At 63.0% G+C, this 57477-nt stretch carries 54 protein-coding genes, 1 pseudogene and 1 riboswitch (1 of these 56 only partly in view); of the genes and pseudogenes, 26 read left to right on the top strand and 29 right to left on the bottom strand.

Features of this window, described 5'->3' with window-relative positions; translation table 11 throughout:
* The 15 genes from CKO11_RS07715 to CKO11_RS07645 form a co-directional block, all read right to left on the bottom strand.
* Positions 1-216: the 5' portion of a lipid A-modifier LpxR family protein gene (locus CKO11_RS07715; protein ID WP_223635797.1), read on the bottom strand. Its footprint begins 732 nt before the window's first position; 216 of the gene's 948 nt are visible here — the first part of the coding sequence; its start codon is at positions 214-216; its stop codon lies beyond the left edge, outside the window.
* Positions 217-321: 105 nt separating this feature from the next.
* Positions 322-924 carry a hypothetical protein gene (locus CKO11_RS07710; RefSeq protein WP_223635794.1) on the bottom strand — a complete coding sequence of 201 codons (603 nt, stop codon included), beginning with the start codon at positions 922-924 and terminating at the stop codon, positions 322-324.
* 123 nt (positions 925-1047) lie between these two features.
* Complete coding sequence (dxs, locus tag CKO11_RS07705; protein ID WP_223635790.1) at positions 1048-2973, bottom strand: 1-deoxy-D-xylulose-5-phosphate synthase; 1926 nt, start codon at positions 2971-2973, stop codon at positions 1048-1050.
* A gap of 185 nt (positions 2974-3158) precedes the next feature.
* Positions 3159-3401 carry an RC-LH1 core complex protein PufX gene (pufX, locus tag CKO11_RS07700; RefSeq protein ID WP_223635772.1) on the bottom strand — a complete coding sequence of 81 codons (243 nt, stop codon included), beginning with the start codon at positions 3399-3401 and terminating at the stop codon, positions 3159-3161.
* A gap of 12 nt (positions 3402-3413) precedes the next feature.
* Positions 3414-4334, bottom strand: a complete 921-nt coding sequence (gene pufM / locus CKO11_RS07695) for a photosynthetic reaction center subunit M (protein WP_223635769.1) — start codon at positions 4332-4334, stop codon at positions 3414-3416.
* Positions 4327-5175, bottom strand: a complete 849-nt coding sequence (pufL, locus tag CKO11_RS07690; RefSeq protein WP_223635766.1) for a photosynthetic reaction center subunit L — start codon at positions 5173-5175, stop codon at positions 4327-4329. Before pufL ends, pufM begins: the two co-directional genes overlap by 8 nt.
* Positions 5176-5305: 130 nt before the next feature.
* Complete coding sequence (gene pufA, locus CKO11_RS07685) at positions 5306-5482, bottom strand: light-harvesting antenna LH1, alpha subunit (protein ID WP_076484817.1); 177 nt, start codon at positions 5480-5482, stop codon at positions 5306-5308.
* Between the two features lie 13 nt (positions 5483-5495).
* A complete protein-coding gene (gene pufB, locus CKO11_RS07680; protein ID WP_076484818.1) occupies positions 5496-5645 on the bottom strand; it encodes a light-harvesting antenna LH1, beta subunit in 150 nt (49 codons plus the stop codon).
* A 159-nt stretch (positions 5646-5804) separates the two neighbouring features.
* Positions 5805-6029 (bottom strand): cytochrome PufQ, encoded by a 225-nt coding sequence (pufQ, locus tag CKO11_RS07675; RefSeq protein ID WP_223635764.1) that lies wholly within the window; start codon positions 6027-6029, stop codon positions 5805-5807.
* Positions 6026-7504 (bottom strand): chlorophyllide a reductase subunit Z, encoded by a 1479-nt coding sequence (gene bchZ, locus CKO11_RS07670; protein ID WP_223635761.1) that lies wholly within the window; start codon positions 7502-7504, stop codon positions 6026-6028. The genes pufQ and bchZ overlap by 4 nt, the downstream gene beginning before the upstream one ends.
* Entirely contained in the window at positions 7504-9009 is a 1506-nt protein-coding gene (gene bchY / locus CKO11_RS07665; RefSeq protein WP_223635758.1) for a chlorophyllide a reductase subunit Y, read from the bottom strand. The genes bchZ and bchY overlap by 1 nt, the downstream gene beginning before the upstream one ends.
* The gene (locus CKO11_RS07660) at positions 9002-10003 is read right to left on the bottom strand and encodes a chlorophyllide a reductase iron protein subunit X (RefSeq protein WP_223635754.1); all 1002 of its coding nucleotides are present in this window, start codon (positions 10001-10003) and stop codon (positions 9002-9004) included. The genes bchY and CKO11_RS07660 overlap by 8 nt, the downstream gene beginning before the upstream one ends.
* Positions 10000-10944 (bottom strand): chlorophyll synthesis pathway protein BchC, encoded by a 945-nt coding sequence (gene bchC, locus CKO11_RS07655; RefSeq protein ID WP_076484823.1) that lies wholly within the window; start codon positions 10942-10944, stop codon positions 10000-10002. The genes CKO11_RS07660 and bchC overlap by 4 nt, the downstream gene beginning before the upstream one ends.
* Before the next feature lie 146 nt (positions 10945-11090).
* Positions 11091-12197, bottom strand: coding sequence for a methyltransferase (locus CKO11_RS07650; RefSeq protein WP_411741998.1), 1107 nt, complete (start codon positions 12195-12197; stop codon positions 11091-11093).
* Between the two features lie 72 nt (positions 12198-12269).
* Complete coding sequence (locus tag CKO11_RS07645) at positions 12270-13139, bottom strand: polyprenyl synthetase family protein (protein WP_223635731.1); 870 nt, start codon at positions 13137-13139, stop codon at positions 12270-12272.
* Positions 13140-13263: 124 nt separating this feature from the next.
* Between CKO11_RS07645 and crtD the strand changes: the two genes are divergently transcribed.
* Both crtD and crtC read left to right on the top strand, forming a co-directional pair.
* Positions 13264-14748, top strand: coding sequence for a 1-hydroxycarotenoid 3,4-desaturase CrtD (gene crtD, locus CKO11_RS07640; RefSeq protein WP_223635728.1), 1485 nt, complete (start codon positions 13264-13266; stop codon positions 14746-14748).
* A gap of 65 nt (positions 14749-14813) precedes the next feature.
* Positions 14814-15659: a carotenoid 1,2-hydratase gene (gene crtC / locus CKO11_RS07635; protein ID WP_223635725.1), complete on the top strand. Its 846-nt coding sequence runs from the start codon at positions 14814-14816 to the stop codon at positions 15657-15659.
* A 78-nt stretch (positions 15660-15737) separates the two neighbouring features.
* Here the strand turns inward: crtC and tspO are convergent, their stop codons facing one another.
* The 3 genes and pseudogenes from tspO to CKO11_RS07620 all read right to left on the bottom strand — a co-directional run.
* Positions 15738-16223, bottom strand: a complete 486-nt coding sequence (gene tspO / locus CKO11_RS07630; RefSeq protein ID WP_223635722.1) for a tryptophan-rich sensory protein TspO — start codon at positions 16221-16223, stop codon at positions 15738-15740.
* 122 nt (positions 16224-16345) lie between these two features.
* Positions 16346-17356 carry a 15-cis-phytoene synthase gene (gene crtB / locus CKO11_RS07625; RefSeq protein WP_223635719.1) on the bottom strand — a complete coding sequence of 337 codons (1011 nt, stop codon included), beginning with the start codon at positions 17354-17356 and terminating at the stop codon, positions 16346-16348.
* A gap of 266 nt (positions 17357-17622) precedes the next feature.
* Positions 17623-19173 (bottom strand): annotated as a pseudogene (locus tag CKO11_RS07620) (phytoene desaturase); the annotation flags it as partial.
* A 167-nt stretch (positions 19174-19340) separates the two neighbouring features.
* Here CKO11_RS07620 and crtA point away from each other — a divergent pair.
* The 9 genes from crtA to CKO11_RS07575 all read left to right on the top strand — a co-directional run bounded on the left by crtA (position 19341) and on the right by CKO11_RS07575 (position 27721).
* Entirely contained in the window at positions 19341-20066 is a 726-nt protein-coding gene (gene crtA, locus CKO11_RS07615; RefSeq protein ID WP_223635716.1) for a spheroidene monooxygenase, read from the top strand.
* Positions 20063-21115 (top strand): magnesium chelatase ATPase subunit I, encoded by a 1053-nt coding sequence (gene bchI, locus CKO11_RS07610; protein WP_223635712.1) that lies wholly within the window; start codon positions 20063-20065, stop codon positions 21113-21115. The genes crtA and bchI overlap by 4 nt, the downstream gene beginning before the upstream one ends.
* Positions 21116-21117: 2 nt before the next feature.
* Positions 21118-22809, top strand: coding sequence for a magnesium chelatase subunit D (locus CKO11_RS07605; RefSeq protein WP_223635709.1), 1692 nt, complete (start codon positions 21118-21120; stop codon positions 22807-22809).
* Positions 22810-22812: 3 nt separating this feature from the next.
* Positions 22813-23667, top strand: coding sequence for an alpha/beta fold hydrolase BchO (bchO, locus tag CKO11_RS07600; protein WP_223635704.1), 855 nt, complete (start codon positions 22813-22815; stop codon positions 23665-23667).
* 257 nt (positions 23668-23924) lie between these two features.
* The gene (locus CKO11_RS07595) at positions 23925-24428 is read left to right on the top strand and encodes a YbjN domain-containing protein (RefSeq protein WP_223635701.1); all 504 of its coding nucleotides are present in this window, start codon (positions 23925-23927) and stop codon (positions 24426-24428) included.
* Positions 24429-24453: 25 nt separating this feature from the next.
* Complete coding sequence (gene proC / locus CKO11_RS07590; protein WP_223635698.1) at positions 24454-25266, top strand: pyrroline-5-carboxylate reductase; 813 nt, start codon at positions 24454-24456, stop codon at positions 25264-25266.
* A complete protein-coding gene (locus CKO11_RS07585) occupies positions 25263-25604 on the top strand; it encodes a tRNA-binding protein (protein WP_223635680.1) in 342 nt (113 codons plus the stop codon). Before proC ends, CKO11_RS07585 begins: the two co-directional genes overlap by 4 nt.
* On the top strand, positions 25604-26545 hold the full coding sequence (locus CKO11_RS07580; RefSeq protein ID WP_223635677.1) for a 2-hydroxyacid dehydrogenase: 942 nt from the start codon (positions 25604-25606) through the stop codon (positions 26543-26545). Before CKO11_RS07585 ends, CKO11_RS07580 begins: the two co-directional genes overlap by 1 nt.
* A gap of 57 nt (positions 26546-26602) precedes the next feature.
* Positions 26603-27721 carry a beta-ketoacyl-ACP synthase III gene (locus CKO11_RS07575; protein ID WP_223635674.1) on the top strand — a complete coding sequence of 373 codons (1119 nt, stop codon included), beginning with the start codon at positions 26603-26605 and terminating at the stop codon, positions 27719-27721.
* Positions 27722-27764: 43 nt separating this feature from the next.
* On the opposite strand, the gene gcvP is transcribed toward CKO11_RS07575, so the two are convergent.
* The 4 genes from gcvP to gltX all read right to left on the bottom strand — a co-directional run bounded on the left by gcvP (position 27765) and on the right by gltX (position 33808).
* On the bottom strand, positions 27765-30599 hold the full coding sequence (gene gcvP, locus CKO11_RS07570) for an aminomethyl-transferring glycine dehydrogenase (protein ID WP_223635670.1): 2835 nt from the start codon (positions 30597-30599) through the stop codon (positions 27765-27767).
* A gap of 4 nt (positions 30600-30603) precedes the next feature.
* Positions 30604-30960, bottom strand: a complete 357-nt coding sequence (gene gcvH, locus CKO11_RS07565) for a glycine cleavage system protein GcvH (RefSeq protein WP_223635997.1) — start codon at positions 30958-30960, stop codon at positions 30604-30606.
* Between the two features lie 16 nt (positions 30961-30976).
* Positions 30977-32086 (bottom strand): glycine cleavage system aminomethyltransferase GcvT, encoded by a 1110-nt coding sequence (gene gcvT, locus CKO11_RS07560; protein ID WP_223635667.1) that lies wholly within the window; start codon positions 32084-32086, stop codon positions 30977-30979.
* 142 nt (positions 32087-32228) lie between these two features.
* Positions 32229-32319: riboswitch (glycine riboswitch) on the bottom strand.
* A 160-nt stretch (positions 32320-32479) separates the two neighbouring features.
* A complete protein-coding gene (gene gltX, locus CKO11_RS07555; RefSeq protein ID WP_223635664.1) occupies positions 32480-33808 on the bottom strand; it encodes a glutamate--tRNA ligase in 1329 nt (442 codons plus the stop codon).
* Between the two features lie 99 nt (positions 33809-33907).
* Between gltX and CKO11_RS07550 the strand changes: the two genes are divergently transcribed.
* On the top strand, positions 33908-34312 hold the full coding sequence (locus tag CKO11_RS07550; RefSeq protein WP_223635661.1) for a metallopeptidase family protein: 405 nt from the start codon (positions 33908-33910) through the stop codon (positions 34310-34312).
* Between the two features lie 70 nt (positions 34313-34382).
* On the top strand, positions 34383-35306 hold the full coding sequence (locus CKO11_RS07545) for an MBL fold metallo-hydrolase (protein ID WP_223635658.1): 924 nt from the start codon (positions 34383-34385) through the stop codon (positions 35304-35306).
* Positions 35307-35452: 146 nt separating this feature from the next.
* Here the strand turns inward: CKO11_RS07545 and CKO11_RS07540 are convergent, their stop codons facing one another.
* Both CKO11_RS07540 and CKO11_RS07535 read right to left on the bottom strand, forming a co-directional pair.
* Positions 35453-36442 (bottom strand): DUF6976 family protein, encoded by a 990-nt coding sequence (locus tag CKO11_RS07540; protein WP_223635655.1) that lies wholly within the window; start codon positions 36440-36442, stop codon positions 35453-35455.
* A gap of 13 nt (positions 36443-36455) precedes the next feature.
* The gene (locus CKO11_RS07535) at positions 36456-36665 is read right to left on the bottom strand and encodes a hypothetical protein (RefSeq protein ID WP_223635651.1); all 210 of its coding nucleotides are present in this window, start codon (positions 36663-36665) and stop codon (positions 36456-36458) included.
* A 156-nt stretch (positions 36666-36821) separates the two neighbouring features.
* Between CKO11_RS07535 and CKO11_RS07530 the strand changes: the two genes are divergently transcribed.
* Positions 36822-37769, top strand: a complete 948-nt coding sequence (locus CKO11_RS07530) for a 1-phosphofructokinase family hexose kinase (RefSeq protein WP_223635648.1) — start codon at positions 36822-36824, stop codon at positions 37767-37769.
* A 27-nt stretch (positions 37770-37796) separates the two neighbouring features.
* Here CKO11_RS07530 and CKO11_RS07525 read toward each other — a convergent pair whose 3' ends face one another.
* On the bottom strand, positions 37797-39455 hold the full coding sequence (locus tag CKO11_RS07525; protein WP_223635645.1) for an NAD+ synthase: 1659 nt from the start codon (positions 39453-39455) through the stop codon (positions 37797-37799).
* A 148-nt stretch (positions 39456-39603) separates the two neighbouring features.
* On the opposite strand from CKO11_RS07525, the gene CKO11_RS07520 reads away from it, so the two are divergent.
* The 9 genes from CKO11_RS07520 (at position 39604) to CKO11_RS07480 (ending at position 51547) form a co-directional block, all read left to right on the top strand.
* Positions 39604-41052 carry an MORN repeat-containing protein gene (locus tag CKO11_RS07520; RefSeq protein WP_223635642.1) on the top strand — a complete coding sequence of 483 codons (1449 nt, stop codon included), beginning with the start codon at positions 39604-39606 and terminating at the stop codon, positions 41050-41052.
* A gap of 343 nt (positions 41053-41395) precedes the next feature.
* Entirely contained in the window at positions 41396-42883 is a 1488-nt protein-coding gene (locus tag CKO11_RS07515; protein WP_223635639.1) for a sensor histidine kinase, read from the top strand.
* A gap of 268 nt (positions 42884-43151) precedes the next feature.
* Positions 43152-44711 carry a 2-isopropylmalate synthase gene (locus CKO11_RS07510; protein ID WP_223635636.1) on the top strand — a complete coding sequence of 520 codons (1560 nt, stop codon included), beginning with the start codon at positions 43152-43154 and terminating at the stop codon, positions 44709-44711.
* A 286-nt stretch (positions 44712-44997) separates the two neighbouring features.
* A complete protein-coding gene (locus CKO11_RS07505) occupies positions 44998-46032 on the top strand; it encodes a rod shape-determining protein (protein ID WP_223635632.1) in 1035 nt (344 codons plus the stop codon).
* 42 nt (positions 46033-46074) lie between these two features.
* Entirely contained in the window at positions 46075-46971 is an 897-nt protein-coding gene (mreC, locus tag CKO11_RS07500) for a rod shape-determining protein MreC (RefSeq protein ID WP_223635629.1), read from the top strand.
* Positions 46964-47503, top strand: coding sequence for a rod shape-determining protein MreD (locus CKO11_RS07495; RefSeq protein ID WP_223635626.1), 540 nt, complete (start codon positions 46964-46966; stop codon positions 47501-47503). Before mreC ends, CKO11_RS07495 begins: the two co-directional genes overlap by 8 nt.
* 12 nt (positions 47504-47515) lie before the next feature.
* Positions 47516-49450 carry a penicillin-binding protein 2 gene (gene mrdA / locus CKO11_RS07490; RefSeq protein WP_223635623.1) on the top strand — a complete coding sequence of 645 codons (1935 nt, stop codon included), beginning with the start codon at positions 47516-47518 and terminating at the stop codon, positions 49448-49450.
* A 9-nt stretch (positions 49451-49459) separates the two neighbouring features.
* Positions 49460-50599, top strand: coding sequence for a rod shape-determining protein RodA (rodA, locus tag CKO11_RS07485; protein WP_223635620.1), 1140 nt, complete (start codon positions 49460-49462; stop codon positions 50597-50599).
* 9 nt (positions 50600-50608) lie between these two features.
* The gene (locus tag CKO11_RS07480) at positions 50609-51547 is read left to right on the top strand and encodes a 2-hydroxyacid dehydrogenase (RefSeq protein ID WP_223635616.1); all 939 of its coding nucleotides are present in this window, start codon (positions 50609-50611) and stop codon (positions 51545-51547) included.
* Here CKO11_RS07480 and CKO11_RS07475 read toward each other — a convergent pair.
* The 4 genes from CKO11_RS07475 to hisS form a co-directional block, all read right to left on the bottom strand.
* Positions 51544-52638 carry an alpha/beta hydrolase gene (locus CKO11_RS07475; protein ID WP_223635613.1) on the bottom strand — a complete coding sequence of 365 codons (1095 nt, stop codon included), beginning with the start codon at positions 52636-52638 and terminating at the stop codon, positions 51544-51546. The two genes, CKO11_RS07480 and CKO11_RS07475, sit on opposite strands and share 4 nt — an antisense overlap.
* Positions 52639-52754: 116 nt before the next feature.
* Complete coding sequence (gene hisG / locus CKO11_RS07470; RefSeq protein WP_223635610.1) at positions 52755-53462, bottom strand: ATP phosphoribosyltransferase; 708 nt, start codon at positions 53460-53462, stop codon at positions 52755-52757.
* Positions 53459-54532: an ATP phosphoribosyltransferase regulatory subunit gene (locus CKO11_RS07465; RefSeq protein ID WP_223635589.1), complete on the bottom strand. Its 1074-nt coding sequence runs from the start codon at positions 54530-54532 to the stop codon at positions 53459-53461. Before CKO11_RS07465 ends, hisG begins: the two co-directional genes overlap by 4 nt.
* Positions 54532-56031: a histidine--tRNA ligase gene (gene hisS, locus CKO11_RS07460; protein ID WP_223635586.1), complete on the bottom strand. Its 1500-nt coding sequence runs from the start codon at positions 56029-56031 to the stop codon at positions 54532-54534. Before hisS ends, CKO11_RS07465 begins: the two co-directional genes overlap by 1 nt.
* Before the next feature lie 174 nt (positions 56032-56205).
* On the opposite strand from hisS, the gene CKO11_RS07455 reads away from it, so the two are divergent.
* The 3 genes from CKO11_RS07455 to CKO11_RS07445 all read left to right on the top strand — a co-directional run.
* Positions 56206-56412 (top strand): SlyX family protein, encoded by a 207-nt coding sequence (locus CKO11_RS07455; RefSeq protein WP_223635584.1) that lies wholly within the window; start codon positions 56206-56208, stop codon positions 56410-56412.
* Positions 56412-56870, top strand: coding sequence for a hypothetical protein (locus CKO11_RS07450; RefSeq protein ID WP_223635581.1), 459 nt, complete (start codon positions 56412-56414; stop codon positions 56868-56870). Before CKO11_RS07455 ends, CKO11_RS07450 begins: the two co-directional genes overlap by 1 nt.
* A 9-nt stretch (positions 56871-56879) precedes the next feature.
* Positions 56880-57477, top strand: a 598-nt coding sequence (locus CKO11_RS07445) for an AbrB family transcriptional regulator (RefSeq protein ID WP_223635578.1), incomplete at its 3' end; no start/stop codon positions are given.

The following is a 57477-nucleotide window of genomic DNA, read 5'->3' as shown; positions in this document are numbered from 1 at the left end:
CCAACCCGGCCCGCGCAGCCATGACAGCGTGTAAGAGCCGCTTTGCCAACGGTCTTTGCCATCACCGATTAGGTCATTGTCAAGAAAATGCCCAAACCCCAAGAACTGACGCGCCCCGGGATCGGCCTGCACCGGGGCGGCCCCCCCCACCGAAAGCGCGCAGGCAAAAAGGGAAAGGGCGGCGGTGCGCAGAGCCGCGCGGAATCGGGGCAACATATCTGTCCTGCTCATGTGGTCCGGCCCATTTGACGGGCACGTGCTTAACCAATCGTGAATGCACATAGACAACCGAATCCGGCAGAAATTTGGCCGCCGCTGCGCCTAGGCATCGTCGGGCGGGCCAAAACCGCCGGTCGCAGCCGGATCGGGCGCGCGCTCCTGGTGGAGCCGGTCGATCACCTCTGCGATCTGCGCGGCACAACCGGGGCAGATGACATAGGTCACGCATTGCGGATGGCGCGCGCCCAAATCCTCGGCAAAATCCCATTGCCCCTTGCCCTTTGTGCCCCCCAAGCGGTGCACCGCCCCACAAAAAGAGCATTTCTGCGCCTTGGCCGCCGGATCGGCCCGCCAGGGCGGCAGCGGCGCATCGAAGGCGCGGGCATCGCGCAAATCATGCACCATCAAAACCCGGCCATCCTTCATCGGCTGGATCGACAGTTGAAACCGGCGCAGCATCTGCGGGCTGTCGCAGCGGTAATCCAGCCGCGCCGGACGCTGGGTTTCACGCACGGCGCCGATCATCTCGGCCAATGCGGTGCGGGTGCTGGCGCCCGAGACATGCGCTAAAAGATCGCTGGACAAGACCGTGTTCGCGCGCGCCGCCGCACCGCCATTGGCCAGTGCGAAATCGTCCCATTCCCCGCCGATCCACAGAATCCGGAATTGAGCGTCAACGACGTAATAGACCTGTTGGAACTTCAAGGGCGCGGTCCGACATGGCATTCTCAGGCAGCAAGCAAGGCCTGCCCCCCGACTGTGTCATGGCGGTTTGCCCGAACGCAAGCCCCGTGTTCGGGGCCCGGATCGAACGGGTATGACCGAAGCTCAGGCCCGGTGAAGCTGATGCACCGGCGCTGCCGGGCGCAAGGCCCCGAGCGCGGTCTTGCAAATATCGGCCGCTGTCAGCCCTGCCCATTCATACATTTCCTTGGGCGAGCCGTGATCGACGAAGTGATCGGGCAGCGTCATGGTGCGGATCGCGCGGCCCTTTTCAAGCTGCGCGGTGCGGGCAAGGTAATGCAGCACCATCGCGCCAAAGCCCCCCATCGCACCTTGTTCCAGCGTGATGAATACCGGGTGGTTGTCGATCAGCCGGTCGATCAGATCGGTGTCCAGCGGGCGGGCAAAGCGGGCATCGGCCACAGTGACAGACACGCCTTCGGCGGCCAGCATCTCGGCGGCCTTCAGCGCCTCGGACAGATGCGCCCCATACGACAATAGCGCGACGTCGCTGCCCTCTTGCAGCACCCGGCCCTTGCCGATTTCGAGCACCTCGCCGCGCTCAGGCATGTCCACCCCACGGCCCTCGCCGCGCGGATACCGCAGCGCGGTCGGCCCGGCGTTATTGGCCACAGCGGTCACGATCATATGGCACAATTCGGCCTCATCCGCCGCCGCCATCACGGTGAAATTGGGCAGGTTGGCAAGCATCGACACGTCAAAGGCCCCCGCATGGGTCGCCCCGTCCTGCCCCACCAGCCCCGCGCGGTCGATCATGAAGCGCACCGGCAGGTTTTGCAGCGCCACATCATGCACGATCTGGTCATAGCCGCGCTGCAAGAAGCTGGAATATAGCGCACAGAAAGGCTTAAGCCCCGCCGCCGCCATCCCCGCCGAGAACGTCACGGCATGTTGTTCGGCAATACCCACATCAAAGACGCGGTTCGGGAACCGTTTGCCCATGACATCCAACCCGGTGCCGGTGGGCATCGCGGCGGTGACGCCGACAATCGTCGGATCTTGGGCGGCTTCGACGGTCAGACGTTCGCCGAAAACGGCCGTGTAATTGGGCGCATTCGGGACCGATTTCTTTTGCTTGCCGGTCTCGATGTCGAATTTCGACACGCCATGCAGCTTGTCTTCGGCCCCTTCCGCGGGGGCGTAGCCCTTGCCCTTGGTGGTGCAGACATGGATCAGCACCGGGCCGGACGCGCGCGCGCGCGCCACGCGCAGCGTTTCGACCAGCTCATCCATATTATGGCCATCGACCGGGCCGATGTAATCAAAGCCCAACTCTTCAAAGAAGGTCGCGCCGCCCGGCATGGCTGTGACGATCTGGCGCGCGCGGCGGGCGCCATCGCGCACCGGGCCGGGCAGATGCATCTCGATCCCTTCGGCGGCGGCCTTGAGCGCGGCAAAGGGGGCCTGCCGCCCGATCGTGTTCAAATAGCGTTGCAACGCGCCCACCGGCGGCGCAATCGACATGTCATTATCATTCAAGATCACGAACATCCGGGTGTTCAGGTGCCCGGCATGGTTCAACGCCTCATAGGCCATGCCCGCGGTGATCGAGCCATCGCCGATGATGGCGACCGTATCGCCCACGGGCTGGCCCATATCGCGGCCCACGGCAAAGCCGACGGCGGCGGAAATCGAGGTAGAGGAATGGCCCGCGCCAAACGGATCATGCGGGCTTTCCGAGCGTTTGGTGAACCCCGACAGGCCACCCGCTTGGCGCAAGGTCAACATTTTCGAGCGCCGCCCGGTCAGGATCTTATGCGGATAGCATTGGTGCCCCACATCCCAGATCAACTTGTCACCCGGCGAATTAAAAACCGCGTGCAGCGCCACGGTCAATTCCACCACCCCCAGCGACGAGCCAAGATGCCCCCCCGTTTCGCTGACGATCTCGACCGTCTCGCGGCGCACTTCGCTGGCCAGCGCGGTCAGCTCGGTCGTGCTCATCGGCTTGAGATCGGCCGGGCCGGTCACTCGGTCAAGATGCGGGGTGCGGGAAGCGGTGTCGCTCATGGCTGCGTCCTCCGATGAGCAGGTATTGGTAAAAATGGTGCCGCGGGCGGTGCCGCACGGCACCAAGGTGCCTGTGTTCACAGGGAAGGGATGGAGCCTGTGGGGGCCCCAAAGCTTCCGAACTGGGGTCCGGAAACGGGAACCGACCGCCCATGCGCGAAAGCACAGGCGGCCGGAAAGTCAGATCAGGCGATTTCCGTAACCGACACGACCTCAAGGGCCGAGTAGGGCGAGGGCGCCTCTTTGCTGCGCTCGGGCAGGAACATCCCCACGAAGTAGGAGAACAGGAACAGACCGAGCAGGAAGCCCACGAAGATCGATGCAAGCACCGCCCCCCAGGTCATCTGACGACCGATCCAAATCCCCATCGAGAACTTCGAGCCATTGGAGAAGTCATAGGGTTTGTCGAACAACGGTTTGCCGAACATGGTCACGTCTCCTCAGTTGACCGGCGCGTAGCCGTGGTTTTGAGCCCAGACGAACCAGTTATCGACCACGGTCCCCGAGAGCAGGATGCCGATGCCGCCCGTCAGGGTGACCATCACGGCCATCCAAAGCGCCCAGCGGTGGATACCTTCCATGGTGGCGTTGAAGCCCATGGTCCAGCGCCAGAACAGAGCCGCACGTTCCGAAGCGGTGCCGCGGTCAGCGATCTGTTCGAGTTCCCGCTCCCCGCCGAAGCGGCTAACGGCAAGGATCGTTGCACCGTGCATGGCGAACAGCAGAGCCGAGCCATAGAGCGCCGCGATCGAAAGACCGTGGAAGGGGTTATAGAACAGGTTGCCGTGGTCCAGCGAGAACTGGTTGGTCCAGTCAAGGTGCGAGAACACGCCATACGGCACGGCCACGCTCCACGAGCCCATCATGATCGGGCGCCAGAAGCCCAGAACCGACCACAACCAGATCGCCGACAGGAAGGCCCAAGCCATGTGCTTGCCCATGCCAAGTTGTTCGGCGCGGGTGTAGACACGGACCCACCAGGTGATGACCGAGATCGCCATGAAGACCGAAGCGATCTGCCACACACCACCCTCGCCAAGCGGCGCAAGGCCCAGACCCCATTCCGCCGCCGGCGGCTCAAGGCTGAAGTAGAACAGGTCGCGCATGAACACGGCCGGGTTGAAGCCCGCCTGGTAGAAGAACCAGAAGCCGATGGTCATGAACCAAGCCAGACCGAAGGCCAGCGAGACGGTGCCGGCGATGCCGAGGTAGATCGGACCGATCTGGGCGTTGCCCATCCAGCCCAAGATGGACCAGAAACCAGCGCCGGTACGTTCGGAAAGATCGACCTGTTCGGTGAGCCCGAGTTCGGGCTCCCCCTTAACCTGCACCTGAGCGAAGTAGTTTTGATACTCAACCATTGATGCCTCCCGCGATGTCGACCCAGAACGGCATGTCGACCCACCAGTACCACCAGTCACTCCACAGATCGAAGTAGATGGTGCCAGTCACGAGCATGCACATGGCCGACCAGAACACCGCATTGAGAGCGAGCAGCAGGCCGACGCGGTGAATGCCGAGCGTGCCGAGCGAATAGCCGATAAGATCGCGGAAGTAGGTGTCTTCGTGATCGGGCGAGCGCATGGTCTTGCCCTTGACCGGGTTCGCGGCCGAGAGAACAAGCGCGCCGTGCATCGCCAACGCCCAAGCGGTGGTGAAGAACAAGCTGATCCCCAGCATGTGGAACGGGTTATAGTGGAAGTTCCCGTAGGTGTAGCCGGTGTTCGAAACCCAATCGAGGTGGGTCCAGATACCGTAGGGGAAAGCATATCCCCAAGCGCCCATCATCACCGGGCGGATCACCACCAGCGTGATATAGGCAAAGATCGCCATCGAGAAAGCGATCGGAATGTGATAGCCGATACCGAGCTTGCGGCAGATTTCCACCTCGCGCAGCGCCCAGCTGCAGAATGCGCCGATGGCGCAGACGGTGATGACCTGCCAAAGCCCGCCTGCGGCGAGCGGTGCCATACCAAGGCCCACGTCAATCGACGGAGGCACGATGGAAATCAATTGCGGGTTCCACGTGCCTTGCAGCGCAGCCCCCCACAGGATGAGAAGAGTACCAAGAGCGGCGAAGAAGATGGAAGTAACCCCGAAGAACCCCACGTAGAAGGGTCCGACCCAGAAGTCGAAAAGGTTCCCGCCAACTAAGGTGCCGCCCGGCACGCGATATTTTCGTTCGAAGCTGAGCAAAGCCATGCCCGTGTCTCCGCTGTTGCGGGACGGTCCTTAGCCCGGCGAAAGGCTCCGGATCGTGCCGATGGGTTGCGTCTTGCGGTGTGATCGCGGGCGGGACGGCATGCGCCCCGCCCGCGATGCTTGTTCGCGCTTACTGGGACGCGGCCACGTAGCCATGTTTGGCCGTGGCAACGGTGAGCCAGTTGAAAGCGGGGGTCGAGAGCAGGATCAGATGGATCAGCACCGCGAGAAGGAACAGGAACACGCCCTGCGCCACGAACACGCGACGGGGATCGAAAACGAGCCAGATTTTGTAGAACTTGGACATTTTCAGATTCTCCTCAGAACCACGGACGCCAGATGAAAACCGCCAAGTGAGCGAGAACCGCAACGGCGACGAACGCCGAGAGACCGCTCATGTAGACGGCATGCAGTTCCTGCGCCTGCTCGTCGCTAAGACCTGTGAAGCTCAGGTCGTTCTTATCAGCCATAACAACCTCCGGATTGGCAGACTGACGCCGCAACCCCTGCGGCCGGGTGACGAGATGGCACCACACCATCTCGCATTTCCGCCATGACCGGGCTCATTCCCGAGCATGGAGAACTTTGATCCAACAGGCGGGCGCGGCCTGTCGGGAATTCGCTCCGCCTTAGGGGCGGAAAATCTCGGGCGTGATCTCGGTCGCTTCGCGCCAGGCGCGGGCGAACGGGCCCATCTCGGGCAGACGACGATCACGGATGAAGCGGTTCACCCAGCCGACCAGCGCGAAAGGCACCGCGACGATCAAGATGAGCGAGAAATAAAGCGTGTATTCCGGCCGGGGGGCGCGATGCGCATGCGAGACCCCTTGAGCACGGATCTGTTGGGTATTCATTCACTTCCCCCCTTCTTCGCAGTCTGGTCGGCGCCGCCAAGCGCCATGACCATCTCTAGCACAACTCGTTCCGCCCCTTGGTCGAGGGCGGCTTTTTCGGCCGCGTCCCGCAGAGACTTGGCCGCTGAAATCCGCGTAAGTACCGGATGTTCGCTGACGATCCGGTCCAGCGCCACCTGCGCATCTGCATCCCAGGGCATGTCACGACGCAAGGTAGTCGGTGTCGCCGCAGAGCTGTCCATTTCGGAAGCGAGCGGCAAGATATTGAACAAAGCGTCGAACAGTCCGTTGCAGACTTCTTGTAGCAAGTAGACGCTACCTGTGTAGCCCATGAAGGGGGTCCCCGTCGCGCGGCGGATTGCCGCCCCGGGGAAGGAAGCGGGCACAAAAGAGGCCGCCGGGCCGTGCCCGCCCTTGGTTTCTGCAAGGTAAATCTTCTCGTTGATCGAGCCAAAAACCACCAAAGGCCGGGTTTGGCGGATCAAACCGCGAACTTCCTCGTTATTGGTCTTCTTTCCGGCCACTCTTGGCACGGAAAATGCGCAAGGCAGGCCCAAATCGCGCTCAAGATAGGCGCGAATCCCGCGCGCATATGTCTCATTCGCGACGACGCCGAAGCTGGCCGTGCCAAAGAAGTCCTGCGTGACAGAACGCCACAGATCCCACAGCGGCTTCAGAGTCGTGTGTTTTTCACGCTCGATGAAGGGCTCGGGATCGATTCCCAGCAATTCGCCAAGGCTGCGCAGGAATTTTGTCGTGGCCTCAAGCCCCATCGGGGCCTGCAAATAGGGTTTGCCCAGCTTCTCGGCCAAGTTGCGGCCGAATTCGCGATACATGACCACGTTCACATCGGCATTCACGAGGTTGCGCATCTCGCTCAGATGCGCGCCCAGCGGGAAGACCATGTTGATCTCGGCGCCGATGCCCTCAACCAGACGGCGAATCTCTGCCAGATCCGAGGCCATGTTGAAGGTGCCATACATCGGGCCAAGGATGTTGACGCGCGGCTTTGCGCCTTCGGGGCGCACGCGCTCGCCGGGCATCCGCCCTTTGGTCATGCCAAATTCGGTGAAAAGCCATGTCATCGCGCGGTCGGCGCATTGCCATTGGTCTTCATCGATGGTGCGCGGCAAGAAGCGCTGGATATTGGTGCCCTGCGGCGTCACGCCGCCGCCGATCATCTCGGCGATCGAGCCCGTCACCACCACAGCCGGCAGATGCGGATCAAGCGTTTTCCAAGCGCGGCTCATCGCCGCCTCGGTGCCCTCGCGGCCCAGTTCTTCTTCACCAAGGCCGGTGACGACAATCGGCAATTCATGCGGCGGCAGCGCGTCGGTATAGTGCAACACCGAGGTCACAGGCAGGTTTTCGCAGCCCACCGGGCCATCGATCACCACTTGCAGCCCTTTGACGGCACAAAACGCATAGACCGCGCCCCAGTAGCCCCCTGCCCTATCATGGTCGAGGATCAGCATCAGATCATCTCCTCGGATTTGGCCAAACGGGCGGCTTTTTCTTGTTTCTTGCGCTGGCTTTCGCGGAACTCGGGGTGCAGCTCGGGCTCATTTTCCCAGATCCCGGCGGTATCGCCCGTCCCCACCCCCTCGAAGAAGGCTTTCATCGAGGCCATGCGGTCGCGGTTGCCCATCGCGGTGTTGATCACCTGCGCAAGGCTGCCTGCCCCGGCCGGGCCCATCAGCGGACGGGCCGAGATCAGGTTGGTGAAGTAAAGCGCAGGCGTGCCCGATTCTTTCGCCTTTTGCACCACAGGCGTGGTGCCGATGGCGAGATCGGGTTCAAACGCTTCCATCGCGGCATAATCGTCTTCAAGGCTGGCGCGGTATTTGACCACCGTGCCGCGCGCCTCAAGCCATTCACGATCCGCCGCGCTCCACGGCGTGCGACCCAGCGCGGTGCCCACATAAGGCACCTCGGCGCCAGATTCGATCAGCAGACGCGCCACCAGCAGTTCCGAGCCCTCATAGCCCGACAGCGTGATGCGGCCCTTGATCGGCGCATTGGCAATCGCCCCTTTGATCGCGGGACCGAAGGCATTTTGCGCGGCGGCAATCTGTTCGGCGGGCACATTATAGGCGGCGCCGATATTGGCGATCCAATCCATCGTGCCGTCATGGCCCACCGGCGCCGAGCCGACGATGGTGCGGCCAGCGGCCTCAAACTCGCGGATCGCGGCGGTGTAGAACGGGTGAATCGCGGCGATCACCTTGCTATCCAGCGCGGCGTAAAGCTCGCGCCAGTCACGCACCGGCACGGTCGGCCCCACGGCCAGCCCCATCGGCGCCAAAAGACCACCGATCACCATCGGATCGGCCGGGAACATCTCGCCCAAAAGCGTCACGGTCGGACGGTCGGCCCGCCCCGAAGCGGGGGCTTGCACCGGACCCGCCATCGCCTCTTGGCGGGCGTAGTTCAGCATCGCGCCCGAAAGCACGTCTTTCGCCTCGGCATGGGTCGGCACGCCGAAGCCGGGCACATCGATCCCAACCACGCGCACGCCGTTGATCTCGCTCGGCAACAGCCGCAGCGGCACACCCGATGCCGTGGGCACGCACAGGTTCGCCACCACCACCGCGTCATAGCGGTCCGGATCGGCCAGTTCATGCACAGCGGCCCGAATGTCCTCGAACAGCTTGCCTGTCACCAAAGTTTCAGAATCAAATGGCACATATCCCACGGACCGGCGCGCGCCGTAGAAGTGGGAAATGAAGCTCAACCCATAGACGCAGCAGGCAGAGCCGCACAAGACCGTCGCCACGCGGCGCATCCGCAACCCAACGCGCAGGCTGCCAAAAGCCGGACACATAGTTTGCGGCCGGTCATGCGGCCCTTGCGGATAGTCGGCGGCAAAACGGTCGAGCAGGTCAGCATTGCCCGCAGCACGCGCCTCGGCTTCGAGCCGCTCAGCGCCTGCCGTGCAGCCGCCTTCGCTCTCGCCATATGCGCCTTGGCTCTCAGACATCGTCGTAGATCACTTCCAGAGATTGCTTCGGCGCGGCATTGGCACCACGCAGGTCTTCTTCGGTGGCGGGCACCAGATCGACATCCCCCCCCTCGTCATTCGATTCAAAGAGGCCCAGCAGTTCATCTTGGCTGAGCGGGCGCGGGCGCAGCGGCGGCGCATCGGCCACATTCTGCGCCAGCTCGGCAAAAAGCGGGCCCCAAGCCGTCTCATTGGTGCCGACGATCTGATAGGCCGCCGATTTGCGGCGCAATTCCTCATCGGCCGGGATCGCGGCCAAAATCGGGATATTGGCGGCCGAGGCAAAGGCTTGCGCCTCGCCGGTGCCGTCATCCTTGTTGATCACAATGCCCGCCACGCCGACATTGCCGCCCAGCTTGCGGAAATATTCCACCGCATTGCAGACGTTGTTGGCCACATACAGCGATTGCAGGTCGTTCGAGCCGACCACGATCACCTTTTGCGCCATATCGCGTGCGATCGGCAGACCAAAGCCGCCGCAGACCACGTCGCCCAAGAAGTCGAGCAAAACGAAGTCGAAATCCCATTCGTGGAAGCCCAGCTTTTCAAGCGTCTCAAAGCCGTGGATGATGCCGCGCCCGCCGCAGCCGCGACCGACTTCGGGCCCGCCAAGCTCCATCGCGAAAACGCCGCCCGATTTGAAGCAGACATCACTCACCGTCACCTCTTCGCCTGCGGCCTTTTTGGCGGCGGCAGTCTCGATGATGGTGGGGCAGTTCTTGCCGCCAAACAAAAGCGAGGTGGTGTCGGATTTCGGGTCGCAGCCGATCAGCAGCACCCGCTTGCCCATTTCGGCCATCATATGGCTGAGGTTGGCGAGCGTGAAGGACTTGCCGGAGCCGCCCTTGCCGTAGATCGCGATGATCTGCGTTTTCTTGGTGGGCGGGAAATCGGGTAGTTCCATGGTCGGCTCCTCGGCAGCCTCGTTGCGCAGCCGGTCGTCATATCCCTTCAGGTTGGGAACGTCGCTCATGCCACATCCCTCCAGTCCAGGATCATCTTCAGGCAGTCAGGGTCTTCGAAAGCGGTTTGATAGGCCTCTGCCGCTTCCGTCGCGGGACGACGGTGGGTGATGAGGCCATCAAGCGACAGCGCACCGCTTTCAATCAGCGCGCGGGTCGCGGAAAGGTCAGCCGGTTGCCATTCGGCGGCGATACGCAAGCGCATCTCTTTCATAAAGGCGGGCACAAAGGCGAAGCTGACCGGCACGGTATAAAACCCGCACAGCACCAGCTCGCCGCCTTTGGCGATACGGCCCACAAGCTGGTCGATCAGGCCGGGCGCACCAGAGGCATCATAGATCGCCATGTAATCGCGGCGGGGATCGTCTTCGGGGTCCAGCACTTCGTAGCCCACAGCGCCAGAACGGCGCGCGGGATTGGTTTCCCACACCATCGGCGGTTTGCCACCGGCGGCAATGGTCAGGCGCGCCAATAGGCGGCCCAAAGTGCCATGACCCACGATCAAATCGGGAAGCGCATTGTCGAACCCGGCCAGCGCGTGACGGGCGGTGGCGGCGAGCGCCAGCAGCGCCCCTTCGGCGCCCATCCCGGCATCGAGGCGGCAGACCCGCGACGAGGCCGTGACAAGACGTTTGGAGGCACCGCCGAACAGCCCGCGCACCCCGCCCGAGAAGCAGTTAGCGCCAGGGACGAAGACGTGATCACCCGGTCGGAAGCCGGTGTCGGGGGCGGCTTCAACAACCTCTCCGAAACTTTCGTAGCCGGGAACAAGAGGGTACCCCATGCCCGGGAAGGGTGGCATGGTTCCAAGCCAGAAGAGCTTTTCAGTACCAGTCGAAATGCCCGAGTAGGCGATATCGACGACGAGATCCGTAGGACCGGGGTCGGTCAGTCCAGCGGTGCCCGTCGAGATCGCTTTCGGACCGGACATTATAACGACTTTAGTTTCCATCTCTCACTCCCGGCGCGATCGATCCAGAGAGTCGGGCAGATCACGCCTAGGTGTATGTTTAAACTTACACGCCCGACTGTCAATTTTATTAGACACTTTTGCGATAGCGAAATGTGCGACTTTCTGCCCCCCGGTCCGCGCGGGGCTCAGCCGCGCTCCGCCTCGATCACCGAGGTGATGAACGGGCGCAGGCTCCGCGGCTTGCTCACCTTCACAAAACCTGCTTTTTCAAGCATTTGCTTGATCTCTTCGGGGCTGCGCGTGCGCCCGGAACTCATCGCCATCGTGTAGAAGGCAAAATAGATATCGCAGGCCGTATCGGGTTTTTCCCCGCCGCCAATCGCTTCGGACACGATCAAACGCCCGCCAGAAGGCAGCGCGTCATGCACCTTTTTCAGCAAAGGTTCCACCACGCTGTCAGGATGATCATACAGAACGCGCACCAAAGAGATGACATCGGCGCCTTGGGGAATCGGGTCATCGCGGAAACTGCCGGGCGACAGCGTAAGCCGCGGGCTGAACGGTTCAGCAACGGCCAGAACATGCGGCAGATCGAAAAGCGTCAGATCAAGATTCGGGTGCAGTTTCGCGGCTTGACGCAAGAAGGTGCCAGTGCCCCCGCCCACATCCATCAGCCGCTTCGCCCCCCTCAGATCGACCAAGCGCAGCGTGTCATCGGCCACAATGCGCTGGCTGTCGGCCATAAGCTGCGAATAGCGCTCTGCCAGCCCGGCATCTTCTTGCGCCAGCGGGCCAAAGACATAGGGCCAAAAGCCTGCAAGCTCGGGCTCGATATCGCCTTTCAAAAACGCCACCGGATCGGCCAGATCGCGATACAGCACCGGGTGATGGCGCACCATGGCTTCAAGCCCCGGCACGGTGATGAACGCCGCGCCGCGCGGCGCCAATTCCCACAGGCCGCGGCGGAATTTCACCAGCTTGAGCGCCGCCCCCGCCTGCATCAACACCGCCAGCCGGTTTTCGGCCAAGCCGGTGCGATCAGAAAGCGCGGGCAAGGGCCAAGAAGCCTCGGCCAAAATGTGCAAGATGCGAAATTCGACAATCGCCAGCAAAGCCTGGCTTTGCACGAATCCCGAGACCACATCGAACAGCGCCCGTCCCTCGCGCCGGGTCACCCGGTTGAACAGTGGCGTGCGCTCGAAAATCTCATGCAGGCGCGGCGACAGGGCAATCCGGGTGAAGAAATTGACCCGACCCGGCTCTGTCGGGCGTCCGCCGGGTTGGCCCGGCACAACTGGGGTCGTAACACCGGGGGCTGGCGCGGGCTTTTGGGTCGCGACGCTGACCTCGTCCTTCGCCACGGCTCAGCTCCGGTCAGCGGCGGCCGGGATATCCATGATCTTCTGGGCGTAAAGCTGCACCAGTTGCGCCAGCTTGGCTTCGCCCGGGCAAGACGGGATCGAGGCAATCGCCCCCGCCAGAATGTCTTGCAGATGCTTGGTCGCGCCCGCAATACCCATCGTCTGCACGGCGGTGGGCCGCTGGTGCGTGCTGTCTTGGCCAGCGGGCTTGCCCATCACCTCGGCGGGCACAAGCGCATCTTTCAGATCATCCGCGATCTGGAAGGCAGAACCGATCCGCATCCCAAGATCAAACCACGGCTCGGGCTCGGCCCCGGCGGCAATCGCCCCCATCTGCGTGGCGGCGATGAACAGCGCCCCGGTTTTGGATTGGTGATAGGCGGCCAGATCCACCTTGTCTTCGCTTTCCCACGCCTGACCGGCACAAATACCGCCGCAGGCGCCCGAAAGCTGCCCCAGCTTGGAGATCAGCTTCAAGGACCGGTCGGGGCATTCGGGGCCAACCGCCGCCAAAACCTCGAACCCGCGGATCAGCAGGCTGTCACCCGCCAAAACTGCCAATGGCTCGTTATACGCTTTGTGCAGCGAGGGTTTGCCCCGGCGCATATCGGCATCGTCAAAGGACGGCAGATCGTCATGCACAAGGCTCGCGCAATGCATCAGTTCCAGCGCCACAGCGGCAGCATCGGTCACCGCGGGCTTGTCATCGCCACAGGCCATCGCCACCGACAACAGGATCGTCGGGCGGATGCGCGCCCCACCGGGAAACACGGCATACGGCAAAGACGACGCCAGCAGCGGCGGACAATCGGCCAAAGCCTCGGGCGAAAGTGCGGCTTTGAGAGCCGACTCGATACGGGTATCCATGGACATTACGGGGCCCTCCGCTGCGTCATTGAGCACATTGGCATTCGCCCCTCTATGTGTAAACTGAAACTTACACCGGTGGGGATGGGACAAAATTGCACTCCCCCGGGACATGTTTTTGGAGTGCGGAATGCAAGGCGATACGGGCGTCGTGGTGATTGGCGCCGGCATGGGGGGGCTCGCAGCGGCCCTTGGTTTGGCGGCAAAAGGCGTCCGGGTGACGGTTGTAGAGGCAGGAGACCTGCCCGGCGGCAAGGCGCGTGGGGTGCCGACCCCCAGTGGTTTGGCCGATACCGGCCCGACTGTATTGACGATGCGCCATGTGCTGGATGCGATTTTTGCCGAATGCGGCACCCGCACGGAAGATGAGCTGACGCTGATTCCCCTGCCCCGCTTGGCGCGCCATTTCTGGCCCGACGGGGCGCAACTCGACCTGTTCACCGACTTTGACGCCAATGTTGCGGCGATCGAGGCGGCCTTTGGCGTGAAAGAAGCTGCGGCATTCCGCCGCTTCGATAAGGTCACGCGGGGCCTATGGGAGGCATTCAACGGCCCGGTGATTGCCGCGCCGAAGCCCAATCTGGGCCGAATCATTGCCGCCACGCTGACCCGCCCGAAGCTGTGGCCCGCGCTGCGCCCGGGGTTGTCGATGCGCGATTTGCTGCAGGCGCATTTCAGTGACCCGCGTCTGGTGCAACTTTTCGGCCGCTATGCGACCTATGTGGGGGGGCGCCCCGCGCAGACCCCCGGCGTTTTGTCGCTGATCTGGCAAGCCGAGGTGCAAGGCGTCTGGGCGATCGCCGAGGGGATGCATGGCGTCGCCGCAGCCCTTACCCGCGTGGCCGAGAGGATGGGCGTGCAATTCCACTACAACAGCCGCGCCAAGCGCATTGTCCGCAAAGAAGGCCGGGTGACCGCCGTTGAAATTGAAAACGGCACCTCGATCCCCTGCTCTGCTTGCGTCTTCAACGGCGATCCGGGCGCGCTGCGCGATGGTTTGCTGGGCGACGCCGCCCGCGCTTCGATGGAAGATACCAAACGCCCCGAACCCAGCCTGTCGGCCTGGGTCTGGGCCTTTGGCGCGAAACCCAAGGGCGTGGAGCTTGCGCATCACAACGTGTTCTTCACCGCCGATCCGGAGCTGGAATTCGGCCCGATTGGCGTGGGCCGGATGCCCGAAGAGCCGACGCTTTATATTTGCGCGCAAGACCGCGAAATGGGCACCGAGCTTCCCGAATGGGAACGCTTTGAAATCATCATGAACGGGCCTGCGGGCCATCAACCTTTCCCGCAGGAGGAATCGCAATGCAGGGCACGAACATTCCCGATTCTGGAGAGCATGGGGCTGAGCTTCGAACCGGAGCCGGGCAGCCCGGCGCTGACAACGCCAGCGCTGCTGTCACGCCGGTTCCCGGGGTCGCAGGGGGCGATCTACGGGGGCTCGCCCGAGGGGACGCTGGCGACATTCCAGCGCCCGCTGGCGCGGACGGGTCTGAAGGGGCTTTATCTGGCGGGTGGGGGCACCCATCCTGGAGCGGGGGTTCCCATGGCGCTGACTTCCGGGAGGCACGCGGCACGGGCCTTAACCTCGGACCGGATTTCCGCCGCGAAGTAGGGCCGAACGGCTACGCTTGGTGGTATTGCGACGGGATTTCGGACGATGGCACCAAGGCGTTCTCGATGATCGCCTTCATCGGCTCGGTGTTTTCGCCGTGGTATCGCTGGTCGGGCCGCAAAGACCCGCAAAACCATTGCTGCATCAACCTTGTGACCACCGGGCGTGACGGTCGCTTCACGATGACGGATCGGGGCCGCTCTGCGCTGCGCCAAAGCCGCGACACGTTCGAAGTGGGGCCAAGCAAGGTGCATTGGACCGGCACCGAACTGGTGATCGATGTCGATGAATGGGGCGCCTTGCCGAAACTGGGCAAGCTTAAGGGGCGTATCGTGCTCACCCCCGAAGCGGTCACCAACGCCGAGGTGAAACTGACGCCGGATGCGGGCCACACTTGGCGGCCTTTTGCGCCGATGGCGAAGGTCGAGGTCAATCTGGCGCCCGGCCATAGCTGGACGGGGCACGGCTATTTCGATGCGAATTTCGGCACCCGCGCGCTGGAAGAAGATTTTGCCTTCTGGACATGGGGCCGGTTCCCGCTGCGCGACCGCACTGTATGCTTTTACGATGCGGTGCGTCTGGACGGCACCAAGGTCGCGCTGGCCGCGCAATCGGATCATGCGGGCGTGGTGCGCGAAATCGAGAACCCGCCGCCGCTGGTGAAAATGAAGCGCACGCCGTGGTTCGTGCGCCGCGAAACGCGTTGCGATCCGGGGGCCACGCCTAAGGGCGTCTTCTCGCTGCTTGAGGCGCCCTTCTATTCGCGCGCCTTGATGGAAACGACCATCGACGGCGAGGTGAGCGTGGGCATGCATGAGGCGCTGGATCTGGTGCGCTTCCGTCAGCCCGCCCTGAAACCAATGCTGGCGGTGCGGGTGCCGCGCCGTGCGGGCTGGAAATTCAAGGACTAAAACAAACAAAGGGCGCGCCTGAGGCGCGCCCTCGATCATTGTGGGGGCACGTGGTCACACGTGCCCCCTTTTTCTATGTTAGTCGATCTGCACCGCAGGCTCGTTCGGGTTGCGGCGCCACACGCTCCAGTTCAGCGCGCCGGCCACGGTGACCCAAGCCACATAGGGCAGCAACAGAACGCCCGCGACCCAGTCGATTTGCCAAAACAGCACGGTCATCGCAAAGACCGACAGCCACAGGCCCACCAGCACGGCCATGCCCGCTGCAAGGCGATGCAGGCCAAAGAAGATCGGGGTCCAAAGCGTGTTGAAGCCGATTTGCAGCCCCCAGACCGCCAGCGCCAGCCCAACACCGGCGTTTTGCCCGGCTTGCACCGCCACCAACGTGGCCGAGATCGACATCAGGATGTAAAGCGTGGTCCAAGCGGTCGGAAAGACCCAATTCGGCGGGGTCCATTCGGGCTTGTTGAGGCTGTCATACCAAGTGCCGGGTTTGAATACGGCCCCCGTTGTCCCGGCAGTCAGGCAGGATACGAGGAAAATAGCAAAGAAAAACAGGTTCACGGGAAGCCTCCGTTTGGGGAAGGGTGAGGTCTTTCACAAGAAAACGCGAAAGTGGCGACCCGGTTCCACCCCGATCGCCACTTTGGACGTTATGCCGCAGGTTATGCGGGCGTGTTTTGGGCTCAGGCAAGGCCCCGATCACGCGACTTGAGCGCGATCATCGCCTCGATCAGCTTGTCAGCGCGGTCCGGCCCTTCGGGCTTGCGCGCCGCCGCATCGACCAAAAAGGCCACCTCCGGTTCGGGCTTGGCATGCAACCGCGCAGACCGCGGCAGCAGGGAAAACCCGAAGGATGAGAAGACAGAGCCCACCATCAAGAAAATCTTGCGCCGCCCCGAGGTATAGGCACGGCTGGTGACGCTGTCATGGCCTTGGCGCACCACCTGATCGCCGATTGCGGCATAGACGCGGCCCGCCGCCAAAATGCCGGGGCGGCAATCGGCGGGCAGACAGCGCACGCCTGTGGCGGCGCGCCAGTATAGCCAGTCGGCGCGGGTGATCAGCTTTTCGGTGCACCGCAGGATGCCCGGCAAGGGCTTCGGATCGGCCAGAAATTCTTCCGGATCGATCCCCTCTTCGGCCAGCCAGTCGAGCGGCAGAAACAGCCGCCCGGCGCGGGCATCCTCGCCCACGTCACGCGCGATATTGGTCAACTGCATCGCCAGCCCCAAATCGCAGGCGCGCGCGATCACATCGGGGTCGCGCACCCGCATCAGCACGCACATCATCGCCCCCACCGCCGAAGCGACGCGGGCAGAATAGTCCTGCAGCTCGGACAGGTTTTGGTAGCGACGCCCAGAGGCATCCCATTCCAGCCCCTCGATCAGCGCCTCGGGCAAAGCGCGCGGCATGTCGAATTCTTCGACCACCGCCGCAAAGGCCCGGTCCGAGGCCGCATCGCGCGGCTGGCCCTTGTAGATCCGGTCCAGCCGTTCTTTCAGCGACATGACCGCCGCGCCCTTGTCCGCCGCCGCGACTTCGTCCACCGCATCATCGGCGACCCGGCAAAACGCATAAAGCGCCAGTGCCGGATCACGCACCCGCGCGGGCAAAACCCGCGAGGCTGCGTGAAAGGAATAGCTGCCGGTGCGGATCAGCTCACGGCAAACCGCCATGTCCTCCGGCGCGATCATTTGCGTGCCTTGCCCCGGGGTTTTTTGGGCGCACGGGCCGGTTTTGCCGCCGCCGGGGCCGCCGGTTTCGCTGCCGCAGGCGCAGCCTCTGCCGGTGCCGCCTTGGGCGCAACCGCCTTGGCGGGAGCGGATTTCGGCGCAGGCGTCGCGGCAGGCTTAGGCGCGGGCGTCTCTGCCTTGACAGGTGCCGCAGCAGCAGGCGCCGCCGCCGGGGCCGGGGCCGGTTTCGGCTCCGCCTTCGGCGCGGGTTTGGCGGCAGGTTTCGGCGCCTCCGCTTTCGGCGCGGCTTTCACCTCGCCCGTGAAGCCCGGCGCAGCACCGATCATATCGGCCACCAATTCGCCCGAACCAATCACCGAAGGCACACCCGCACCCGGATGGGTGCCCGCGCCGGTGAGGTAAAGACCATCCACCTCTTCGGAGACGTTATGCGGGCGGAACCACGCCGATTGGAAGATGCGCGGCTCCAGCGAGAAGCCCGCCCCAAACGGCGACAGATAGCGGTCGCGGAAGGTTTCGGGGGTAAACACCACCTCTTCGGTGATCTTGTCGGCCACGCCGGGCAACAGCCGTTCCTCGATGACCTTAAGCACTTTGGCTTTGTAAGCCTCCATGTCTTTCGACCAATCCACGCCATTGTCATGGCCCAGATGCGGCACCGGCGAGAGCACGTAGAACGTATCGTCGCCCGCAGGCGCGGCGCTCGGGTCGGTCACGGTCGGACGGTGGACATAAAGCGACATGTCATCGGCAAGCTTGCCGTTGATGAAGATGTCTTTGACATGCTCTTTGTAGCGCGGACCGACGACGACCGAGTGATGGCCCACGTCTTTCCACATGTTCTTGGTGCCTTTGGTGCCGAAATACCAAACGAAAAGCCCCATCGACCAGCGTTTCTTGTCGAGCTTTTCATCGGTCCAGCGCCAGCGCGTGGTGTTGCGCAAAAGGCGTTTGTAGGTGTGCCCCGCATCGGCGTTCGACACCACCACCTCGGCGGGCAATTCGGTGCCATCGCCAAGCCGCACGCCGGTGGTTTTGCCCTGCCGCGTCACCATGATCTCATCGACCTCGGTGTTCAGCATGACCTTGCCGCCATGGCTTTCGATCACCTTCACGCCCGCATCGGCAATCGCCTGAACGCCGCCCATCGCGTAATGGACGCCGAATTTCTTCTCAAGCTGGCTGACCAGGATATACATCGAGGTGACATTGAAGGGGTCGCCGCCGATGAACAGCGGGTGGAACGACAGCGCAAACCGCAGGTGATCGTCTTTGACCATCATTTTGGCGTGGTTGTAGACGGACCGATCCGCGCGCAGCATCCCGAAGGTCGGCAGAACCTTGATCAGGTCCCACAGCTTGTGCATCGGCTTACGGCCAAGGTTTTCATAGCCGAATTCGTAGCGCGCCTTGGCATCCCACATGAAATGGCGGAACCCCTCGACATCGCGCGGGCTGATCCGCTCCACCTCGGCCTTGACCTTTTCGTCATCGCCATAAGCGGTGTAGCTTTCCCCATCGGGGAACAAAATCTTGTAAAAAGGGTCCATCTCGACCAGTTTCACGTCCTTGTCGAAGTCGCGGCCACAATCGGCCCACAACTCGCGCAGACGGTCCGGAACGGTCACGATGGTCGGACCGAGGTCGAATCGATAGCCCCCTTTGGTGATCGACGAGCCGCGCCCGCCGGGCCGGTCGAGCTTGTCGACGACCGTCACGTTCCAACCCTTGGCGCTCAGCCGCATGGCCGCCGCCAACCCTCCGAGACCGGCGCCGATAACGACGGCCCGGCCCTTGCCTTCAGTGTTCATGGACATGGTCTTTTCAGTGGAATCCCGTTGCATGGGGCGCGATGATAGGGCGTCAATCTCGATTTACAACCGACATGGCATCGCAGCGACAAAACGTCTGTCCCCCTTCCCATTAAGGGGGGCGTGTGTAAATATGCATTTACACTTGTGGAAAGGTGAGGAGGGGGTGCCTCATGGCCGTCGCAACACTCAGCCTGTTTCGCTTTGAAGGCACCAGCCACCTGCCTTGGCTTATTTCGCAAATGGTCTTCGCGCGCAGGCCCCTGAACGCCGAACCCCGGCTTCGTTTTTTCAAACTTTGTGGCTCCGGCACTGGTGAAGGGTTCACCCCCAAGCCCAATCTGCATGTCTGGGCGATCATGTCGGCCTTTGCCAATGAAGAGGATGCCCGCGCCGTCACCCATGACAACCCGGTCTGGAAGAACTGGCGCAAGCATTCCGACGAACAACTTTTTATTCATCTGTCGCCGACCTCTTCGCGTGGCAGTTGGGGCGGGCGCAACCCGTTCATCCCCGAACCCGATGCCGCCCCCGATGACGGGCCGATGGTCGCGCTGACCCGTGCGGCAATCAAGCCGCATATGGCGACCCGTTTCTGGTCGCGCGTGCCGAATATTTCGGAGAAAGTCGGCTCCGACCCGAATCTGATCTTCAAGATCGGGATTGGGGAAATACCGCTCTTTCATCAGGTCACCTTCTCGATCTGGCCCGATGTGAAGACAATGTCGCAATTCGCGCGGGGCGACACCCCGCACGGACGGGCCATCCGCGCTGCGCGCGAAGAAGGATGGTTCACCGAAGAACTTTACGCCCGGTTCCGCCTGCTTGGAATCGAGGGCACCTGGATGGGCAAGAACCCGCTGGACGCCCGAAAAGACTTGGAAAGGGAAGCTGCATGACATCCGCTGTCGCTCAAATTCATCCCGTAGCAGAAGGCGCGCGGCAACGACCTGTCTTTCCTTTCTCGGCGATCGTCGGTCAGGAAGATATGAAACTGGCCCTGCTTCTGACCGCAGTCGATCCCGGCATCGGCGGCGTTTTGGTCTTTGGCGACCGCGGCACCGGCAAATCCACCGCCGTGCGCGCGCTTGCGGCTCTTCTGCCCGAGATTGAGGCTGTGCAAGGCTGCCCGGTCAATTCGCCCAAAGTGGAAATGGTGCCCGAATGGGCCACCGTGCATTCGACCGAAATCGTTCGCAAACCGACCCCGGTGGTCGATCTGCCGCTGGGTGTGTCCGAAGACCGCGTCGTGGGCGCGCTGGATATCGAACGCGCCATCTCGCATGGCGAAAAGGCGTTTGAGCCGGGCCTTCTGGCGCGCGCCAACCGCGGCTATCTCTACATTGACGAATGTAACCTTCTGGAAGATCACATCGTCGATTTGCTTTTGGACGTGGCGCAATCGGGCGAAAACGTCGTCGAACGCGATGGCCTGTCGATCCGCCACCCCGCGCGCTTTGTGCTGGTGGGCTCGGGCAACCCCGAAGAGGGCGACCTTCGCCCGCAGCTTCTGGACCGGTTTGGTCTTTCGGTCGAAGTGCTTAGCCCGCGCGATGTGGAAACTCGCGTTGAGGTGATCCGCCTGCGCGACACCTATGATGCCGATCCGATCAAATTCCTTGAGGAATGGCGTCCGAAGGACATGGAAATCCGCGAGCAGATCCTGAAAGCGCGCGAACTTCTGCCCAATGTCGAGGCGCCCAACACCGCGCTTTACGATTGTGCCGCGCTGTGCATCGCGCTTGGCTCGGATGGTCTGCGCGGCGAGCTGACGCTTCTGCGCTCGGCCCGGGCTTTTGCGGCCCTCGAAGGCGCGAGCACCGTGACCCGCGATCACCTGCGCAAGGTGGCGGGTATGGCGCTGTCGCACCGGTTGCGCCGCGATCCGCTGGACGAGGCGGGTTCCACCGCCCGTGTGGCACGTATCGTCGAAGAAACGCTGCCCTGATCATGGACCACGAACACCTCCGCTCGGCGCTGGCAGTGCTGACGGTTGATCCGGCAGCGATGGGCGGTCTGTGGCTAAGGTCACGGGCCGGCCCGGTGCGCAACACACTGACGGACACGCTGGCCCATCTGCCCTTCCCGATGCCGCTGCGCCGCCTGCCGCCCAATGTGGACGATCAGGCGCTTTATGGCGGGCTTGATGTGGCCGAAACGCTGCACACCGGCAAGCCTGTGCTGCGCGGCGGTTTGCTCGATAGCCCGCGCGTTTTTGTGCTGCCCATGGCCGAACGCTGCACGCCCAAACTGGGCGCGCGGCTGGCGCAGGCTTTGGATGCGCGCCAGCACGCGCTGATTGCGCTGGACGAGGCCGCCGAGGCCGAAGAGGGCCTGCCCTTTTCCATCGCCGACCGGCTTGGGCTGTTCATCGACCTGACAGAGACGCGTTCCATCGACCCCGAAGCGATCACCCCCGACGCCGATCAAATCGCGCGCGCGCGGGAATTGCTGCCCAAGGTGCAGATGCCGCAAGAGCGCGTGCAAGAGGTGGTGGAAGGCTGTCACAAGCTGCAAATCCAGAGCCTGCGCGCGCCGATGCTGGCACTGGTGGCGGCGCGTATCGTGGCCGCGCTGGATGGCCGGACCGTGGTGGAAAAGGATGACATGCTGGCCGCCGCGCGGCTGACGCTCGCGCATCGCGCCATTCCGTTGCAAGACATGGAAGACCAGCCGCCGCCCCCTCCGCCGCCGCCCGCACCGGAGGACACGCCGCCGCCGGACAACGACGATCAGGATCAAAGCGACCCGGGCGAAGGTCTGCCCAGCGAGATTGTGGTCGAGGCCGTGCGGGCAATGCTGCCCGATGATTTGTTGAAAACCATCGACCTGCGCTCCCGGCTCAAGGCCGCCAATGGTGGTGCGGGCTCGGGCGAGGAACGCATCGGCAACCGGCGTGGGCGCCCCCTGCCCTCACGCAAGGGTCGGCTGGAGGACAACGCCCGGATCGACCTTGTGGCAACGCTGCGCTGCGCCGCCCCGTGGCAGGGCTTGCGGCGCAAATCCGCCCCGCCCGCGCGCAAGCAGCAGGTTCTCTTGGTCGATAGCTCCGACATCCACTTGCGGCGGCGCAAGGAAATGTCCGACCGGGTGCTGATCTTTGCGGTGGATGCCTCTGGCTCGGCGGCGATGGCGCGCCTCTCTGAGGCGAAGGGCGCGGTAGAGCTGCTGCTGGCCCGCGCCTATAGCCAACGCGATCACGTCTCGCTTGTCAGCTTCCGGGGCGAGGGCGCACAGCTTTTGCTCGCGCCCAGCCGCTCGCTGACCCAGACAAAGCGGCATTTGTCGGGCCTGCCCGGCGGCGGCGGCACGCCGCTGGCCAGCGGGTTGGAATTGGCGATGTCCACCGCCAAACAGGCACGCTCGCGCGGGATGACACCGACGATAGCGCTTTTGACCGATGGGCGGGGCAATATCGCGCTCGATGGCAGCCCGAACCGCGCTTTGGCCGAGGAACAGGCAACGCAGATGGCCAAGGCCATTCGCGCGGCTGGCACGCCTGCGGTGATCATCGATACCGCGATGCGCCCCAACCGGCGGCTTCAGGAACTGGCTCAAAACATGGGCGGCCACTACATCGCCCTGCCCCGCGCGAATGCGCATCGGATGGCCGATGTGCTGGGGGCGGCTTTGGAGGCGTAAGCGATGGACCCGCGCAACCTGCCGGCAAACTGGCCCTATCGGTCTGCCGCGCGGATGGTGCGGGTCGAACGCATCGATTGGTGGGTGGTCGACACCGGCCCCCGCGAGGCCCCGGTTTTGCTGCTTTTGCATGGGCTGGGGGCGTCTGGCCACAGCTTCCGACGAACCATTCCGGGCCTTGCGAAACACTATCGTCTGATCGTGCCGGACCTGCCCGGCCATGGTTGCACCCGCACCAAAGACCGTGACCGGCTGGGCCTTTGCCCGATTGCCGAGGATTTGTGCTGGTTGTGCGATGCGATGGGCGTGCAGCCCACAGCGGTGATCGGCCATTCGGCGGGCGGTGCCATTGCGCTGCAAATGGCGCTCAACACCGGTATTCCGCGTGTCGTGGGCATCAATGCCGCGCTGGATCATTTTGAAGGCGTGGCGGGGGTGCTGTTTCCGCTGATCGCGCGCGGCCTTGCGGCCTTTCCGCTGACGGCTCCGGTGGCGGCGCGGCTTTGGGCCTCGCCCGCGCGGGTCAGCCAATTGCTTGACAGCACCGGATCGGTGATCGATGCGGCGGGCAAGGCACAATATACCACGCTGGTGCAAGACACCGAACATGTCGCGGGGGCGCTGGATATGATGGCGCAGTGGCGGCTTGATCCATTGATCTTGAACTTGCCGCGCCTGCGCAAACCCGCGCTGCTGCTGGCAGGCGCCGACGATAAGGCCGTGCCGCCCGACGTATCGGAAAGCGCCGCCCATGCGATGCCCCAGGTCGAGTTGCGCAAGATGCCGGGCGGGCACCTGCTGCATGAGGTGGCCGAAGACGGGCTTTCAGCGCTTTTGTCCGACTGGCTGGCAAATTAACGCCTTGCGGGCCGCCCCTCGAAAACCAATCCCCGGCCACACCCACCTGCCCCAATGCCCGCCGAAATCCCGGGCAAAAGGCCAATTTCCTGTGGGGAAGACGCAGGTTTACGACTTATCCACCATAATCTGCTTTACAGATCGCAGCGCCATCCCCACGATATCTGGTAGGGACGGCCGGATGAACCGCCGCTCATAGTGAACGATCCAAGCTCTTGGGGAACATCTCCAAGCGTGCACAGGCAACCGGGGGCAGCATGGCACTGAGCGCAGACTTTTTCGACGGCACCGAGATCCATCCGATCGATGTGGTCGAAACGCTGGCGCAGGCGCATGACTGGCCTTTTGAGCGCGTGGCCGATGATCAGATCGCCATGGCGGTCGAGGGGCAATGGCGCAGCTATTCGCTGACGCTTGACTGGTCCGAGCAAGATGAAACCCTGCGGCTGATCTGCACCTTTGAAATGGACCCGCCGGGCGAGCGGGTGGGCGCGCTCTATGACCTGCTCAACCGCATCAATGACCAATGTTGGACCGGCGCTTTTACTTGGTGGCCGGACCAAAAGCTGATGGTGTGGCGCTACGGGCTGGTGCTGTCGGGCGGGCAAATCGCCGGGCCCGAACAGATCGACCGAATGTTGCGCGCCGCGCTCAATGTCTCGGAACGGTTCTATCCGGCGCTGCAGCTGGCGACCTGGGGACAAGAAAGCCCCGAAGCCGCGCTAAAAGTCGCCATTGCCGAGGCTTACGGGCGCGCCTAATCTCCCGCCCAAAAGGGAGATCGCGATGGACTTTTCCGAGATCGAGAAACGCGGCCTTGTGCTTTTGGGCTGCGGTAAGATGGGGTCTGCCATGCTGGCGGGCTGGCTGGACCAAGGGTTGAAACCGAAATCGGTGCATGTGATCGAGCCGTTCCCCTCAGACTGGCTGAAAGAGAGCGGCGTCACGCTGAATGACAAACTGCCCGAGGCGCCCGCCGTGGTGCTGGTGGCGGTCAAACCGCAGATGATGGGCGAGGCGCTGCCCACGCTGAAGGATATGGGGGGCGGCGCAACGCTGTTTGTGACCGTGGCGGCAGGCACGACGCTGGCCACCTATGAAACGATCCTTGGGACGCAAACCCCGGTGGTGCGCGCCATGCCCAACACCCCCGCCGCGATCGGCCGCGGCATCACCGCGATTTGCGGCAATGGCGCCACGACCGAGGCACATCTGGCGCTGGCCGAGGGGCTGTTGCAGGCTGTGGGCCAAGTCGTGCGGCTGGAAGGCGAGCATCAGATGGATGCCGTCACCGCGATTTCCGGTTCTGGCCCGGCCTATGTGTTCCACATGATCGAAGCCTTGGCCGAGGCGGGCGAAGCCTTGGGCCTGCCCGGCGATCTGGCGATGAGCTTGGCCAAAGCCACGGTGGGCGGCGCGGGTCAACTGGCCGAAGACAGCGCGGTGTCCCCTGCGCAATTGCGCGTCAATGTCACCTCGCCCGGCGGCACCACCGCTGCGGCTTTGGCCGTGTTGATGGACCCCGAAACCGGTTTGCCGCCCTTGATGCGGCGCGCCACCGCCGCCGCCGAAGCCCGTGGGAAGGAATTGGGAAAATGAGCGATCCGATCAGCTATGACGATTTTGCCAAGGTCGATATTCGTGTCGGTCGGGTGGTCGATGTGCAACCCTTTCCCGAGGCGCGCAAACCCGCCTATAAACTGTGGGTCGATTACGGCCCCGAGGTCGGGGTCAAGAAATCCTCGGCCCAGATCACCAAGCATTACACCGCCGAAGAGCTTGTCGGGCGGCAGGTGCTGGGCGTCGTCAACTTTCCCCCGCGCCAGATCGGCCCCTTCATGTCCGAGGCTTTGGTTCTGGGCCTGCCCGATGAGAACGGCGAAGTGGTGCTGATCGGGCCGGGGCAAGAGGTGCCGATCGGCGGGAAGATGTTCTGATGCGGCTTTTGGTCAGCCGCGCGCAAACCGCGCGTGTCAGTGCGATTTTACGCGACGAATTCGAGGCGGAGTTTCGCGACAAAGACGCCCCGATGACCGTTGCAGAGGCGCGCGCGGCCTTGGCCGATTATGACGCGCTTTTGCCAACGCTGGGCGATGCCTTCGGGGCCGCGGCCTTCACCGGCCCGATCCGGGCAAAACTTTTGGCCAATTTCGGTGTCGGCGTGAACCATATCGACCTTGCCGCGGCCCGCGCGGCAGGGATTGCCGTCACCAACACCCCCGGTGCGGTCACCGATGCCACCGCCGATATTGCGATGACACTTTTGCTGATGTCGGCGCGCCGCGCCTCGGAAGGGGAGCGGCTGCTGCGCGCGGGCGAATGGACCGGCTGGGCGCCCACGCAAATGCTGGGCGCGCATGTCACTGGCAAGCGGCTCGGTATCATTGGCATGGGGCGGATTGGGCAGGCCGTGGCCCGGCGCGCGCATTATGGTTTTGGGATGGAGATTGCCTATACCACCCGCAGCCCCCAAAATCTGCCATTCGCGCCCCCCCCCCTGCCCTTGCACGATCTGCTGGCTTGGGCAGATTTCGTGGTGCTGGCCGTGCCCGCCACCGCAGAAACCCGCAATATGATCGGCGCGGCAGAACTGGCCGCGATGCGCCCGCATGCGCATCTGATCAATGTCGCGCGCGGCGATGTGGTCGATGAAGCCGCGCTGATCGCGGCGCTTGAGGCGGGGCAGATCGGCGGTGCAGGGCTGGATGTCTATGCCAAGGAACCGCTGGTGCCCGAGGCCCTGCGGTGCCTGAACAACGTCACGCTTTTGCCCCATCTTGGCACCGCTACCGAAGAAGTACGCGACGCGATGGGGATGATGGCGGTCGAAAACTTGCGCGCCTTCCGTCACGGCAAAGCGCTGCCCAACCCCGTCTAGGCGCTTGACCTTCCCCCCAAGCGGGCCGAATTTGGCGCAACACTGGGGGGAGCGACCATGTATCAGCCAGCCATCACCGCCACCGGGGTCTTTGTCCCGCCCGAAGCGATCTCGAACGACGATCTTGTCGCCGCCTTCAACGCTTATGCAGATCGCGTGAATGCGGAAAATGCCGCAGCCATCGCAGCGGGCGAGATGGCCGCGATCCCGCATTCCTCGTCAGAGTTCATCGTCAAGGCCTCTGGGATCGAGAACCGATATGTGATGGACCGCTCGGGCGTTTTGGACCCGGCGCGGATGTATCCCAACCTGCGGCAACGGTCTGACGACGACCCCGGCATCATGGCGGAAATGGCGCTTGCGGCATGCACCGCCGCGCTGGAAAAGGCGGGCCGTCAAGGCGACGAGGTTGATCTAGTGATCTGCGCGGCCTCCAATATGGAGCGCGCCTATCCGGCTGTTGCGATTGAAATTCAAAAACTTCTGGGCGCGGGCGGCTTTGCCTTTGACATGAATGTGGCCTGTTCCTCGGCCACGTTTGGCATTCAGGCGGCGGCGGATATGATCCGGTCGGGCTCGGTGCGGCGCGCGCTGGTGGTGAACCCGGAAATCACCTCGGGCCATTTGGAATGGCGCGACCGCGATTGCCATTTCATCTTTGGCGATGTGGCGACGGCGACCCTGATCGAACGCCAAGATGATGCCGCGCATGGTTTTATAATCCGCTCCACCCGCTGCGCGACCGAATTTTCCAATGCGATCCGCAACAACAACGGCTTTTTGCGCCGCAACCGCCCCGACGGGATGCAAGACCGGCGCGACATGCAATTCATGCAAGAGGGTCGTAAGGTTTTTAAGGAAGTGCTGCCCTTGGTCTGCGCCCATATCGGCGCGCATCTGACCGAGGAAAGCGTGCCCGCAAACAGCCTGAAACGGCTTTGGCTGCATCAGGCGAACAAGACGATGAATGATTTCATCGGCCGCAAGGTGCTGGGGCGCGACCCCGAACCGGGCGAGCAACCCAATATCTTGCAAGAATTCGCCAATACCTCTTCGGCCGGGTCGATCATCGCCTTTGACCGGTTTTCTGATGACCTTGCGCCGGGCGAGATGGGGCTGATCTGCTCCTTTGGCGCGGGCTATTCGGTAGGCTCTGTAATCGTCGAACGGTATTGAAACGCGCCCAGAGCCGCCGCACGCGGCTCCGGGCGGGTCTAGTTTACTCCGCCGCCCAAGCCTCTACCGGGGGGCAGGTGCAGACCAGATTGCGGTCGCCATAGGCGTTATCCACCCGGCCCACGGGCGGCCAATATTTATCCACCCGGAACGAGCCGGGCGGGAAACAGCCCTGTTCACGCGAATAGGGACGATCCCAGTCGGCCACCAGATCCTCGACCGTGTGGGGCGCATGGCGCAATGGGCTGTCTTGCACCGCAATCCGACCATCGGCCACGTCGCGCACCTCTTCGCGGATCGCCTCCAGCGCGGTGATGAACCGGTCCAGCTCCGCCTTGGTTTCGCTTTCGGTGGGCTCCACCATCAGCGTGCCCGCCACCGGCCACGACATGGTGGGGGCGTGGAAGCCCGTATCCATCAGCCGCTTGGCAATGTCATCCACGGTCACGCCCACCTCGGCGAAGGGGCGGGTGTCCAAAATGCATTCATGCGCGACCCGGCCCCGGTTCCCCATGAACAAGATCGGGTAAGAATTGCGCAACCGCGCGGCGATGTAGTTGGCATTCAAGATCGCCACGCGTGTCGCCTGCGCCAGCCCTTCGCCGCCCATCATCAGGCAATAAGCCCAAGAAATCAGCAAGATCGAGGCCGACCCAAGCGGCGCAGCCGAGACAGCCCCTGGCTTGCCATCGGTTTCCGGATGGCCCGGCAAGAAGGGCGCCAGATGCGCCTTTACCCCGATCGGCCCCATGCCCGGACCACCGCCGCCATGCGGGATGGCAAAGGTCTTGTGCAGATTGAGGTGGCTGACGTCCGAGCCGCATTCGCCCGGCCGCACCAGCCCCACCAGCGCGTTCATATTGGCGCCGTCCAGATAGACTTGCCCGCCATGGTCATGAGTGATCTGGCAGATCGTTTTCACCGTTTCCTCAAACACCCCATGGGTCGAGGGATAGGTGATCATGCAGGCCGCCAGCTTATCGCCCGCCGCGGCGGCTTTTTCCGCGAAATCCTCTACATCCACATCGCCATTGGGGGCGGATTTCACCACCACGACTTTCATCCCCGCCATCGCCGCCGAGGCCGGGTTGGTGCCATGGGCCGACATCGGGATCAGGCAGATATCGCGTTGATCATCGCCATTGGCGCGATGGTAAGCGGCAATCGTCATCAACCCGGCATATTCGCCCTGCGCCCCCGAATTGGGCTGCATCGAAAAGGCATCGTAGCCGGTGATCTCGCATAGTTTCGCCGTCAGATCCTCGATCATCTCGGCATAGCCCGCCGCTTGATCGGCTGGCACAAAGGGATGGAGCGAGTTGAACCGATGCCAGGTGAGCGGCGCCATTTCGGCGGCGGCATTCAGCTTCATCGTGCAAGACCCCAAGGGGATCATCGCGCGATCAAGCGCCAGATCGCGGTCCGACAAGCGGCGCATGTAGCGCATCATCTCGCTTTCGGCGCGGTTCATATGAAAGACCGGATGGGTCAGATAGTCGGTTTGGCGCAGCATTTCCTCGGGAAAGCCCAGATGCGTGCCCGCGGGCGGCGGATCGTAAATCCCGAACGAGGCCAGAACCCGCTCGATCACCTCATCGGTCGTGGTTTCATCGACCGAAATGCCCACGCGCCCTTCGCCCACCTTGCGGAAGTTCAGCCCATGCTGGCGCGCCGCCGCCATGATCCCCATTTGCCCGACGCCCACGCGCACGGTGATCGTGTCGAAATAGGCCTGCGGGGCCACATCGGCCCCCGCATTGACCAGCGCATCATGCAACCGCACCGCATTGAAATGCACGCGTTCCGCAATCGCACGCAGACCCATCGGGCCATGGAAGACGGCGTAAAAACTGGCCATCACCGCCAAAAGCGCCTGCGCGGTGCAAACATTCGAGGTCGCCTTTTCGCGGCGGATATGTTGTTCGCGGGTTTGCAAGCTTAGCCGATAGGCCTTGTTGCCCCGCGCATCGACCGACACGCCGACAATCCGCCCCGGCATGGTGCGTTTGAGCTTGTCGGTGCAGGACATGAAAGCCGCATGCGGCCCGCCAAAGCCCATCGGCACGCCAAAGCGCTGCGCCGAGCCCACCGCGATATCGGCCCCCATCGCGCCGGGTTCTTTTAGCAAACACAGCGCCAAAAGATCGGTCGCCATCACCGCGATGCCGCCCGCCGCATGCAACATGGCGATGTAATCGGTGAAATCGCGCACATGGCCATAGGTGCCCGGATATTGGAAGATCGCACCGAACACGTCATCGGGGACCATCTGATCGGGGTGATCCTTGATAATGGTGATGCCAAAGGGCGCGGCGCGGGTCTCCAAAACCGCAATCGTTTGCGGATGCAGGTGGTGATCGACAAAGAAGGCCTGCGCTTTGGATTTGGAGGCGCGATGCGCCATCATCATCGCTTCGGCGGCGGCGGTGGATTCGTCAAGCAGGCTGGCATTGGCCACCGGCAGGCCGGTCAGATCCGCCACCATGGTCTGAAAGTTCAAAAGCGCTTCCAGTCGCCCTTGCGCGATCTCGGGCTGATAAGGCGTGTAGGCGGTATACCACGCCGGATTTTCCAAGATATTGCGCTGAATGACCGGCGGCGTGGCCGTGCCATAATAGCCCTGCCCGATGAGCGAGGTCATCACGGCGTTCTTCTTTTGCACTTCACGCAGCTTGTTGTGCAGCGCGTGTTCGGTCATCGGCGCCCAGCTCAGCGGCGTCGATTGCCGGATCGCGCGCGGCACTGTTTCATCGATCAGCGCCTCAAGCGAGGGCACCCCCACCACCTTGAGCATCTCTTCCATTTCGGCCGGACTGGGCCCGATGTGGCGGCGGTTGGCGAAATCGTAGGTGTTATAGTCGGTGGGGGTAAAGGTCATGATGTTATCCGATAAAGTCCGTGTAAGCGGCTTCATCCATGAAGCCTTCAAGCGCGGCGGCCTCGGTGGGCTTGATTTTGAAGAACCAAGTGCCCAGCGCATCTTCATTCACCGCGCCGGGGCTGTCGGGCAGGTCTTCGTTTACCGCCACGATTTCACCGGCAAGCGGGGCCAGAATGTCCGAGGCGGCCTTGACGGATTCGATCACGCAGACCTCTTCGCCTTTTTCGACCGTGCGGCCCACTTCGGGCAATTCGATGAACACCACATCGCCAAGCTGTTCCGAGGCATGTTCGGTGATGCCGACGGTGACCAGATCCCCTTCGGGGCGCAGCCATTCGTGGTCTTCGGTGTAACGGATCGTCATGGAATGCTCCTCAGCGTTTGTAGCGTGTGGGGTGGAAAGGCAGCGGCACGATCCGCGCGGGCAAGCGTTTGCCGCGAATCTCGCCGTAAACCGTGGTGCCGTCGGGCAGGTCGGCGGGCAGGTAGGCCATCGCCATCGGCCCTTCGATCGAGGGGCCAAAGCCGCCCGAGGTGACCGTGCCGATGGGCGCGCCGCCCTCGGCCTTCGCAAAAATTTCTACGCCCTCGCGCATCGGCGCGCGGCCTTCGGGGCGCAGGCCCATACGTTTGCGCGCCGGTCCTTCGGCCAATTCGCGCAAGATACGCTCTGCCCCGGGGAAGCCGCCTGCACGCGCTCCGCCTTCGCGGCGCGCTTTCTGGATCGCCCAAGTCAGCCCCGCCTCGACCGGCGAGGTGGCGGTGTCGATATCATGGCCATAAAGGCACAGCCCCGCCTCCAGCCGCAGGCTGTCACGCGCGCCAAGGCCAATCGGGGCCACGGCCTCTTGCGCCAGCAGCGCGCGGGCAAAATCTGCAATCACCGGATCGGGCACGGAAATTTCATAGCCATCTTCGCCCGTATAGCCCGAGCGCGAGACCCAAAGATCTTGGTCTTTCCAAAGGAACGTGGCGCTGTCCATGAACCGCATCGCGGCGGCACCGGGCAAAAGCTGATCGAGCGCGGCTTCCGCTGCCGGCCCTTGCAGCGCCAAAAGCCCACGCCCCTCGACCACGGTCACATCGGCGATATGGGCTTTCAGATGGGCAATATCGGCCTCGGCACAGGCGGCATTCACGACCAAAAACAGATGATCACCGCGATTGGTGACCATCAAATCATCCAAAATCCCGCCCTGATCGTTGGTGAACATCGCATAGCGCTGCCGGTTGAGCCCAAGCCCGGCAATATCGACCGGCACCAAAGCCTCAAGCGCGGCGACGGCGCTGATCGGCAAAATCACCTGCCCCATATGGCTGACATCGAACAGCCCCGCCTCCGCGCGGGTATGAAGATGCTCTTTCAGCACCCCCATCGGATATTGCACGGGCATGTCCCAGCCCGCGAAAGGGACCATTTTGCCCCCCAATTCCACATGCAGATCGTAAAGCGGCGTGCGCCGCAGCCCAGTATCCCCGGCCATATCATCCCCTTCAGCCGGTTCCCCGGCACCGATTCCCCGGGCTGCCGCCCGCTCGATGCCCCCCCTGTCCGTGCCCATGACGGGCGCCTGAGATCATTATCCCTTCGGCGGGCACACCCAAGGCGCGCCTCTCTCCAGAGTTTTTGTCAGAGCGGTCCTTTTGCCTGAGAGTTTACCGGGGCGGTTGCTCCTTCGGCCCTGACCTTACGGCCAGCGTCTCCCGTTCCTGACACCCCCCGCATAGCCGAGGCATCGCAACCATGGCAAGAAAGAAAATCAAATCCGACGCTTTGCAGATAAAAACGACGAAAATCGGGTCGCAATTGCACAAAAAAGAACAGGGCCGACGCCGTCGGCCCTGATTCGCATAGATGTCTGGAAAAGATAAAAGGCTTAGCCCTTGGCGCGCACTTTTTGCAAAAGCGGCATCAGATCGGCCATTTCGGGGCCATGCCCCTGCCCGGTCAGCGCCTTGCGCAGCGGCATGAACAGCCCTTTGCCCTTCCGCCCGGTTTCCGCCTTCACCTTCGCGGTCCATTCGCTCCATGTCGTCGCGGTAAAGGGCGGCTCGGGCAAAAGCGCCATCGCGGCGGCGACAAACTCGGCGTCTTCAGGGTCGATCACCGGCTCTGCCCCCTCCAGCACCAGGTCCGCCCAATGCTTGAGGTCCGACAGCTTGTCGATGTTTTGCGATGCCACAGCCCAGAATTGTTCTGCCATTGCATCGGGCACGCCCAGCGCGCGAATGTCCTCGGCCACCGCCGCATAGGGCAGTTGGTGATTGCGCGCACGGGTCAGCGGGATCAGGTCATCCGGGTCGAATTTGGTCGGCGCCGATCCGAATTGCGACAGGTCGAACCCTTCGGCAATTTCATCAAGGCTCAGCTTCAGCTCCACCGGCTGGCTTGAGCCAAGCCGCGCCATCAGGCTGAGCAGCGCCTCGGGCGCGATGCCGTTTTCCCGCAAATCGCGGATCGACAGCGTTCCAAGGCGTTTGGACAATTCCTCGCCCTTGGCCCCGGTCAGCAGGCTGTGGTGGGCGAAGGCCGGGGGCGTGCCGCCCATCGCCTCGATGATCTGGATTTGCGTCGCGGTGTTGGTGACGTGGTCGCCGCCGCGCACGATATGGGTCACGCCCATTTCCATGTCATCGACCGAAGAGGCAAAGGTATAAAGCACCTGCCCGCCCGCCTTGATCAGCACCGGGTCAGAGACCGAGGCCGCATCAATCGAAATGTCGCCGATGATGCCATCGGTCCATTCGATCCGGGTCAGATCAAGCATGAAACGCCAATAGCCTTCGCGGCCCTCGGCGCGCAGCTTGGCCTTTTCCTCGTCGGTCAGCTTCAGCGCCGCGCGGTCGTAAACCGGCGGGCGATGCATGTTCAAAAGCTTTTTACGCTTCAGGTCCAGCTCGGTCGGGCTTTCAAAGCATTCGTAAAGCTTGCCATCCGCGCGCAATTTGTCCGCTGCTGCTTCATACCGGTCAAGCCGCAAAGATTGCCGCTCTTCGCGGTCCCAGGTCAGGCCCAGCCATTCCAGATCGGCCTTGAGCGCATCGACATATTCCTGCTTCGAGCGTTCTTGGTCTGTATCATCGATGCGCAAGATGAAAGTGCCGCCGTTTTTGCGGGCAACAAGATAGTTCATCAGCGCGGTGCGCAGGTTGCCGACATGGATATAGCCGGTCGGCGAGGGGGCAAAGCGGGTCACAACGGTCATGGCGGTCTCCTGTTGCCTGTTCCTCTTTCACAGGCGGGCCGTTTTGTCCATATCAGGCAGGGGGCGGTATCGGGCCGCGTCCAGCAAGGAGCCATTCATATGCGCCGTTGGGAAGATTGCGAAGCCCCAAGCCTAGAAGAGATCGAAGCGATGGCCGAAGCCGCGCGCGCCGCGCTGCCCGAGGCGTTCCGTGCGGCAGCCGCGCAGGTGGTGCTGCGGGTCGAGGATATAGCGCCCGACGCGCTGTTGGACGAGCTTGAGATCGAAGACCCCTATGAGCTGACCGGGCTTTATGAAGGCGTGCCGATGACCGAGAAATCGATCTCGGACCCGACCGGGCCGGATGTGATCTGGCTGTTTCGCCGCGCGATCTTGGATGAATGGATCGCGCGTGCAGATGTGGCGCTGGATGCTTTGGTGGCGCATGTTTTCGTGCATGAGATGGCGCATCATTTCGGCTGGTCGGATGGCGATATCGCCAGCATCGACCGGTGGTGGGAATAACGGCTGCGCGAGATCGTCTGGACCGGGGACCGACCTCGCCTATCTGGTGGCGCCCAGACAGGAGGCCCCGATGACGAAACTTACCCGCCGCGCCACGCTGATGGCCGCCGCCACCGGGCTGGCCACGCCCGCATTTCTTGCCCCCGCCACGGCACAAACCGCGCCCGCTGAAACGCCCCCCGATCGTGCGCCCTATCGGCGGCTGAAACTGGGCGATTTCACCCTGACAACGCTTTTGGCAGGCACCCGGCCCATGGCCGATCCGCAAACGATCTTTGGGCTCAATGCCACGCCCGAGGACTTTGCCGCGCTGTCGGCTGCGGCGTTTATACCCGCCGATGCCTCGCTTAACGGGTTCACGCCGACACTGGTCGAAACCGGGTCCGAAGTGGTGCTGTTTGATACCGGGCTGTCGCCCGAGGGGATCACGACAGCCCTGACCGCTGCGGGCGTTGCGCCCGAGGCGGTGACTTTGGTGGTGCTGACCCATATGCATGGCGATCATATCGGCGGGCTCAGTGATGGCGCCACGCCCACCTTCCCCAATGCGCGCTATGCCACCGGCAAGGTGGAATATGATTTCTGGGCCGGCGCGGGCAATGCGGGCTTTGACGCCAAAGTGCGCCCGCTGGCCGATCAGACGACCTTTCTCAACGATGGCGACAGCCCCGCTGACGGGATGACCGCGATCCTCGCGCCCGGGCACACGCCCGGCCATATGGCGTTTCGCATCGACAGCGCCGGGGAAAGCCTGATCCTAACCGCCGACACCGCGAACCATTATGTCTGGTCGCTCGAACGTCCCGATTGGGACGTGAAATACGATATGGACAAGGCGCAGGCCGCCGCCACGCGCCGCGCGCTTTTTGGGATGATCGCCGCCGAACGGCTGCCTTTCATCGGCTATCACATGCCGTTTCCGGGCGTGGGCTTTTTGGAGCCAAAGGGCGACGGGTTCCGCTTCGTGCCCGCAACTTATCAATTCGATCTCTAATCTGTAAAAACGCCAAACCCCGGCACACAGGCCGCAACCTGTGCGCCGGGGCGGGCGCGTCCCCGGAGAGAGACCTCGGTCGGGGCGCCGTTTCGATGCACCCCGTATCTTTTGCGGCTTTGCGCGGCCTGCGCCGCGCTGCGCCATCACGCGGCGTCGTTGATATCCATGCGCACCAGCGTCTGGTTGAGCAAGATATAGGCGATCTCGCCAAAGGTGACCGGGCCGGTAAAGCCACCGGTGCGTTGGCCTTCAAGCTCGCCATAAAGGTAGTTCAGGATGCAGTTGCACGAATATTGATCCGCGCCACCATCGCTCGCGCCTTGGGCAAAGGCCTGCGCATAGGACCCCAGCGCATTCGCCATGCGATATTCGACACCGGCCACGACCGGGGCGTAGAATTTCACCTCGCCAGTTTCGGTATCGACCGATTGGATCGAGACATTGACCAGCGCCCCGGCGTAGTTCGCCACCAGCGGCAGACGGGTGTCGATCTTGTTGTCGGTGATGTAATCGGCCAGTTTCACCTGCGCGCCATTGACCGTCGCGGTCTTGGCCGAGAAGCCGCCCTCTTCAAAGACAAAGCGCAGCTTCTCATCATCGCCTTGGGCAAAGATGTTGAGGATATCGAGATCGATCTGCACGCCTTCGGGCAGCGCGATGTGCAACAAGGCCGCCCCTTCATCATGCGCGACACCGGTGGCGCCGTCGAACACCTTGGGGGCTTTCTTGCCGATGTCATCAAGATGCACACCGGTGATCCAGCCCGCGAGTGGCTGGTCGAACAGCCCCGGATACGTCTGGCCATCCACGGCAAATTGCGAATGCGCCACCGAGAAGGCCGGGATCATGATCATTGTCACGCCGCCGGTCTTGTAGCCTTCGGCAATCGTCGGCAGACCCGCCACATCCACATGGCGCGGCGTGGCGCCGGTCGCTTTGGCAAAGGTGGTGCAAAACAGCTTGTCGCGCACCACAGCGCCGCCGGTTTCGGTGACGAAATAGACGGTCGTGCCGCCGATCCAAGCGCCTTTGGGCAGTTGGGCCAGCAGTGTTTCATCGCCCGCGATCACCATCACATCGCCCGCCTCGATCCGGGCCGAAGCCTCGGTGACGGTCAGCATTTCATTTTTCATGCGTGTTCTCCGGTCAGAATTTCGCCAGATCGCCCATGGCGAAGCTGTTCTTGGCGACAAAATCCCGCAACTCGCCCATTTTGGCCGAAAGAGTGGCGGGCGCTTCTGACACTTCGCGCCGCAGCCGCGAAATCAGAATACGCGTGGCCAGCGACGCCGAGGAAAGGTCGGAGTCACTGGTCAAGACCCGCTTCCAGCGCGGGTCGTTCAAATCGGGAATCATAGGCACTCCTCCTTAGAATTCGTCCAAGAATAAAGCGGCAATTTATTAAATTCCGGTTTCTCGTCGCCAAGCAGGTTTCCGGCCTTCCCCAACCGCGGTGAAACTGTATGTTAGCGCCATAGAACCCCAGTGGGCCGTGGCCCGGGAAGGCTCTGCATGACTGCAATATTGACTGTCACCCTCAATCCCACCGTCGATCTGTCGATCTTTGCCGATCAGGTCGCGCCGGAGCGTAAGCTGCGCTGTTCGCGCCCCGATACCGATCCGGGCGGCGGCGGGCTCAATGTCAGCCGGGCGATTTCTGCGTTGGGTGGGCATTCGACCGCCTTCGTCGCGCTGGGCGGGCCCACGGGCGACAAGGTCATGCATCTTTTGGCCGAACAGGGCATCGGTCTGGCCCCGTTCCCGGCCCCCGGCGAGACGCGCCAAAGCCTGACGGTGACCGATGCAGAAACCGGCGAGCAATACCGCTTCGTGATGCCGGGGCCGAAATGGAGCACGCGCGATGTGACCAAAGTGCTGGACCGGATCGGCAAGGCCGCACCGGAAAACGGCATCGTGGTGCTGTCGGGTAGCCAACCGCCCGGCGTGCCCGATGATTTTCCCGCGCGTCTGGCCACCCGGATCGCACGCACCGAGGCGCGGTTCTTTTTAGACACCTCTGGCAAGGCGCTGCACCGGCTTTTGGAAGCGCAGGCGAAACCCGTCGATGTGCTGCGGATGGACGATCTAGAGGCCGAGGAATTGGCAGGCCGTGCCCTGCCCGCCCGCGCCGATAGCGCCGATTTCGCGCAAGAACTGGTGCACAAGGGGATCGCGCGGGCCGTCGTGGTGGCGCGCGGGGCCGATGGCAATGTGCTGGCCACCGGGACAGAACGTTGGGTCGCGCAAGCGGTGCCTGAAAAGGTGATCTCCAAGGTCGGCGCAGGCGACAGTTTCGTGGCGGCCTTCACGCTCAGCCTTGGGCGCGGAAAAAGCCTGCCGGATGCGTTGCGCTGGGGCGCTGCCGCCGCAGCTGCTGCGGTGATGACCCCCGCCACCGATCTGTGCACCGAACGCGATGTGAAACGTCTTTTGCGGGCTTCGACGCTCGAACGCATCTAACATTGGCGGGGGGCACGCCCCCCTGCCCTAGCGGGTATCGCGCCAGCGGTTGACCATCGGATAGCGCCGATCCAGCCAAAAGGCGCGCGTGGTCAGTCGCGGCCCCGGCGCGGATTGGAAGCGCTTCCATTCCGAGATGTAAAGCAGATGCTCGATCCGTTTGACCGTGTCACGGTCATGGCCCGCAGCCACAATATCCGCGACCGATTGATCGCCTTCGACCAGCCGTTCAAGGATGTCATCCAGCACCGGATAGGGCGGCAGGCTATCTTCATCCTTTTGGTTGTCGCGCAATTCCGCCGAGGGGGGCTTGTCAATGATCGAGACCGGCACCGCCACGCCCGCGGGCCCTTTCATCCAAGGCCGATGATTGGCATTTCGCCAGCGGCAGGTTTCAAAGACGCGCGTTTTATACAGGTCTTTGATCGGGTTGTAGCCCCCCGCCATATCGCCATAAATCGTGCAATAGCCCACCGCGACCTCGGATTTATTGCCGGTCGTCAGCAGCATGCCGCCAAATTTGTTCGAAATCGCCATCAACATCACGCCGCGCAGGCGTGATTGGATGTTTTCCTCGGTCACATCGGGCGTGGTGCCCGCCAGCACATGGGCCAGCGCCCCTTCGACCGCGTGGCGACTGTCTTCGATGGACACCGTATCAAGCTTGCAACCCAACCCCGTCGCGGCGGCGGCGGCGTCGTCCAGCGAGGCTTGAGAGGTGTAGCGCGAGGGCAGCATCACGCAATGCACGTTTTCAGGCCCCAGCGCATCGGCCGCAATCGCCGCCACCAGCGCGGAATCGACCCCGCCCGACAGGCCGAGCACCGCCTTTTTGAACCCCGATTTGCCAAGATAATCTGTCAGGCCAAGCACCATGGCGCGGTAATCTTGTTCCAGATCGTCGGGCTGCGCGGTGATCGGGCCGGGGCATGGGGTCCAGCCCAGCGCGCCTTTTTCAAAATCGATATGCGCCAGCGCCTCTTCAAAGGCGGGCAGTTGCGCCACCACCTGCCCTGCGCGGTCCAAAACGAAGCTGGCGCCATCGAAAAGCTGATCGTCCTGCCCGCCCACCATGTTCAGATAGACGAGCGGCAAGCCGGTTTCCGCGACCCGCGCGCGCGTCACATCCAGCCGCAGGTCAAGCTTACGACGACGATAGGGGGAGCCATTGGGCACCAAAAGCATCTCCGCACCGGCCTTGGCCAGCGCAGCGGCAACATCGCCATGCCACGCATCTTCGCAAACCGGCAGACCCAGCCGCACCGCCCCCAGATCAACCGGCGCCCCCAAGGGCCCCGAATCAAACAGGCGCATTTCGTCAAAGACGTCGTCATGCGGCAAATGATGCTTCAGCGCGCGGGCAAAGACCTTGCCGTCTTTCAGCAGCCAATAGGCGTTATAACTGCCGGTCGCGTCACACCACGGCCCGCCGATACCCAGCGCAGGCCCGTCGGTAATGCGTGTGGCCAACGCCGCCATTGCCGCCATCGCATCGTGCAAAAAGGCGGGTTTCAGCACCAGATCCTGCGTTTGATAGCCCGTGAGGAACATCTCTGGCAGCATCACCAGATCGGCCCCCGCCGCGCGGCCTGCCTCCCAAGCGGCAAAGGCATTCTCGGCATTGGCGGCCAGCGCCCCCACGGTGGCGTTCATCTGGGCAAGGGTCAGGCGGAAGCGGTCGGTCATGGGCATCCCGGGTTGGTTTGTCTTCATGTAGCCGCCCCGCGCGGCAGAGGAAAGCCTTGCCAGCCCGATCACCCCCGCCTAGGCGCGCTTGTTTCCGATCCGCCCGCGCACTAGGCTTCACGCCAAGCAATCGAGTCAGGGAACCACCATGAAACAGGCAGGTCGTTTCGGGCTGGCACTGGCCATGGCGCTGGCCGTGGCGCCAGCCCATGCACAAGAGGTCATCACCAAGCAATATGATGATGGCGGCATCTACGAGGGCACGTTCCGCGATGGCAAGCAGGACGGATTCGGGAAATACCGCCTCCCCTCGGGCTATGAATACGAGGGCGAATGGCGCATGGGCGAGATTGCCGGTCAAGGCCGGGCCCGCTTTCCCGATGGGTCGATCTACGAAGGCCAGTTTGCGCGCGGCAAACCCGATGGCCAAGGCAAGATCACTTTTGCCGATGGTGGCACCTATGAAGGCGATTGGGTCGCGGGCGCGATCACCGGCACGGGCGTTGCGCATTACGCCAATGGCACCACCTATACCGGCCAGTTCGTCAACGCGCTTCATGATGGGCAAGGCGTGCTGACCGGGCCGGATGGCTATCGCTATGAAGGCAGTTGGGTGCAGGGGGTGAAGTCCGGCACCGGGCAGATCACCTACCCCGACGGCGCCGAATATGTGGGCGAGATGGCCGCCGGCCAGCGCCATGGCAGGGGCAAACTGACGCTCGCCAATGGCGTGATTTATGAAGGCGACTGGGTCGCGGGCCGGATGGAGGGGCAAGGCGTCCTGATCCAACCCAATGGCGACCGCTATGAAGGCGGCATGTTGGCGGGGCAACGCTCGGGCGCGGGCAAGGTCGCCTATGCCAATGGCGACAGCTACACCGGCAATTTCGCGCTCGATAAACCCAATGGGCAGGGCACGTTTCGCGGGGCCGATGGCTATGTGTACACCGGCGAATGGGTCGAGGGCCGGATCGAAGGCATGGGGCGGGCCGAATTTCCCGACGGCTCTATCTACGAGGGCGCGTTCAAGAACGATATGCCCGAAGGCAAAGGCCGGATCGCCTATCCCGACGGCGCCACCTATGAAGGGGACTGGGTTGGCGGCGTGATCGAAGGGCGCGGGCTGGCGCGCTACGCCAATGGGCTGGTCTATGAGGGCGATTTTCTGGCCGCGCGCCAACATGGCCAAGGCAAGATGACCTATCCCGACGGCTACACCTATGAAGGGGACTGGGCCGATGGTCAGCGCCAAGGCGAAGGCACGGCGATCCACCCCGATGGCACCATCTATACCGGCGAGTTTGTGGCCGGCCAGCGCGAAGGCTATGGCAAATTGGTGATGCCCGATGGCTTCACCTACGAGGGCGCATGGGTCAACGGCGAAATCGACGGGCCGGGCAAGGCGACCTATGCCAATGGCGATGTCTATGAAGGCATGTTTGTGCGGGGCCGCCGTCAGGGCAAGGGCGTGATGCGCTATGCCTCGGGCGTGGTCGAGGGGGGCATCTGGGAAGAAGACCAGCTCGCCGAACCCGCCAAGCCGCTGCCGCCCGGCCCAGATGACACTACCGTGACAGAACCCCCTGACGACAAGTGATTAATTTCGCGCCACCGCGCTGCGGCACCCCGCCGCGGTGGCGGCTGACGGCAGTTTTGGACGTTTCTAAGAACTCGCCTTGACCCGGTTTTCGCGCGCCCTACAAAATAAGGCGCTTCGCCGCATTTTTGCCATGGGCTGGCCACGGAAACTTACCGCAAAGGCCAACTCCCGGTTGTGGGTGACCAAGTGTTAAGGAACTAGCAGTAGAGTAAGGGGTGAGGTAGGTAACGATAGACGCCAAAGGAATCGGTTAACGGAATCGGTCGCTTGGCTCTGTCGCTCACCCCACGGGATTAGGTTCGGTGGTAAATTGAGTAGGCAGCACGAAGAAGAGATCGCCATGGACTACCGCAAGGAAGTCGATCGGCTATTAGATCTGGAATACGGGCGCAAGATCGATGCGGCGTTCCGGTTCGGGTTGATCATTCTCGGCGGCGTCTCGCTCACACTCTACACCGGCTCTCCAATGTCACTCTATTGGATGGCGGGGCTTCTGGTCCTGCACCTGATACATTTCGGTTACATGCGCACCCGTGGCGACAGCTGTTCGCGGCGTGAAGTGATCATCAGCGGCGCCACCTTCTGGGCACTTGTGGCGGGGTTCATCTGGCTGCCAGCCTGGATGATCGTGCAAGAAGATCCGGCGCTGCGGATCGGCGGGGCGGCGGGGATCGGCGCGATCTTGGTCTTCTTGATCCACCGGGCCGACCGGGTGCTGACAATCCTGTTGGGCGAAATCGGTGTCATCGGTGCGGCCATCGCCTGGATTCTATATGAAACTCTGCTCAAGATCGACTCGCTGAGCGCGCAGATCGGCGTGGCCGTGACCGGGGGCGGGCTTTGGGTCTATTTTGCGGTGACGATGTTCACCAACCGGCGCATCCGGGTTGAGGCGGAACGCGCCGCACAACGCTCTGTGCAGGCGCAAAAGATGGAAGCCATCGGCCAGTTGGCAGGCGGCGTCGCCCATGATTTCAACAATATCCTGACCGCGGTGATCGGCAACCTTGACCTTTACGAGGGCCTCGAAACCGAGGCCGAGCGGCAAGCCGCGGTAACCGAGGCGCGCATGGCGGCAGCGCGAGCCGCCGATCTTGTGCAACAGCTTTTGGCCTATGCCCGCCGCTCGCCTATGCAGGTGGCGCGGCGCGACGTGGGGGCATTGCTGGAACAGCTTGAACTGCTGACCCGGCGGCTTTTGCCCGCGCGCATCACCCAAACCTTTGAAGCGCCGCGTGATCCGCTTTGGGTGGCGCTGGATGAAAGCCAGTTCATCACCGCGCTGGTCAACCTTGTGGTGAACGCCCGCGATGCGATGCCCGAAGGCGGCGCGCTGACGGTGACGGCGCGCCCGGTGCATCTGTTTACCGAAGATCCGCAAGCCGATGGCACGGTGCTGGCGGCAGGCGATTATGCCGAGGTTACGGTAGCCGATACCGGCACTGGCATCCCGCCCGAAATTTTGCGCCGCGTGACCGAACCGTTTTTCACCACCAAAGGGGTGGGGCAAGGCTCCGGTCTGGGGCTCAGCATGGTCGAGGGGTTCGTGCGCCAATCGGGTGGCACCTTGTCGATCAATTCGTCTGACGAAGGCACCTCGATGCATTTGCTGCTGCCGATTGCCGCAGCCAATGGGGCACTTGACGATACCGCTGCCGAGATGAACGCCAATGTGCCGCCCTCGGCCTCGGTGCCCTCAATCTCTCTGCCCGGTGCGCGCCCGGCCACCAAGACCGCCCCTGCGGCCTCGGCTGGCGCCACGGTCGAGCCCGAGCCCGTCGAGCGGCGCCCGCAAGACCTGTTTCCGGGGCTGCGCTATTCCGCCTGAGCCGGTTTTTGGGGGTTTTCATTTGCCCCCACCCCCGGCATAGTTGCGCCATGACACGGATGCCGATCAGCTTGGCTTGCACGACCGGGGCGGTTACGCCCCTTTTTCCCGTGTCCGGTCTGCTTCTTCTGAGCCTGCTCTGAGCGTGCCCTTGGGCGCGACCGCTCAGAGAGTGCCAGCGCCCACCCCCGAATAACAGGCGAGACGCTGGCATTCGGGACCAAGCAAGGCTAAGACACAGCAAATCCGACAGACCGAGACCCAGACCATGACCGACAAATCCCGCGTTCTGATTTTCGACACCACTTTGCGCGACGGCGAACAATCGCCCGGTGCCACCATGACACATGACGAGAAGCTCGAAATCGCGATGCTGCTCGACGAAATGGGCGTGGATATCATCGAGGCCGGTTTCCCGATTGCCTCGGAAGGCGATTTCGAGGCGGTCTCCGCCATCGCCAAAGCCTCCAAAAACTCGGTGATCGCCGGGCTTTCGCGCGCCAATTACAAAGACATCGACCGCTGCTGGGAGGCGGTGAAACACGCCGCCCAACCGCGTATTCACACCTTCATCGGCACCTCTCCGCTGCATCGGGGGATCACCAACCTCGATCAAGAAGACATGCTGACCCGCATCCAAGACACCGTCGCCCATGCGCGCAACCTGTGTGACAATGTGCAATGGTCGGCGATGGATGCGATCCGTACCGAACGCGACTATCTGTGCCGCGTCGTGGAATGCGCGATCAAGGCTGGCGCCACCACGATCAACATTCCCGATACGGTGGGCTATACGCTGCCGTCTGAAAGCGCCGATATCATCGCCATGCTGATGGAAAAGGTGCCCGGCGCGGATGAGATCATTTTCGCCACCCATTGCCACAACGACCTTGGCATGGCCACGGCCAACGCTTTGGCCGCCGTCTCGGCGGGGGCGCGCCAGATCGAATGCACGATCAACGGTCTGGGCGAGCGCGCGGGCAACACCGCGCTGGAAGAGGTGGTGATGGCGATCAAGGTCCGCAAGGATCTGATGCCTTATCAGACCAGCATCGACACGACCAAGATCATGCATCTGTCGCGCCGCGTCGCGCAGGTTTCGGGCTTCCCGGTGCAATTCAACAAGGCCATCGTCGGCAAGAACGCCTTCTTGCATGAAAGCGGCATCCACCAAGATGGCGTTTTGAAAAACGTCGAAACCTTCGAGATCATGAAACCCGCCGATATTGGCATCACCGAGACCAATATCGCGATGGGCAAGCATTCGGGGCGCGCGGCGCTGCGCTCCAAACTGCAAGACCTCGGGTTTGAGCTGGCCGATAACCAGCTCAACGATGTGTTCGTGCGGTTCAAGGCGCTCGCCGACCGCAAGAAGGAAATCTATGACGATGACCTGATCGCGCTGATGACCGACAGCGCCGCGAATACCGACAGCGATTACCTTCAGGTGAAATCGCTGCGCGTGGTTTGCGGCTCCGACGGGCAAGAAGCCGATCTGAAGCTTTTGGTCGATGGCGAAGAGAAATCCGCCAGCTGCGCGGGCGATGGCCCGGTGGATGCCTGTTTCAAGGCGGTCAAGACGATTTACCCGACCAAGGCCCATCTCAAACTCTATCAGGTCCATGCGGTAACCGAAGGCACCGATGCGCAAGCCACCGTTTCCGTGCGTCTGGAGGACGAAGGGCGCATCGTCACCGGCTCCGCCGCCGACACCGATACGATCCTCGCCTCGGTCAAGGCCTACGTCGGCGCGCTGAACCGCCTGCGGGTGCGCAGCCAGAAAACCGCGCCCGATGCCGATGTGAAATCGGTCAGCTACAAGCTCTGATCTGGCTGAGAACAGACAAGGGCGCCCCAGACGGGGCGCCTTTTTCATGACTAAGGTCGATTTCGCGCACGAATTCGTGAGATGTTGCAAAACTGAAAGTCACAGCGCGATTTTACGGATTTAGCGCCATTAATGCGTTGAATAAAGACATCCGGTTTGCGGATTGCCGCCCGCCCCGACCCCGGTTTTCGGGAATCTTCTTCCCCCAAAGCACCGCTTTGCCTATACGGACGCAACACCGGGCTCGGGGGGCGAGTCGCGGACCAATCACTATGGGAACGGATTCATGGGCCTTGGCGGCATTTTCTCTTCCGATATGGCAATCGACCTCGGCACGGCGAACACGCTTGTCTATATCAAGGGCAAGGGCATCGTCCTCAATGAGCCCTCGGTGGTCGCCTATCACGTGAAAGACGGCAAGAAGCAGGTCTTGGCCGTGGGGGAAGATGCCAAGCTGATGCTGGGCCGGACACCCGGATCCATCGAAGCGATCCGCCCAATGCGCGATGGTGTCATCGCTGACTTCGACAGCGCGGAAGAGATGATCAAGCATTTCATCCGCAAGGTGCACAAGCACACCACATTCTCGAAACCGAAAATCCTTGTCTGTGTGCCCCATGGTGCGACACCGGTGGAAAAGCGCGCGATCCGACAATCGGTTTTGTCGGCGGGCGCGCGCCGCGCGGGCCTTGTGGCCGAACCCATCGCCGCGGCCATCGGTGCGGGGATGCCGATCACCGACCCCACGGGCAATATGGTCGTCGATATTGGCGGCGGCACCACCGAGGTGGCGGTTCTGAGCCTTGGCGATATTGTTTACGCACGCTCGGTGCGCGTCGGCGGCGACCGCATGGATGAGGCGATCATCTCCTACCTGCGCCGCAACATGAACCTGCTGATCGGCGAATCCACCGCCGAGCGGATCAAAACCACCATCGGCACCGCGCGCATGCCCGACGATGGCCGGGGCGCCAGCCTGTTGGTGCGCGGGCGCGACCTGCTCAACGGTGTGCCGAAGGAAATCGAGATCACCGGCGCACAAGTGGCTGAAGCGCTGGCCGAGCCGGTGCAACAAATCTGCGATGCGGTGATGCAGGCGCTGGAAACCACCCCGCCCGATCTGGCCGCCGACATCGTCGACCGGGGCGTGATGCTAACGGGTGGCGGCGCGCTTCTGGGCGAGCTGGATCTGTCCTTGCGCGAACAGACCGGCCTGTCGATCTCGATCGCCGATCAATCGCTGAATTGTGTTGCTTTGGGCACCGGCAAGGCGCTGGAATATGAAAAGCAACTGCGCCATGTGATCGACTACGACAGCTAAAGCGCGCCCGCGCCAGTTGCCGAGCCGTGAGCGGAGGGTTTCGTGGCGAAAGACCGTGACGAAGATTATGCCGGACCGTTGCGCCGCATCCTGATTGCGGTGCTGGCGCTTTTGCTGGCCGTCACATTCTTGGCGTGGCGGATCGACAGCGTGCGGGTGGAACGGCTGCGCGCCGCCTTTATCGATCGCTTCGTGCCGACCTTCGATTGGGCCATGGTGCCGGTGACCAAGGCGCTGGGCATGGTCGAAGGTTTTCAAAGCTACGCCCGGATCTACGAACAAAACCAAGAACTGCGCCGCGAATTGCAGCAGATGAAGGCCTGGAAAGAGGCCGCCGTGCAGCTTGAGCAGCAAAACGCCAAGCTTTTGGCGCAAAACCAGGTGCGGCTTGACCCCAAGCTGACCTCGGTTTCGGGGGTCGTGCTGGCCGATAGCGGCTCGCCGTTCCGGCAATCGGTGCTGCTGAATGTTGGCGCGCGCGATGGCGTTGTCGATGGCTGGGCAACCATGGACGGGCTGGGTCTTGTGGGCCGCATTTCGGGGGTGGGCAAATCCACCAGCCGGGTGGTGCTGCTGACCGATACCGCCTCGCGCGTGCCGGTGACGATCCAGCCCTCGGGGCAGCGCGCGATGCTGACGGGTGACAATTCGATGCTGCCGCCGCTCGATTTTCTCGAAAACGCCGATCTTGTGCGGCCGGGCGACCGGGTGGTGAGTTCGGGCGATGGCGGCGTGTTCCCGGCGGGGCTTTTGGTGGGCCAAGTCGTGCAGGGGCAGGATCGGCGGTTGCGGGTGATGCTGGCGGCGGATTACGAGCGGCTGGATTTCCTGCGTGTGCTGCGTTCCCACCCGGTCGAACAGATCACCGATGTCGGGCCGCTGGTCGCCCCGCCGCGCCCGCCGCAGACCGAGTTCCGGGCGGAGGACCGCGATGATTGATCCGCTGACCTCCCGCCGACTGGGGCATATGGCGCTTTACCTTGGCCTTGTGCTGCTGTTGCTGTTTTTGCGGCTTTTGCCGATCAACCCGGTCTCGACCGGGATTCCGGGGCCCGATCTGACGCTGGCGCTGACCATCGCCTGGGTGATGCGGCGCCCCGATTACCTGCCTGCGGTGCTGATCGTCGCCGTTTTTCTGCTGGAAGATCTGATGCTGTGGCGCCCGATCGGGCTTTGGCCGCTGATCGTGCTGTTGGGCACCGAGTTTCTGCGCGCGCGCGAAGAAGGCTCGCGCGATTTGCCATTCGCGCTGGAAATGTTGCTGGTGGGCGGCGTCATGGTTGCCATGCAGGTGCTGGATCGGTTTATCCTTGGCCTTCTCATGGTCGATCAACCGCCGCTGGGGCGCGAATTGCTGCGCATGCTGATGACGCTTGTCGCCTATCCCTTCGTTGTGGCGTTGTCGGCGCTGGCCTTTGGGCTGCGCCGTCCCGCCACCGGCGAGGTGGATGATTTCGGCCGACCGATCTGAGGGGGGGGCAAGATGAAGGGACTTCGCCGCCGCAACACCGCCAGCGCACAGGCCAGCCGCACCACAATCACCCGGCGCGGGCTGATGCTGGGCGCTGCCCAAGCCGCCGTGGTCGCCACTTTGGGCCTGCGGATGCGGCATATGCAATTGGAACAGGCCGATGAATACCGGATGCTGGCCGAGGGCAACTCGGTCAAGATCCGGCTGATCCCCCCGGCGCGCGGGCTGATCTATGACCGCAATGGCGTGCTTTTGGCTGGCAATGAACAAAATTACCGCGTGACCATGACGCGCGAAGACGCCGAAGACGTGGAACGCGAACTGGCCGATCTGCGCCGGTTGATCCCAATCACGGATGAAGAAGCCGAAGAGCTTTTGGACGAGTTGCGCCGCCGCCCCCCCAATGCGCCGATCACTTTGGCCGACCGGTTGAGCTGGGAGGAATTTTCCCGCGTTGCGGTGAATGCCCCCGCCCTGGCCGGGGTCACGCCCGAGGTGGGGCTGTCGCGCTTCTACCCCCATGGGCCCGATTTCGCCCATGTGGTGGGCTATGTCGGGCCGGTCTCGGATTACGACCTGTCGAAACTGGAAAACCCCGATCCGCTGCTGCGCATTCCGCGCTTCCAATTGGGTAAATCCGGGGTGGAGGCCAAGCTCGAAGACGATCTGCGCGGCACCGCGGGGCAACGCCGGGTCGAGGTCAATTCAGGCGGGCGGGAAATGCGCGAATTGGGCCGCCGCGAGGGCGAGCCGGGGACCGCGCTGCAACTGACCCTCGACACAAGGTTGCAAAATTTTGCGCTGGCCCGGCTGGGCGAAGAAAGCGCCGCCGCCGTGGTGATGGATATCACGAATGGCGATGTGCTGGCGATTTCCTCGGCCCCGTCCTTTGACCCCAACCTCTTTGTGCGCGGGATTTCCACGGCTGATTACAGGGCGCTGATGGAAGATGACCACCGCCCCTTGGCCGACAAGACGGTGCAGGGCCTTTACCCGCCGGGATCGACCTTCAAGATGGTGACGTTGCTTGCCGCGCTTGATGCCGGGGTCATCACGCCCGAGGAAACCGTGCGCTGCCCGGGCTATGTCGAATATGGCGGGCGGCGGTTCAATTGCTGGAAACGCGCGGGCCATGGGCGGCTGAATGCGTGGCAAAGTCTCGAACAAAGCTGCGACGTGTTCTACTATGAGATTTCGCAAAAAGTCGGGATTGAGGCGATCTCGGCCATGGCGCGCAAGCTTGGCATCGGTGTGCGTCATGATCTGCCGATGTCGGCGGTGGCCGAAGGCAATGCCCCGACAAAAGACTGGAAATTCTCGCGCTACGGGAAGGATTGGCTGATTGGCGACACGATCAACGCCTCGATCGGGCAAGGCTATGTGCTGGCCTCGCCGGTGCAGCTTGCGGTGATGACCGCGCGGATCGCCTCGGGTCGGGCGATCGTGCCCCGGCTGGTGCGCGCGCGTGACGGGGTCGAGGTGCCGGTGGCCGAAGCCCCCGATCTGGACCTTGACCCGGCGCATCTGGCACTGGCTCAAAAAGGCATGTGGGCGGTGGTCAACGGGGCGCATGGCACGGCGGGGCGGTCCAAGATCGTCGGCGCCGAATGGCAGATGGCAGGCAAGACGGGCACATCGCAGGTGCGCTCGGCCGTGGTGAACAACAATGCCGTGCCGTGGGAGCAACGCGACCATGCGCTGTTCGTCTGCTACGCGCCGGTCGAAAATCCGAAATATGCGGTTTCGCTGATTGTCGAACATGGCGGGGGCGGCTCGTCCACCGCCGCGCCGATTGCGCGCGATATCATGCTGTTTGCCTTGGCGGGCGGTCTGCCGCCACTGGCCGCCTATCCCTCGAGCCAGCGCGATCAGGCGCGCCGTCGGCTTGAGGCGCTGGATCTGATCGACCCCGCCATGATCGCGCCGCCCGCGCGCAGCCGGGCCTGAGGTACCGCGATGTCCTATCTTGAAAGCAACCTTAAAACCGTGCCCTCGGGGCCGACGAAGGTGCTGTTTCTGAACTGGCCGCTGATCATCTTGCTGACGGCGGTGGCCTGCGCCGGGTTCTTGATGCTTTATTCTGTTGCAGGCGGCAATCTGGAGACTTGGGCCGAACCGCAGATGAAACGCTTTGGCGTGGGCATGGCGGCGATGCTGCTGGTCGGGCTGACGCCGATCTGGTTTTGGCGCAATATCTCGGGACTGGCCTATGCCTTTGCGCTCGTGCTGTTGGTGGCGGTGGAATATTTCGGCGCCATCGGCATGGGCGCACAGCGCTGGCTGGAAATCGGGCCAATCCGCATTCAGCCCTCGGAATTGATGAAGATCGCGATCGTGATGCTGCTGGCAGCCTATTACGACTGGCTTCCGGTCGAGCGGGTCTCGCATCCGCTTTGGGTGGCGATCCCGGTGGGGCTGATCTTGCTGCCCACCTTCTTGGTTCTGGCCCAGCCCGACCTTGGCACGGCGGTGATGCTGGTTTTGGGCGGCGGCTTTGTGATGTTCGCCGCCGGGGTCAGTTTTTGGTATTTCGGCACGGTGATCGCGCTGGTGGTGGGCTTGGTCTTTGCGGTGCTCAAAAGCCGGGGCACTTCATGGCAATTGCTGCACGATTACCAATTCAAACGCATCGACACCTTCCTTGACCCCTCTGCCGACCCGCTGGGGGCGGGCTATAACATCATGCAGGCGCAAATCGCGCTTGGCTCAGGCGGCTGGTCGGGGCGTGGCTTCATGCAGGGCACGCAAAGCCATCTGAACTTCCTGCCCGAAAAGCACACCGATTTCATCTTCACCACCTTGGCCGAGGAATTCGGCTTCATCGGGGCCTTTGGGCTTTTGGTGCTGTATGTCGGCATTATTGCCTTCGCCACTTATACCGCGCTGGCCACCAAGGACCGGTTCGCCTCGCTGGTGTCACTGGGCGTGGCGGGGACGTTCTTTTTCTTCTTTGCCATCAATATGGGGATGGTGATGGGGCTGATGCCGGTCGTCGGCGTGCCGCTGCCGCTTGTCAGCTATGGCGGCACGGCGATGATGATTTTGCTGGCCGCCTTTGGCCTTGTGCAAAGCGCCCATGTCCACCGCCCCAGATAAAGGCCCGCCATGCTGAAACTTCTGTTCGCCGACCGGATCGAAAATTGGCCCGCCTATGAGCCGGCGCTAAACGCGGCGCTTGAACAGGCCGGGATCGCGGCAAAGCTCGTCTTGCCGCCCGCTGATCCGGCCAGCATCGATTACATCATCTATTCCCCGCGCGGCCCGGTGCAGGATTTTGCCGCCTATACCCGCACCAAGGCGGTGCTGAACCTGTGGGCCGGGGTGGAACGGGTGGTGGGCAACCCGACGCTGACCCAACCGCTGTGCCGCATGGTGGACGAGGGGCTGGAACGCGGCATGGTTGAATGGGTCACCGGCCATGTGCTGCGTGCGCATCTCGACATCGACTTTTTCCTGACCCACCAAGATGGCGTCTGGCGGCAAACCGGCCATGTGCCGCCCCTTGCGCGCGACCGATCCGTGGTGATCTTGGGGATCGGCGCCTTGGGCGGGGCCTGCGCCACAACATTGGCCGGGCTAGGGTTTAACGTCACCGGCTGGAGCCGCACGCAAAAGACCCTGCCCGGTGTCACCTGCCTCTCCGGCGCAACGGGGTTGCGCGACGCGCTCAGCAAGGCAGAAATCCTTGTCACCGTGCTGCCCGATACACCCGAGACAACGAATTTGCTCAATGCCGAAACGCTGGCACTGCTGCCCAAGGGCGCGGCAATTCTCAACCCTGGGCGCGGCACGCTGATCGATGATGACGCGCTTTTGGCCGCGCTGGACAGCGGCCAGATCGCCCATGCCACGCTGGATGTGTTCCGGGTGGAACCCCTGCCCCCCGCGCATCCCTATTGGGCACACCCACAGGTCACCGTCACGCCCCATATCGCAGCCGAAACCCGCCCGGCCTCCGCCGCAAGGGTGATTGCCGAAAATATCCGCCGGTTCGAAGCGGGCGAGCCGCCGCTGCATCTGGTGGATCGCAGCCGCGGCTATTAGGGCAGATAGGTCTGGATCGGCGCGACCGCCTGCCCGTCGGACCACTGCCCCATCTCAAAGGTCAAAAGATCGGCGCGCACGCCTTGCGCCACCACCTGATCAAGCCCCGCCCAAAGGTAGCTGTAATCCAGCGTATCGACGCTGCCCACACCATCCAGCAACAGCGTCGCCAGCCACGGCCGGAAAAAGCTTGTGTCATCGGTCGCCTGCTCATGGTTGGCGTAAAGCCCCGGACAGCCATGTGTATCGGTTTGCGATAGATACATTTTCTTATGCGGCGTGGCGATCCAGCCAAAGGGGGCCTGCCAATGCTCTTTCGGCACGATCCAATCTGACGCCCCATGCAATATGGCCACCGGCATCGTCAGCGCCGCACCCGTCACCTGCAAATCGACATCGCTTTGCGTGCGGGCCAGTGCCGCGCCCAGTTGCATCGGCGCCTGCGCCCGTTCCGTGGTGGTGCCGCTGGGGATCGGATCGGCGGTCACCACCTGGCGCGGGATCAATTCCGCCGGATAGCCCCCCGCCTGCACATACCAAGGCCAACTGAGCGCAAAAAGTCCGCCCAGCGAATGCCCGTAAACATAGGTATCCACCGCCGCGCCGGGGCCGAAACCGCATTGCGCATAGGCCCCGGACACGCTTTGCAGCGCATTGTGCAACCATTTTTCCTGTGACGGGCGGCCCTCGCCAATCACCTCATCCAAAAGCTCGGCCAAGGTCATCAGCCCGCTATCGGGAAAGGCGCAAAAGCCGGTCTGGAAATTCGGAAAGAAAACGGTCGTGCCCTGTTTCACCAAATGCTCCAGATGCGCGCGGTAAATCTGCGACGCGCCCAGAACGAAGCCATGCAAAAAGATCACCGCCCGCTGCCGCCCCTGCGCATCGCGCCACGGCGTGTCGGGGCGGTATACCTCGATATAGCTGCCCTGCTGGCATTGCCCGAACCGCTCAACCGTGAAGGTTTCAGAGATATAGTCATAATGTGGTGCAGCGGGGGGCTTGGGCCGCCAGCGCCCGAACAGGCGGCATAGCGTGGCCTCTTTATAGGCGGCAAGGGTCGTGCGCAGAATGCTGGCAATCTGGGACATGGCGCGGGCCTCTTTCGCTAGGGGTTCCCCATGAAATGCGGCCCAAGTGCAGCGGGTCAAGCAGAAGTTGCGCGCCACACCTGACGCACAACCCTAGGTAAAGGCTGTAACCCAGATTAAAGCTGCGGCGTCTGCACGCCCAATTGCGCGCAAAGCTTGGCAAAGGGCGTCTCCAGCCCGACCCAATCTGCGCCGCGCGCGGCAAAAAGCGTGGCTTGGGATTGGTGGATCAAACCGTCGGACAGAATTTTCAAATGGTTCGCCCGCAGGGTCTCGCCCGAAGAGGTGATATCGGCCACCGCCTCGGCGGTCAGGTTTTTCACCGTGCCCTCGGTCGCGCCTTGGCTATCGACCGATTGCCAATCCGCCACGCCTTCGCGCGTCAGGAATTCGCGCAGAAGCCGATGATATTTCGTGGCGATCCGCAACCGATGGCCATGGGTGGCACGAAATGCATGGGCCGCGGCATCCAAATCTTCAAGCGTGTCGACATCCGCCCAACAGGCGGGCACGGCAATGATCAAATCGGCATGGCCAAAGCCCATCGGGGCCAAAGCCGCAACCTGCGTTTCCCAATCGGCCAATTTCTCGCGCACAAGGTCCGACCCGGTGACGCCCAAATGGATGCGCCCGGCCGCCAATTCGCGCGGAATTTCGCCCGCGGACAAAAGCACCAGTTCGACCTGTTCCGCCCCTTCGACCGCGCCCGCATATTCGCGTTCAGATCCGGTGCGGCGCAGCGTCAGCCCACGGTCGGCAAACCAGCCAAAGCATTGCTCCATCAGCCGCCCCTTGGAGGGCACGCCCAGCTTGATCGCGCTCATGACAGGCCCCCCAGATCGGCGACGAGGCCGGGGCGGATGACCCCGCCCACCGCCGGAATTTCGCGCCCGCCGCCCAACACGCGGGTCAGCGCATCATAGCGCCCGCCCGAGGCAACGGGAGGCAGCGCCGGATCGGCGGCCTCAAAGCTAAAGACGAAACCGTCGTAATATTCCATCGTTGCGCGACCGTGGCTTGCCTCAAAGGCGAGCGCAGTCAGGTCGATGCCTTTAGCATCAAGCGCCGAGAGGCGTTTTTCGAGCCGCGCGATGGCCGGGGCCAGTGCCGCAATGCCCAGATCGGCCAGCATCGCCGGGGCGCGATCTGCGGTGCAGCGCAGCGCAAACAGCGCATCAAGCCGGGCCACATCGTCTGCACCAATCGGCGCGCATTCCGCATCGGCTTTCAGCGTTTCGATCCGTGCGGCCATTTCCGCGGGCGCGCGCAGGCCGATCCACGGTGCATCGCTTTGCACCGCCCCAGACAAAAGCGCGGCCCGGCTTTCGGGCACTGCGCTTAGCCCCGCATAGCGTTGCAAAAGCTGATGGAACCGCTTGGGCCGCCAAATATGGCGGGCCAGCGCGGCTTTGCGCGCGGGCAGGGTATCAAGCCCCTCGACCGCCGCGCGCAAAAGGCCAATGTCCCCGATCGTCGCCACCAGATCGAGCGGCTTTAAAACGGTGGCAAAAAGCGCAAAGACCTCGGCATCGGCGGCATCCGGGTCGGTACGGTCAAAGACCTCGTAGCCCGCTTGGAAATATTCGGCCACGCGCGCGGTGCCGCGATGATCTTGGCGCCGGAACACTTCGCCCATATAGGCGTAGCGCGCGGGTTCTGCGCCTTCGGCCATATGCGCCTGCACCACCGGCACGGTGAAATCGGGGCGCAACATCATTTCACCCTGCAACGGATCGGCCGTGACATAGGCGCGGGCGCGAATATCCTCGCCATAAAGGTCCAAAAGCGCCTCGGCGGGCTGCAAGATATCCGGCATAACCTCGACGGCGCCGGCCGCCTCAAACGCGGCCAGAATTTGCCGCGCCACAGCCCGCGATTGCGCTTTTCCGGCCATCAATTGCCCCCGTTGCGGGCAAGAATTTCTTGCACTTTTGCAACCATTTCAGCCCGCGACACCTCGAATTGTGCCGGTTGGGATTTCCATTCTTCAACCGAAGCGGAAGCGGCGATTTTCGCGCCCAAGACCAGATCCTTGATCTGCACCACGCCGCGTTCCGCCTCGTCGCCGCCTTGGATCACCGCGACCGGGCTCTGCCGTTTGTCGGCATATTTAAGCTGGTTGCCGAAGTTTTTCGGGTTGCCCAAATAGACCTCGGCCCGGATGCCCGCGCGGCGCAGCTCCGAGGCCATGGCAAGGTAATCGCCCATCCGGTCTCGGTCCATCACCGTCACCACAACCGGGCCCGCCGCCTCGCCGCCAATCCGGCCCTTGGCGCGCAGCGCGGCCAAAAGCCGGTCCACCCCGATCGACACGCCCGTGGCCGGCACTTCTTGCCCGGTGAAGCGTTTGACAAGGTCATCATAGCGCCCGCCACCCGCGACCGAACCAAAGGAGCGCTTGCGGCCCTTTTCATCCAAAATTTCAAAGGTCAGTTCGGCTTCGAACACCGGCCCGGTGTAATACCCCAAGCCACGCACGACAGATGGATCGATTACGATCCGGTCCGGGCCATAGCCTTGGGCCTCAAGGATTTGCGCAATATATTCCAGCTCATCCACGCCCTGCGCACCCAGATCAGAGCCTGCCACCAATTCGCGCAACCGCGCCGCAGTTTCCGCGCCCGTGTCGCGTTTGGCGTTCATGAAGCCCATCACCACATCGGCTTGCGCCTCGCTCAGCCCCGCGCCCTTGGTGAAATCGCCCGAGGCATCCATCCGCCCCGCGCCCATCAGCGCGCGCACGCCTTCTTCGCCGAATTTGTCGAACTTATCGATCGCGCGCAAAACGATGCCGCGTTCCGCGGCAAATCTCTCGGGGTCGGTCGGGTCCAAAACGCCCGCCACTTCCATCACGCCGTTCAACACCTTGCGATTGTTGACCCGCACGATGTAATCGCCGCGCTCAATCCCCACGGCTTCCAATGCGTCCGCCAACATGCCGCAAATCTCGGCATCCGCGGCCACGGACGACGCGCCAACCGTATCTGCATCGCATTGGTAAAACTGCCGAAACCGCCCCGGACCGGGCTTTTCGTTGCGCCAAACCGGGCCCATCGTATAGCGCCGATAGGGCGAAGGCAGATCATTGCGGAACTGCGCCGCGACACGGGCCAAGGGGGCGGTCATGTCATAGCGCAGCGCCAGCCAGTCGCCGCCCTCATCTTGCCAGGCAAAGACCCCCTCGTTCGGGCGATCCACATCGGGCAGGAACTTGCCCAACGCCTCGACCGTTTCCACCGCCGAAGTTTCGAGCGCCTCGAACCCATGCGCGCGATAGACCTCGGCGATCGTCGACAGCATCTGTGCCCGCTCGGTCACCTCCGCACCGAAATAATCGCGGAACCCTTTCGGGGTCTCGGCGCGGGGGCGGCGAGGTTTCTTGTCCTTGGCCATGGTCTTCACCCGTTGATTTCCTGCGCGAGGGTCTAGCGGGTAAAGGCCAGACGGGCAAGCGGCGCCGTAATCGCCGCGGGTTTGCGCATTGTCTCGTCGCGCGGTTCGCCCCTGGGTTCGGGCGTGGCATATCGGCGTGCAGCACGCTATGACAGAGAGCAAGGAGGCCCCAACATGGCGCAAGATACGACAGCTTTGGAAGAGATGCTCGCCCATCAGGCCAAGATGCTGGATGAATTGAGCGAGGTGGTGGCACGGCAAGGCCGCGAATTGGACCGGCTGACGCGGCTGACGGGCCTGTTGATGGAGCGCGAGGCGGAACGCGAATTCACCGCAGGCGGGCAGTTTCCGCTGGCCGATCAAAAGCCGCCGCATTGGTGATGCGCCGCATCCTGTGGGCAAGCGCGGGCGGCATCGCGCTTTTGCAGGCTTTGTTTGGCCTTGCCACGCTTGTCTGGCCCGCGGGAATGCGGCTGGAAGCCTTGGTCGAACGGATCCTGATCTGGCAGGCCGCGCCGCTGTGGTTTGCGCAAATCTTTCCGGGCCTGCCGATCCTTGTGGCGCTGTTTTGGCGTGCGCGCAGCGGCTTGGTGCGCGTGCTGTTGGTGCTTAGCCTGGCCGCGGCACTGGCACTGCCCTTCACGCTCATGGCTGAGATGGCACTTTTGCACCAGATGCTTTTGGACACTGTCGCGCCCAATGGGGCGCTGCGTTTGCTGGGGCTGGCGCGGTGGGCCGATGCCGTGCTGGGGCTTGTGGCGCTGATTGCCTTGCGCTTGGCCGCGCGCGCCGAGGCGCTGGATGCGCCCCCCTTGCGGCAAGCTGACGCGCCACGCTAGAAGGCGGCGATGCGCCGCCTGATCGAGACACATTCTGCCCCCCTGCATTGGCCCAGCGTCGCGCTGACGCTGGCTTTTGGCACCGCCGGGGGTTTTGCCGCCAAGGCCGTGCATCTGCCCCTGCCGATGCTGGTGGGCTCGCTTCTGGCGGTGGGGACGGCGGCATTGATCGGGCTGAAACCGCTGCGGCGCACGGTGCAATTTCCGGTGCACTTGCGGCTATTTTTCATTCCGGTGATCGGCGTGGCCATTGGTGCCTCGTTCACGCCCGAGATTTTGCGCGGCGCGGTGGATTGGCTGCCCTCGCTTGCCGCCTTGTGCCTGTTTATTCCGCTGGCGCATTACCTTAGCTTTCGTGCCTTGCGCCGAACCGGAACGCTGGACCCGGTGACCGCCTTTTTCGGGGCCGCCCCCGGCGGGCTGATCGAAACGGTGCAGATGGGCGAGGAAATGGGCGGCGATGCGCGCATGCTGACGATGCTGCAATTTCTGCGCCTGATCACCACGCTGATTGCCGTTCCCTTGTTCTTTACCGCAGTCACTGGACATGCCGTCGGCTCGGCGGGCGGGGCCAGCCGAGCCGACGGCATGTCCAGTGACTGCGGTA

The organism is Rhodobacter sp. TJ_12 (genome assembly GCF_020023995.1).
Lineage (GTDB): Bacteria > Pseudomonadota > Alphaproteobacteria > Rhodobacterales > Rhodobacteraceae > Rhodobacter.
Note: the sequence above shows the minus strand (reverse complement) of the source record. Positions and strands in the feature narration are given on the sequence as shown.

Coding starts and splice junctions, on each gene's coding strand:
- dxs (WP_223635790.1), bottom strand. CDS start 2,973: ATGAGCGACACCGCTTCCCGCACCCCGCATCTTGACCGAGTGACCGGC.
- pufX (WP_223635772.1), bottom strand. CDS start 3,401: ATGTTCGGCAAACCGTTGTTCGACAAACCCTATGACTTCTCCAATGGC.
- pufM (WP_223635769.1), bottom strand. CDS start 4,334: ATGGTTGAGTATCAAAACTACTTCGCTCAGGTGCAGGTTAAGGGGGAG.
- pufL (WP_223635766.1), bottom strand. CDS start 5,175: ATGGCTTTGCTCAGCTTCGAACGAAAATATCGCGTGCCGGGCGGCACC.
- pufA (WP_076484817.1), bottom strand. CDS start 5,482: ATGTCCAAGTTCTACAAAATCTGGCTCGTTTTCGATCCCCGTCGCGTG.
- pufB (WP_076484818.1), bottom strand. CDS start 5,645: ATGGCTGATAAGAACGACCTGAGCTTCACAGGTCTTAGCGACGAGCAG.
- pufQ (WP_223635764.1), bottom strand. CDS start 6,029: ATGAATACCCAACAGATCCGTGCTCAAGGGGTCTCGCATGCGCATCGC.
- bchZ (WP_223635761.1), bottom strand. CDS start 7,504: ATGCTGATCCTCGACCATGATAGGGCAGGGGGCTACTGGGGCGCGGTC.
- bchY (WP_223635758.1), bottom strand. CDS start 9,009: ATGTCTGAGAGCCAAGGCGCATATGGCGAGAGCGAAGGCGGCTGCACG.
- CKO11_RS07660 (WP_223635754.1), bottom strand. CDS start 10,003: ATGAGCGACGTTCCCAACCTGAAGGGATATGACGACCGGCTGCGCAAC.
- bchC (WP_076484823.1), bottom strand. CDS start 10,944: ATGGAAACTAAAGTCGTTATAATGTCCGGTCCGAAAGCGATCTCGACG.
- CKO11_RS07645 (WP_223635731.1), bottom strand. CDS start 13,139: ATGTCCATGGATACCCGTATCGAGTCGGCTCTCAAAGCCGCACTTTCG.
- crtD (WP_223635728.1), top strand. CDS start 13,264: ATGCAAGGCGATACGGGCGTCGTGGTGATTGGCGCCGGCATGGGGGGG.
- crtC (WP_223635725.1), top strand. CDS start 14,814: ATGATCGCCTTCATCGGCTCGGTGTTTTCGCCGTGGTATCGCTGGTCG.
- crtB (WP_223635719.1), bottom strand. CDS start 17,356: ATGATCGCGCCGGAGGACATGGCGGTTTGCCGTGAGCTGATCCGCACC.
- crtA (WP_223635716.1), top strand. CDS start 19,341: ATGGCCGTCGCAACACTCAGCCTGTTTCGCTTTGAAGGCACCAGCCAC.
- bchI (WP_223635712.1), top strand. CDS start 20,063: ATGACATCCGCTGTCGCTCAAATTCATCCCGTAGCAGAAGGCGCGCGG.
- CKO11_RS07605 (WP_223635709.1), top strand. CDS start 21,118: ATGGACCACGAACACCTCCGCTCGGCGCTGGCAGTGCTGACGGTTGAT.
- bchO (WP_223635704.1), top strand. CDS start 22,813: ATGGACCCGCGCAACCTGCCGGCAAACTGGCCCTATCGGTCTGCCGCG.
- CKO11_RS07595 (WP_223635701.1), top strand. CDS start 23,925: ATGGCACTGAGCGCAGACTTTTTCGACGGCACCGAGATCCATCCGATC.
- proC (WP_223635698.1), top strand. CDS start 24,454: ATGGACTTTTCCGAGATCGAGAAACGCGGCCTTGTGCTTTTGGGCTGC.
- CKO11_RS07585 (WP_223635680.1), top strand. CDS start 25,263: ATGAGCGATCCGATCAGCTATGACGATTTTGCCAAGGTCGATATTCGT.
- CKO11_RS07580 (WP_223635677.1), top strand. CDS start 25,604: ATGCGGCTTTTGGTCAGCCGCGCGCAAACCGCGCGTGTCAGTGCGATT.
- CKO11_RS07575 (WP_223635674.1), top strand. CDS start 26,603: ATGTATCAGCCAGCCATCACCGCCACCGGGGTCTTTGTCCCGCCCGAA.
- gcvP (WP_223635670.1), bottom strand. CDS start 30,599: ATGACCTTTACCCCCACCGACTATAACACCTACGATTTCGCCAACCGC.
- gcvT (WP_223635667.1), bottom strand. CDS start 32,086: ATGGCCGGGGATACTGGGCTGCGGCGCACGCCGCTTTACGATCTGCAT.
- gltX (WP_223635664.1), bottom strand. CDS start 33,808: ATGACCGTTGTGACCCGCTTTGCCCCCTCGCCGACCGGCTATATCCAT.
- CKO11_RS07550 (WP_223635661.1), top strand. CDS start 33,908: ATGCGCCGTTGGGAAGATTGCGAAGCCCCAAGCCTAGAAGAGATCGAA.
- CKO11_RS07545 (WP_223635658.1), top strand. CDS start 34,383: ATGACGAAACTTACCCGCCGCGCCACGCTGATGGCCGCCGCCACCGGG.
- CKO11_RS07540 (WP_223635655.1), bottom strand. CDS start 36,442: ATGAAAAATGAAATGCTGACCGTCACCGAGGCTTCGGCCCGGATCGAG.
- CKO11_RS07535 (WP_223635651.1), bottom strand. CDS start 36,665: ATGATTCCCGATTTGAACGACCCGCGCTGGAAGCGGGTCTTGACCAGT.
- CKO11_RS07530 (WP_223635648.1), top strand. CDS start 36,822: ATGACTGCAATATTGACTGTCACCCTCAATCCCACCGTCGATCTGTCG.
- CKO11_RS07525 (WP_223635645.1), bottom strand. CDS start 39,455: ATGACCGACCGCTTCCGCCTGACCCTTGCCCAGATGAACGCCACCGTG.
- CKO11_RS07520 (WP_223635642.1), top strand. CDS start 39,604: ATGAAACAGGCAGGTCGTTTCGGGCTGGCACTGGCCATGGCGCTGGCC.
- CKO11_RS07515 (WP_223635639.1), top strand. CDS start 41,396: ATGGACTACCGCAAGGAAGTCGATCGGCTATTAGATCTGGAATACGGG.
- CKO11_RS07510 (WP_223635636.1), top strand. CDS start 43,152: ATGACCGACAAATCCCGCGTTCTGATTTTCGACACCACTTTGCGCGAC.
- CKO11_RS07505 (WP_223635632.1), top strand. CDS start 44,998: ATGGGCCTTGGCGGCATTTTCTCTTCCGATATGGCAATCGACCTCGGC.
- CKO11_RS07495 (WP_223635626.1), top strand. CDS start 46,964: ATGATTGATCCGCTGACCTCCCGCCGACTGGGGCATATGGCGCTTTAC.
- mrdA (WP_223635623.1), top strand. CDS start 47,516: ATGAAGGGACTTCGCCGCCGCAACACCGCCAGCGCACAGGCCAGCCGC.
- rodA (WP_223635620.1), top strand. CDS start 49,460: ATGTCCTATCTTGAAAGCAACCTTAAAACCGTGCCCTCGGGGCCGACG.
- CKO11_RS07480 (WP_223635616.1), top strand. CDS start 50,609: ATGCTGAAACTTCTGTTCGCCGACCGGATCGAAAATTGGCCCGCCTAT.
- CKO11_RS07475 (WP_223635613.1), bottom strand. CDS start 52,638: ATGTCCCAGATTGCCAGCATTCTGCGCACGACCCTTGCCGCCTATAAA.
- hisG (WP_223635610.1), bottom strand. CDS start 53,462: ATGAGCGCGATCAAGCTGGGCGTGCCCTCCAAGGGGCGGCTGATGGAG.
- CKO11_RS07465 (WP_223635589.1), bottom strand. CDS start 54,532: ATGGCCGGAAAAGCGCAATCGCGGGCTGTGGCGCGGCAAATTCTGGCC.
- hisS (WP_223635586.1), bottom strand. CDS start 56,031: ATGGCCAAGGACAAGAAACCTCGCCGCCCCCGCGCCGAGACCCCGAAA.
- CKO11_RS07455 (WP_223635584.1), top strand. CDS start 56,206: ATGGCGCAAGATACGACAGCTTTGGAAGAGATGCTCGCCCATCAGGCC.
- CKO11_RS07450 (WP_223635581.1), top strand. CDS start 56,412: ATGCGCCGCATCCTGTGGGCAAGCGCGGGCGGCATCGCGCTTTTGCAG.